At 66.8% G+C, this 57,671-nt stretch carries 45 protein-coding genes (2 of these 45 cut by a window edge); 33 read left to right on the forward strand and 12 right to left on the reverse strand.

Translation table 11 applies throughout. From position 1 onward, the window contains the following. The 9 genes from ACFC0O_RS28575 to ACFC0O_RS28615 all read left to right on the forward strand — a co-directional run. A protein-coding gene (locus ACFC0O_RS28575) for an AMP-binding protein (protein ID WP_375962982.1) crosses the window boundary here: on the forward strand, window positions 1-3,045 show its 3' portion. It extends 1,449 nt beyond the left edge of the window; 3,045 of the gene's 4,494 nt are visible here — the last part of the coding sequence; the start codon falls outside the window, past its left edge; it ends in the stop codon at window positions 3,043-3,045. A gap of 292 nt (window positions 3,046-3,337) precedes the next feature. Beyond that, window positions 3,338-6,913, forward strand: a complete 3,576-nt coding sequence (locus ACFC0O_RS28580) for an amino acid adenylation domain-containing protein (RefSeq protein WP_375962984.1) — start codon at window positions 3,338-3,340, stop codon at window positions 6,911-6,913. Between the two features lie 93 nt (window positions 6,914-7,006). Beyond that, a complete protein-coding gene (locus tag ACFC0O_RS28585) occupies window positions 7,007-13,210 on the forward strand; it encodes an amino acid adenylation domain-containing protein (RefSeq protein WP_375962986.1) in 6,204 nt (2,067 codons plus the stop codon). A 40-nt stretch (window positions 13,211-13,250) separates the two neighbouring features. After that, entirely contained in the window at window positions 13,251-14,015 is a 765-nt protein-coding gene (locus ACFC0O_RS28590; protein WP_375962989.1) for a thioesterase II family protein, read from the forward strand. A gap of 65 nt (window positions 14,016-14,080) precedes the next feature. Next, window positions 14,081-15,406: a polyketide synthase gene (locus ACFC0O_RS28595; protein ID WP_375963915.1), complete on the forward strand. Its 1,326-nt coding sequence runs from the start codon at window positions 14,081-14,083 to the stop codon at window positions 15,404-15,406. Continuing rightward, complete coding sequence (locus ACFC0O_RS28600) at window positions 15,399-18,761, forward strand: SDR family NAD(P)-dependent oxidoreductase (RefSeq protein ID WP_375962991.1); 3,363 nt, start codon at window positions 15,399-15,401, stop codon at window positions 18,759-18,761. The genes ACFC0O_RS28595 and ACFC0O_RS28600 overlap by 8 nt, the downstream gene beginning before the upstream one ends. Before the next feature lie 42 nt (window positions 18,762-18,803). Continuing rightward, window positions 18,804-19,781 carry an ATP-binding cassette domain-containing protein gene (locus tag ACFC0O_RS28605; protein WP_375962993.1) on the forward strand — a complete coding sequence of 326 codons (978 nt, stop codon included), beginning with the start codon at window positions 18,804-18,806 and terminating at the stop codon, window positions 19,779-19,781. Then, on the forward strand, window positions 19,778-20,548 hold the full coding sequence (locus tag ACFC0O_RS28610; RefSeq protein WP_375962995.1) for an ABC transporter permease: 771 nt from the start codon (window positions 19,778-19,780) through the stop codon (window positions 20,546-20,548). The genes ACFC0O_RS28605 and ACFC0O_RS28610 overlap by 4 nt, the downstream gene beginning before the upstream one ends. Beyond that, a complete protein-coding gene (locus tag ACFC0O_RS28615; RefSeq protein ID WP_375962997.1) occupies window positions 20,545-21,354 on the forward strand; it encodes an ABC transporter permease in 810 nt (269 codons plus the stop codon). The genes ACFC0O_RS28610 and ACFC0O_RS28615 overlap by 4 nt, the downstream gene beginning before the upstream one ends. Before the next feature lie 19 nt (window positions 21,355-21,373). Here the strand turns inward: ACFC0O_RS28615 and ACFC0O_RS28620 are convergent, their stop codons facing one another. The 3 genes from ACFC0O_RS28620 to ACFC0O_RS28630 all read right to left on the reverse strand — a co-directional run bounded on the left by ACFC0O_RS28620 (window position 21,374) and on the right by ACFC0O_RS28630 (window position 26,166). Then, a complete protein-coding gene (locus tag ACFC0O_RS28620; protein ID WP_375962999.1) occupies window positions 21,374-23,500 on the reverse strand; it encodes a glycogen debranching N-terminal domain-containing protein in 2,127 nt (708 codons plus the stop codon). Further along, window positions 23,463-24,725, reverse strand: a complete 1,263-nt coding sequence (locus ACFC0O_RS28625; protein ID WP_375963000.1) for a glycosyltransferase family 4 protein — start codon at window positions 24,723-24,725, stop codon at window positions 23,463-23,465. Before ACFC0O_RS28625 ends, ACFC0O_RS28620 begins: the two co-directional genes overlap by 38 nt. A gap of 346 nt (window positions 24,726-25,071) precedes the next feature. Then, window positions 25,072-26,166 carry an AMP-binding protein gene (locus tag ACFC0O_RS28630; RefSeq protein ID WP_375963002.1) on the reverse strand — a complete coding sequence of 365 codons (1,095 nt, stop codon included), beginning with the start codon at window positions 26,164-26,166 and terminating at the stop codon, window positions 25,072-25,074. Between the two features lie 112 nt (window positions 26,167-26,278). Here ACFC0O_RS28630 and ACFC0O_RS28635 point away from each other — a divergent pair, with 112 nt between their 5' ends. Continuing rightward, a complete protein-coding gene (locus ACFC0O_RS28635) occupies window positions 26,279-27,265 on the forward strand; it encodes an ABC transporter substrate-binding protein (protein WP_375963004.1) in 987 nt (328 codons plus the stop codon). 29 nt (window positions 27,266-27,294) lie between these two features. After that, complete coding sequence (locus ACFC0O_RS28640; RefSeq protein WP_375963007.1) at window positions 27,295-27,648, forward strand: MmcQ/YjbR family DNA-binding protein; 354 nt, start codon at window positions 27,295-27,297, stop codon at window positions 27,646-27,648. 18 nt (window positions 27,649-27,666) lie between these two features. On the opposite strand, the gene ACFC0O_RS28645 is transcribed toward ACFC0O_RS28640, so the two are convergent. Beyond that, a complete protein-coding gene (locus ACFC0O_RS28645) occupies window positions 27,667-29,703 on the reverse strand; it encodes a M13 family metallopeptidase (protein WP_375963009.1) in 2,037 nt (678 codons plus the stop codon). Window positions 29,704-29,833: 130 nt separating this feature from the next. Continuing rightward, window positions 29,834-31,882, reverse strand: coding sequence for a M13 family metallopeptidase (locus ACFC0O_RS28650; protein ID WP_375963012.1), 2,049 nt, complete (start codon window positions 31,880-31,882; stop codon window positions 29,834-29,836). 324 nt (window positions 31,883-32,206) lie between these two features. Between ACFC0O_RS28650 and rplN the strand changes: the two genes are divergently transcribed. From rplN to ACFC0O_RS28675, 5 genes are all read left to right on the forward strand, one after another. Next, a complete protein-coding gene (gene rplN, locus ACFC0O_RS28655) occupies window positions 32,207-32,575 on the forward strand; it encodes a 50S ribosomal protein L14 (RefSeq protein ID WP_364641022.1) in 369 nt (122 codons plus the stop codon). A gap of 2 nt (window positions 32,576-32,577) precedes the next feature. Further along, window positions 32,578-32,892, forward strand: a complete 315-nt coding sequence (gene rplX, locus ACFC0O_RS28660) for a 50S ribosomal protein L24 (RefSeq protein ID WP_153808457.1) — start codon at window positions 32,578-32,580, stop codon at window positions 32,890-32,892. Between the two features lies 1 nt (window position 32,893). After that, the gene (gene rplE / locus ACFC0O_RS28665; RefSeq protein ID WP_364641018.1) at window positions 32,894-33,460 is read left to right on the forward strand and encodes a 50S ribosomal protein L5; all 567 of its coding nucleotides are present in this window, start codon (window positions 32,894-32,896) and stop codon (window positions 33,458-33,460) included. Window positions 33,461-33,463: 3 nt separating this feature from the next. Further along, a complete protein-coding gene (locus tag ACFC0O_RS28670; RefSeq protein WP_029923637.1) occupies window positions 33,464-33,649 on the forward strand; it encodes a type Z 30S ribosomal protein S14 in 186 nt (61 codons plus the stop codon). A 142-nt stretch (window positions 33,650-33,791) separates the two neighbouring features. Beyond that, window positions 33,792-35,729, forward strand: a complete 1,938-nt coding sequence (locus tag ACFC0O_RS28675; protein WP_375963016.1) for an FAD-dependent oxidoreductase — start codon at window positions 33,792-33,794, stop codon at window positions 35,727-35,729. A 45-nt stretch (window positions 35,730-35,774) separates the two neighbouring features. Here the strand turns inward: ACFC0O_RS28675 and ACFC0O_RS28680 are convergent, their stop codons facing one another. The 5 genes from ACFC0O_RS28680 to ACFC0O_RS28700 are packed head-to-tail and all read right to left on the reverse strand — an operon-like array spanning window position 35,775 to window position 38,752. Then, window positions 35,775-36,215: a YbaB/EbfC family nucleoid-associated protein gene (locus ACFC0O_RS28680; RefSeq protein ID WP_375963018.1), complete on the reverse strand. Its 441-nt coding sequence runs from the start codon at window positions 36,213-36,215 to the stop codon at window positions 35,775-35,777. Then, complete coding sequence (locus tag ACFC0O_RS28685) at window positions 36,151-36,714, reverse strand: SMI1/KNR4 family protein (RefSeq protein WP_375963021.1); 564 nt, start codon at window positions 36,712-36,714, stop codon at window positions 36,151-36,153. The genes ACFC0O_RS28680 and ACFC0O_RS28685 overlap by 65 nt, the downstream gene beginning before the upstream one ends. Beyond that, window positions 36,686-38,137, reverse strand: a complete 1,452-nt coding sequence (locus ACFC0O_RS28690; protein WP_375963023.1) for a deaminase domain-containing protein — start codon at window positions 38,135-38,137, stop codon at window positions 36,686-36,688. Before ACFC0O_RS28690 ends, ACFC0O_RS28685 begins: the two co-directional genes overlap by 29 nt. After that, on the reverse strand, window positions 38,134-38,448 hold the full coding sequence (locus tag ACFC0O_RS28695) for a WXG100 family type VII secretion target (RefSeq protein WP_375963918.1): 315 nt from the start codon (window positions 38,446-38,448) through the stop codon (window positions 38,134-38,136). Before ACFC0O_RS28695 ends, ACFC0O_RS28690 begins: the two co-directional genes overlap by 4 nt. Beyond that, the gene (locus ACFC0O_RS28700; protein WP_375963025.1) at window positions 38,432-38,752 is read right to left on the reverse strand and encodes a WXG100 family type VII secretion target; all 321 of its coding nucleotides are present in this window, start codon (window positions 38,750-38,752) and stop codon (window positions 38,432-38,434) included. Before ACFC0O_RS28700 ends, ACFC0O_RS28695 begins: the two co-directional genes overlap by 17 nt. A 369-nt stretch (window positions 38,753-39,121) precedes the next feature. Here ACFC0O_RS28700 and rpsH point away from each other — a divergent pair, with 369 nt between their 5' ends. The 11 genes from rpsH to ACFC0O_RS28755 all read left to right on the forward strand — a co-directional run bounded on the left by rpsH (window position 39,122) and on the right by ACFC0O_RS28755 (window position 45,985). Then, window positions 39,122-39,520, forward strand: a complete 399-nt coding sequence (rpsH, locus tag ACFC0O_RS28705) for a 30S ribosomal protein S8 (RefSeq protein WP_364641006.1) — start codon at window positions 39,122-39,124, stop codon at window positions 39,518-39,520. A gap of 14 nt (window positions 39,521-39,534) precedes the next feature. After that, window positions 39,535-40,074, forward strand: coding sequence for a 50S ribosomal protein L6 (gene rplF, locus ACFC0O_RS28710; protein WP_364641003.1), 540 nt, complete (start codon window positions 39,535-39,537; stop codon window positions 40,072-40,074). A 3-nt stretch (window positions 40,075-40,077) separates the two neighbouring features. Further along, window positions 40,078-40,485 carry a 50S ribosomal protein L18 gene (rplR, locus tag ACFC0O_RS28715; RefSeq protein WP_364641000.1) on the forward strand — a complete coding sequence of 136 codons (408 nt, stop codon included), beginning with the start codon at window positions 40,078-40,080 and terminating at the stop codon, window positions 40,483-40,485. Window positions 40,486-40,516: 31 nt separating this feature from the next. Next, the gene (gene rpsE / locus ACFC0O_RS28720) at window positions 40,517-41,167 is read left to right on the forward strand and encodes a 30S ribosomal protein S5 (RefSeq protein WP_330183416.1); all 651 of its coding nucleotides are present in this window, start codon (window positions 40,517-40,519) and stop codon (window positions 41,165-41,167) included. A gap of 1 nt (window position 41,168) precedes the next feature. After that, the gene (rpmD, locus tag ACFC0O_RS28725) at window positions 41,169-41,348 is read left to right on the forward strand and encodes a 50S ribosomal protein L30 (RefSeq protein WP_153809684.1); all 180 of its coding nucleotides are present in this window, start codon (window positions 41,169-41,171) and stop codon (window positions 41,346-41,348) included. A gap of 2 nt (window positions 41,349-41,350) precedes the next feature. Beyond that, window positions 41,351-41,794: a 50S ribosomal protein L15 gene (gene rplO / locus ACFC0O_RS28730; protein WP_364640995.1), complete on the forward strand. Its 444-nt coding sequence runs from the start codon at window positions 41,351-41,353 to the stop codon at window positions 41,792-41,794. Between the two features lie 155 nt (window positions 41,795-41,949). Next, window positions 41,950-43,269, forward strand: coding sequence for a preprotein translocase subunit SecY (gene secY / locus ACFC0O_RS28735; RefSeq protein WP_364640992.1), 1,320 nt, complete (start codon window positions 41,950-41,952; stop codon window positions 43,267-43,269). After that, on the forward strand, window positions 43,266-43,811 hold the full coding sequence (locus tag ACFC0O_RS28740; RefSeq protein WP_364640989.1) for an adenylate kinase: 546 nt from the start codon (window positions 43,266-43,268) through the stop codon (window positions 43,809-43,811). The genes secY and ACFC0O_RS28740 overlap by 4 nt, the downstream gene beginning before the upstream one ends. Further along, window positions 43,812-44,612 (forward strand): type I methionyl aminopeptidase, encoded by an 801-nt coding sequence (map, locus tag ACFC0O_RS28745; protein ID WP_364640986.1) that lies wholly within the window; start codon window positions 43,812-43,814, stop codon window positions 44,610-44,612. A gap of 174 nt (window positions 44,613-44,786) precedes the next feature. Continuing rightward, entirely contained in the window at window positions 44,787-45,755 is a 969-nt protein-coding gene (locus tag ACFC0O_RS28750) for a DUF6585 family protein (RefSeq protein ID WP_375963030.1), read from the forward strand. An 11-nt stretch (window positions 45,756-45,766) separates the two neighbouring features. Next, window positions 45,767-45,985, forward strand: coding sequence for a hypothetical protein (locus tag ACFC0O_RS28755; protein ID WP_375963032.1), 219 nt, complete (start codon window positions 45,767-45,769; stop codon window positions 45,983-45,985). 136 nt (window positions 45,986-46,121) lie between these two features. Here the strand turns inward: ACFC0O_RS28755 and ACFC0O_RS28760 are convergent, their stop codons facing one another. Continuing rightward, window positions 46,122-47,030, reverse strand: coding sequence for a LysR family transcriptional regulator (locus ACFC0O_RS28760; RefSeq protein WP_375963035.1), 909 nt, complete (start codon window positions 47,028-47,030; stop codon window positions 46,122-46,124). A gap of 71 nt (window positions 47,031-47,101) precedes the next feature. On the opposite strand from ACFC0O_RS28760, the gene ACFC0O_RS28765 reads away from it, so the two are divergent. After that, window positions 47,102-47,509 (forward strand): nuclear transport factor 2 family protein, encoded by a 408-nt coding sequence (locus tag ACFC0O_RS28765; protein WP_375963037.1) that lies wholly within the window; start codon window positions 47,102-47,104, stop codon window positions 47,507-47,509. A 4-nt stretch (window positions 47,510-47,513) separates the two neighbouring features. Here ACFC0O_RS28765 and dtd read toward each other — a convergent pair whose 3' ends face one another. Then, complete coding sequence (gene dtd / locus ACFC0O_RS28770; protein ID WP_375963040.1) at window positions 47,514-47,957, reverse strand: D-aminoacyl-tRNA deacylase; 444 nt, start codon at window positions 47,955-47,957, stop codon at window positions 47,514-47,516. Between the two features lie 114 nt (window positions 47,958-48,071). On the opposite strand from dtd, the gene ACFC0O_RS28775 reads away from it, so the two are divergent. The 5 genes from ACFC0O_RS28775 to ACFC0O_RS28795 form a co-directional block, all read left to right on the forward strand. Beyond that, window positions 48,072-50,168 (forward strand): hypothetical protein, encoded by a 2,097-nt coding sequence (locus ACFC0O_RS28775; RefSeq protein ID WP_375963042.1) that lies wholly within the window; start codon window positions 48,072-48,074, stop codon window positions 50,166-50,168. Beyond that, window positions 50,165-50,953: an ESX secretion-associated protein EspG gene (locus ACFC0O_RS28780; protein ID WP_375963045.1), complete on the forward strand. Its 789-nt coding sequence runs from the start codon at window positions 50,165-50,167 to the stop codon at window positions 50,951-50,953. Before ACFC0O_RS28775 ends, ACFC0O_RS28780 begins: the two co-directional genes overlap by 4 nt. Before the next feature lie 136 nt (window positions 50,954-51,089). Further along, window positions 51,090-51,404, forward strand: coding sequence for a hypothetical protein (locus tag ACFC0O_RS28785; protein ID WP_375963047.1), 315 nt, complete (start codon window positions 51,090-51,092; stop codon window positions 51,402-51,404). Window positions 51,405-51,414: 10 nt separating this feature from the next. Next, window positions 51,415-51,912 carry a YbaB/EbfC family nucleoid-associated protein gene (locus ACFC0O_RS28790; RefSeq protein ID WP_364640960.1) on the forward strand — a complete coding sequence of 166 codons (498 nt, stop codon included), beginning with the start codon at window positions 51,415-51,417 and terminating at the stop codon, window positions 51,910-51,912. Between the two features lie 30 nt (window positions 51,913-51,942). Further along, on the forward strand, window positions 51,943-57,671 hold the 5' portion of the coding sequence (locus ACFC0O_RS28795; RefSeq protein ID WP_375963049.1) for a hypothetical protein. The gene runs 28,720 nt beyond the window's last position; the window shows 5,729 of its 34,449 coding nt (coding positions 1-5,729); the start codon lies at window positions 51,943-51,945; the stop codon falls past the right edge of the window.

Consider the following 57,671-nt stretch of genomic DNA (forward strand, 5'->3'; position numbering starts at 1 on the left):
CAGGAGCACGCCGGAACGGCAGATGGGGACGCGTTCGAGGCCATCTCGCCTCATGCGCTCGTCTCCGATGTGCTCCTCGCCGCCGCTGACCGCTCCGCCGATGCGGTCGCCGTGATCGATGCCGACGGCGAGCACTCGTTCGCTGAATTCGGTTCGGCGGTGCGGACTCTCGCGGCCGCGCTACAGGCGAGCGGTGTGCGCCCCGGTGATTCGGTGGCCGTGGTGCTGCCGCGCGATCGCCGAGTTCTGCACGCGCCCTTCGCCATTGCGCATGCGGGCGGTATCTGCGTTCATGTCGACCCGGGCACTCCGGCCGACCGGCTCGCCTATCTGCTGGAGACTTCCGGCGCTCGCCTGGTGCTCGGTGACGAGGCGCTGGTGGATGTGCTGGTGCAGGTCCGCGCGCAGGATGTGGATTTCGTGCACGGCGTCACCACCGGCACCGGTGAACTGCGTCTTCTCGGTGCGGCGCTGAACGATTCGACCGCACCGGTCGAGGCCACGCGCGGCGAGCTGTCCGTCGCGAACTCGGCCGTGCCGTTCTATGTCATCTTCACCTCGGGCACCACCGGTCGCCCGAAGGGTGTTGTGGTGCCGCACGGTGCGCTGCTGAGCCACTGGGCCAATCATGAGCGGCGGATCTTCGCGCCCGCCGCCGAACGGCTCGGCAGGCAACTGCGCATCGGGCACGGCTGGTCGACGGGGTTCGATGCCGCGTGGCAGCCGACGGTCGCGCTGTTGAGCGGGCATACCGTGGTGATGCTGGGGGAGCAGGCGCGCACCGACGCCGAGCAGATCGCCGCCGCCATCGCGCGGCACGGGATCGATATTTTCGACACCTCGCCGTCGATGTTGCCGCGGCTCATCGCTTTCGGGTTGTTCACCGAACGGGACGGTGTGGAGCACTGCCCGCTGGCGGTGCTCGCGCTCGGCGGTGAGGCGATCAACCCGGACACCTGGAAGCGGTTGCAGGGCTTGCCCGATACCCGGGTCATCAATTTCTACGGTCCGACCGAGGCGACCGTCGAAGCGCTGATGGCCGATGTGCACGACCATATTTCGCCGACCATCGGCCGCACCTTCGACCGGATGACCGCCGAGGTGCTCGATCACCGGCTGCGCCCGGTGCCGCCGGGTGGTCTGGGCGAGCTGTATCTGTCCGGCCCTCAGCTGGCGCTCGGCTACCTGGATCGCCCCGCGACCACGTTCGCCGCCTTCGTGGCGGGCCCGAACGGAAAGCGTTATCGCACCGGCGATCTGGTGCGCCGCGCCGACGACGGCACCGTCATCTACGAGGGCCGCGCCGATAAGCAGGTCAAGATCAACGGCTATCGGGTGGAGCCCGATGAGGCCGCGGTGGTGCTGCGCGAACTCGACGGCGTCGAGAACGCGGCGGTGCTGGCGTACACCGATACCGGCCGCACCCGGCTCGGCGCACTCGTGGTGAGCGCGGTGCCGGTGCCGCAGCTGCGCGCGGGCCTGGCACAGCGCCTGCCCCGCTTCCTGGTGCCCACGCGCATCGTCGCGGTGCCCGAGATCCCGTTGAACAGCAACGACAAATTGGATGTGCACGCCGCGACGGCCCTGCTCACCGCACAGGTGGCCGGATCCGGCGGCAGCGAGCCCGGCACCGATACCGAGCGCACCCTGCTCGGCGTGGTCTCCGCGCTGGGCGCGGCGGGCACCGGCCCGGGTATTACCGACAGCCTGGTCGATCTCGGTATCGACAGCATCGGCGTCATCGATCTCGTATCCCGTTTGCGCGGTGCGGGTTTCCGCGTCGCTGCCCGGGATGTGATGGCAGCCGGTGATCTCCGCGAGCTCGCGGCGCGCCTGGACGAACTCACGGCGGCGGGGGAGGATCGCACGGCCGCGGAGGTCACGCCCGCCGGTACCGTGCTCCCGCTGACGTCATTGGCGAACGAGATCATCACCAACGGCGACTACCGCTATCTGGCGCAGTCCCAAGTGATTTCGCTGCCCGACGATGCGACCGCGGCGGCCGTCGCCGAACGCCTGTCCGCGCTGGCCACCGCGCACCCGACCTTGCGTTCCCGCCTCATCACCACCGCGACGGGCCCCGCCCTGCTGGTCGAGGAACTCGCCCCCACCTCGGCGTGGCTTACCGAAGCCGACGGAACCGCTACGCCCGCAACGTATCTCACCGAGACGGTGGCTCGCCTCGATCCGGAAGCGGGCCGCATGCTGGCCGCCACCATCCTGGCCGGTCCGCAACGCCGCCTACTGCTGTCCATCCATCATCTGGCCGTGGACGTGGTCTCCTGGCTGATCCTGGTGGATGACCTGCGCCGCCTCGAACAGGGCGATCTGCCGTTGAACGAGGAGCCCTACGGCGAAACCGATTCCGCGACGGTGACTTCCGGTATCGATATCCTCGGCACGCCGCTGGCGGGTCAACTCACCGATCCGGCGCGCGATCGCGCGGGCAAGGTCACCCAGCGAGTGGTGGAGTTGGGCGCGGACCGCACCGAACAGCTACTGGCGGAGTGCACCACGGCGGGCGTTCCACTGGAAGACGCCCTGATCCTGGCCTGCGCCGGCACCTTCCCGGATATCGCGGACGCGGGCGGCCGCATCGCGGTCACCCGCGAATCCCACGGCCGCCCGGACGATGACGATTCCCGCCGCGTCGGCTGGTTCACCGTCGAGGAGACCGTCCTGGTCCCGGTCGCAGCCGCGGACTGGACCCCGGGCGCACCCGTCCCGGACCTGTCCGATCGCACCTTCGCCGCGCGCGGCCAATTGCGCATCAACCACCTGGGCCGTTTCGACGTACTCCAATTCGGCACCGGCCCTTGGTCGCCCGCGCCGCTGGCGGAGTTCACCGGCGAATTCGGCGTGGCCGCGCATCCGGATCTGCCGCTGCGTTTCAGCGTGGACATCACCACCGCCGTGGTGCCCCGGGACGGCCGCCCGTCCCTGGTCGCGCAATTCGATGTGAACACCGCCGTGCTCGACGGCCTGGCGGTCGACGCGCGCGCCGAGCGCTGGGCCGAAGTGCTGTCGGGTTTCGTCCGGGAGTGAGAGCGCAGCCGCATAACTGAAGAGTTCGCCCGGCACCGAGGGTTGGTGCCGCGGCGAAGAATTCGCAGGGGTTGAGGGGCTCGTGCGGGGTCGTGAATGGGACCCATCGGAAGTGATCCGGTGGGTCCCATCGGCGTATTCGCTTGTCAGAGGCCCGTAATCAGCTATTTAGGTTAGCCAAACCACACCCCTTCACCGCGCCTGCGGCCATGGGCTACCATCCCTATGAAGTTAGGCAAGCCTACCTTTGGTGTCAGGCCCGAGGCGGAACATTCGCAGGATGAGGAGTTCGATGCTCGACAAGGCTGGGATTCGCGCAATCGTGGCGGCTGCGCTGGACGTCGCCCCCGAATCGATCGGCGATGACGACGATCTCGTCAGCCTGGGCATGCACTCCATGAAGCTCATGCACCTGTCCGCCAAATGGCGTAAGCAGGGCTATGAGGTGCGCAGCTCCGCCCTCGCCCTGGAACCGACACTCGCCGCGTGGACCTCGCTGCTCGGCGCGGGCCAGGTCGCCGCCGAATCCGATTCGGCCGCTGCCGAATCCGCGACGGCCCCCGCCGCGAACGGCTCCGCCGCTGCCGAGGCCCCGGCCCCCGGCAGCGAATTCCCCCTGGCCACCATGCAGCACGCCTACTGGATGGGCCGCCGCCAGGATCAGGCCCTCGGCGGCGTCGCCGCCCACCTGTACGTCGAATTCGACGGTGACGGACTCGATCCCGAACGCCTGCGCCGCGCCGTGACCCGCCTGGTGCACCGGCACGAGCAGCTGCGCGCCCGCTTCACCGACAGCGGCACCCAGCAGACCCTGCCCGAACCGCTGCGCCCGATCTTCGAAGCCCTCACCCTGAGCGCCGATTCCGAGGCCGATGAGCTGGAACGCCTGCGCCAGGCCAAGAGTCATCAGCGCATGGATGTCGAGGCCGGACAGGTCATCGATATCGCGCTGTCGCTGCTGTCCGGCGGTGGTCACCGCCTGCACGTGGATGTGGATATGCTCGCCGCCGACGCGCAGAGCTACCGCCGCATCCTGGAGGATCTGGCGACCCTGTACGAGACGGACGCCGACCTCACCGAATCCCTGGATTACACCTTCCGCGCCTACCTGGCCGCGAAAGAGCAGGCCGCCCCGGATAATTCGGCCGATCGCGACTGGTGGGCGAGCCGCCTGGGCGAGCTGCCCGGCATTCCGGCCCTGCCCGTGCTGCCCGAGGCCGAGCGCCGCGACCCGAGCCGCAGTGTGCGCCTGCACCACTGGTTCGATCCGGCCGCCCGGCAGCGCCTGAACAAGAACGCGCACGGCCACGGCGTGACCCCCGCCGTCGCACTGGCCACCGTCTTCTCCGAGGCCATCGCCCGCTGGTCGGCGCGGCAGCGCTTCCTGCTCAATGTGCCGCTGTTCAACCGCGAACCGCTGCACGACGATATCGACCGCGTGGTCGGCGACTTCACCAATTCGGTACTGGTGGACGTGGACGCCACCCGCGCCGAATCCATGGTGGATCGCGCCAAGCGACTACAGCGCGAATTGCACACCTGCGCGGCGCATTCGGAGTACGAGGGCCTGGACGTCCTGCGTGATCTGGGCCGCCTGCACGGTGCGCCGGTCACCCCGTCGGTGGTCTTCACCTCCGGCCTGGATCTGGGCGAACTCTTCTCAGACCGCGTGCTGCGCGTCTTCGGCGCGCCGGTGTGGATCATCTCCCAGGGCCCGCAGGTCGATCTGGACGCCCAGGTCGTGGAACTCAACGGCGGCCTGCTGGTGAACTGGGATCTGCGCCGCGACGCCCTCCCCGAGGGCGTGGCCGATGCCATGTTCACCGAATTCCGCTCCCTGCTGGACGGTTTGGTGGCCGACGACGCGGACTGGACCGCGGATCTGTCCATCGCCCTGCCGCAGGCGCAGCGCGATATCCGCGATCACGTCAATGCCACCGACCTCGAACTCGGCGGCCCGCGCACCCTGCACGAAGCCTTCTTCACCCTCGCCGAGCGCCACCCCGAGCGCCCCGCCCTGTGCTGGGACGCACAGGCCGTCGGCTCTCCCGATGAGCTCGCCGTGCGGGATTCGGCAGGTGCGGGTGTGCACGACGCGGCGAGCACCGGTGCCCTCACCTACGGCGAGCTGGCCGGTGAAGCACTGGCCGTCGCGCACGCGCTGACCGAGGCCGGGGTGTGTCCCGGTGACACCGTCGCCGTCATGATTCCCAAGGGGCACAGGCAGATTCCGGCCGTGCTCGGCGTGCTCGCCGCGGGTGCGACGTACCTGCCGATCAGCACCGCGCAGCCGCAGGCGCGCCGCGATCGCATTCTGGCGCGCGGTGGCGCGCGGGTGATCCTGCTGGAGACCCCGGCCGAACTGCCCGCCGACGTGAGCCCGCTGCTGCTCGCCGACGCCGTCGCGGGCCCGCGCGTGGAAGCCGCGCACGTCGCGGACGCCGATTCGATCGCGTACGTGCTGTTCACATCCGGTTCGACCGGTGAGCCCAAGGGTGTGGAGGTGAGCCACCGCGCGGCGGCCAACACCATCGACGCCATCATCACGCACTTCGACCTGGGCGCGGACGATCACACCGTCGGCCTGTCCGCGCTGGAGTTCGACCTGTCGGTATTCGATATCTTCGCCCCGCTCTCCCTGGGCGGCGCGGTGGTCGCGGTCGAGGCGAGCATCGAACGCGATGCCGTGGCCTGGTCCGCGCTCATCGCGGAAACCGGTGTGACGGTGGTGAATGCCGCGCCCGGCCTGATCACCATGCTGCTCGATACCGCCGCACCCGAGCAATTGCGCACCGTGCGCGTGGTCATCACCGGTGGCGACCGGGTGAAATCCCAGCAGGGCCACCGCTTCCGGGAAGTCGTGCCGGGCGTGCGTTTCGCGGGCCTGGGCGGCACCACCGAGACCGCCATCCACTCCACCATCTGCGAGGTCACCGACCTCTACCCGGCCGACTGGGCGAATGTCCCCTACGGCACGCCGATGGCGAATGTCCGCTGCCGCGTGGTCAATTCGCGCGGCGAGGACTGCCCCGACCACGTCCCGGGTGAGCTGTGGATCGGCGGCGTCAGCGTGGCCGACGGCTACCGCGGCGATCCGGAGCGCACCGCCGACCGCTTCGTCACCGTGGACGGCATCCGCTGGTACCGCACCGGCGATATGGCCCGCTACCTGCCGGACGGCACCCTGGACTTCCTGGGCCGCGCCGACCACCAGGTGAAGATCCGCGGTTTCCGCGTCGAACTCGGCGAGGTCGAGTCCGCGCTGGCTGCCCAGCCGGGTATCGGCGAAGCCGTTGCGCTGGTGACGGATTCGGGCCGCCTGGCCGCGATCGCCGCGTTCACCGCGGGCGGTAAGCATGCCGCCCCGGAGCATGCCCCGTCCATCGAGTCCGTCACCGCCGGACTCCGGGAACTGTTGCCCGCGCACATGATTCCGGAAATCCTGGAACTGGTTCCCGCGATCCCGTTGACCGGCAACGGCAAACTGGATCGCGCCGCCATCCGCCGCATGGTCGCCGCCGGTGACGATGCCGTCGCCGACAGTTACCTCGCCCCCGAGACCGCGCTCGAGGCGGCCGTCGAATACATCGCCGCCATGGTGCTCGGCATCGAGAAGTTCGGCGTGACAACCGATTTCTTCGATATCGGCGGCAATTCGATTCTCGCCACCACCCTCACCGCGAAACTGCGCGGCCTACTGGCGGTGGAACGCTTCGGCGTCACCGCGGTGCTCGAGGGCCGCACCGTGCGGGGCATCTGCGCCGCGCTGCTGGCCGCCGAGCCCACCCCGGACCGGCTGGACCAGGTGTCCCGCATTCTGCTCGAGCTCGCCGAGATCCCGAATCCGGAACCGGTCGCCGCGCTCTGATCGGTTCCATCCGATAGCGCACTGATCGGTGTCGCGTACCGGAATCCGGTGCGGTGCAGGGTTTCTCGAAAGAACAAGGATTGGTTTCACCTGATGAAGTCGCTGGAAGACCTACAGGCAGCAATGGCGGCCCGGCTCGCGAGCGCGGGCCTGGCCGCCGCCCCCGCGGTACCGGTGCGCCGCGATCCGACGCGCGCGCCCCTGTCCTTCGGACAGCGCAATGTGTGGGCGCATCAGCAGATCGCTCCCGACAGCGCCGCCTACAACCTCTGTCTGGCACTGACTTTCGACGGTGAGGTGGACGGTCCGGCCCTGCACCGCGCCTTCCTGGCCCTGGTGCGCAAGCACGAGGTGCTGCGCACCACCTACCACAATGACGAACACGGCGACCCGTACCAGCTCATCCACGACGGCCTGCCGCCCCGCATCACCGAGATCGACCTCACCGCAACCGATCCCGCCGAGGCGGACCGGCGACTGGCCGAACTGACCCGGGCCGCCGCGTACGAGACCTTCGACCTGTCCACTGAATCCTCCCTGCGCGTGACCTTCGCCCGCACCCGCCCCGATCGCCTGGTGGCGCTGCTGGTCATCCAGCACATCGCCTGGGACGGTATGACCCTGCCCGCGCTCTCGCCCGATATCGAGAACTTCTATCGGCAGGCGCGCACCGGTGACATCACGGTGGAACCGCTGCGACTCCAGGTCGCCGACTTCGCCGAATGGGAGCAGGACCGCTACCGCGACGGCGACCACTCCGCCGAAATGGAGTTCTGGGCAAGCCAATTCGACGGTGAAGTACCCGAACTTCAGCTGCCGTACGATCGCCGCCCGGTCGCCGTCACCGAACGCGGTGACCGCTTCGACCGTCTGCTGGGCGCGCAGGCGGACGCCAACCTGCGCAGGCTCGCCGCCGATCTGCGCAGCACCCCCTTCTCGGTCTTCCTGGCCGCCTACTATCTGGCGCTGCGCCAGACCACCGGCCAGCGCGACATCGTGGTCGGCACCACCGTCGCCAATCGCGAGGAGTCCGGTCAGGAACTGCTGATCGGGAACCTGTCCAATATGATTCCGCTGCGCTTCACCGGCGCGGGCGCGCACACCTTCGCCGAACTGGTGAACCAGGTGCGCGCCACCACCACCGAAGCCTTCCGGCACAAGCATTTTCCGCAGGAGGGCATCATCCGGGCGGCCAATAGCGCCACCGGACATATCGGTTCCAAACTGTTCGACACCATGGTGCTGTTCCTGCACCAGAAGATCGACGGCCCGCAACTGCCGGGCGCGGTCACCAGCTGGGAACTGATCGACAATGGCGGCGCACTGCTGCCGCTGGTGGTCGAGACCTTCATGCACGCCGATCGCACCGACGTCCAGATCACCTACCGCACCGACCTTTTCGACCACGGCACCATCGAGCGCCTGCACGAGTACATCGAACAGGTGCTCGCCGCCGCCACCCCCGGCGCGACCCTGACCGCGCTGGAAACCCTCTCCGCCTCCGATCGCGCCCGCCTGGACGACTGGTCGCACGGTGACCGCCCCGCCATCACCCCCGACACCATCGACGCCATGATCCGGACCTCCGCGCAGGAGCATCCCGAGCGAGTCGCGGTGATCTTCGAGGACACCGAACTCGACTACGCCGAATTCGATTCGCGCGTCAACGGACTCACCCGCATGCTGCGCGATCGCGGTGTCCGCAACGGCGACCGCGTCGGCGTCTACGCCGAACGCAGCGAATGGCTCCCCGTCGTCTTCGCCGCCGTCCTGCGCACGGGCGCGGTCTACGTCCCCGCCGACCCGAGCTACCCGCTCGACCGCATCGAATACATGCTCGGCGATGCGGAGCTGTCCCTGCTGATCAATACGGTTGGCGCTGATTCCCCCCGTCATCCGGGCGTGTATCTGGCCGGGATCCACGGCCTCGAATCATCCTCCACCGGTGTGGATTCCGGCCGAGAGCGCGCCGGAATGACGGAGACTGGTCTGCCGCTCCTGGACCTGGCCGCCCCGGATGTCCGCGCCGAGCTGGCCGCCACCGACGGCTCACCGGTCCGTGCCGAGGAACTGGCCCGGCCCGTCCACCCGCTGGACGCCGCGTATCTGCTGTACACCTCGGGCACCACCGGCCGTCCGAAGGGCGTGGTCATCCATCACCGCGCCATCGCGAACCATGTGCAGTGGATGCGCGACTACCTCGGCTTCGGGCAGGAGCGCATTCTGCAGAAGGCGCCGATCGGATTCGACGTATCGGTGTTCGAACTGGTGAACGCGCTCGGCACCGGCTCGGCAACCGTGCTCCCGCATCCGGAATGGTGGCAGGCGGATGTGGAGGCGCTCGCCGGAATCATCGAGCGGCACCGCGTGACTCAGCTGTCCCTGGTGCCAAGCGTGACCCGCGCCTTCCTCGACGCGGGCCCGGACCCGAAGCGCTTGCAGTCCATGCGCTACGTCTACCTCGGCGGCGAATCCGTGCCGCCCGCGCTGGTGGAAGAGGCCGGCCGGGTGTTCGGCGGCACCGTGCTGGGCCTGTACGGCCCGACCGAGGCCGCCATGGACCTCACCCACGAGGATTTCGCGGGAACCCAGGGCAGCGATGAGATCCGTTCCGCGCTCATCGGCCGCCCCGAATCCAATTCATCGGTGTACGTTCTCGACGAGCAGCTGCGGCAGGTGCCCCCGGGCGTCACCGGTGAGCTGTACCTGGGCGGCGTACAGCTGGCCCAGGGCTACCACCGGCGGCCCGGTCTGAGCGCCGCCACCTTCATGGCCTGCCCGTTCGCCGGAGAGCCCGGGGCGCGGATGTACCGCACCGGCGATATCGTGCGCTGGAATTCCCGTGGCCGCCTGGAATACCTGGGCCGCGTGGACGATCAGGTCAAGATTCGCGGCCACCGCATCGAACTCGGCGAGATCGGCACCACATTGCGCCGCATGCCGGGTATCGGCTCGGCCGCCGCCATCGCACTGCCGCGCGGCAATGACTCGGTGCTGGTCGCCTACTACGTGGCGGAACCGGATTCGGTGTACGCCACCGATTCCGAGACCGCCGTGGCGGGTGCGATTCGTGCCTACCTCTCGGAACGCCTGCCCGAGTACATGATTCCGTCGGCCCTGGTGCGCATGGCCGCGCTCCCGCTCACCGCCAACGGCAAGCTGGACCGGCGCGCCCTGCCCGAACCGGATCTCGGCGGCAGCAGCGGTCACGGCCGCGAACTCGGCGACGGCCCGGAAACCCTTGTCGCCGAAGCGGTCCGCCAGGTGCTCAACCTCGGCGACGATCTCGCCCTGGCCGCCGATGACGACTTCCTGGCCCTGGGCGGCGATTCCATCACCGCCATCCGCATGGCCTCGGCCCTGAAGAAGCGCGGCCTGGCCATCACCACCAGCGCCCTGTTCGACGCCCGCACCATCGCCGCCATCGCCGCCGCGACCACCCCGATCCTCGACACCGGAGCGCCCGCGCTCATCGGCGCGGGCGCGGACACCGGCTGGATCCCGCTCAACCCGATCGCCGCCATGCTCGTCGAAAAGGTCGGCGAATACACCGGATACAGCCAGGCCACCGCCGTGGTGACTCCGGCGGGAGCGACCGCGGAACAGCTCACGGCCACCATCGCCGCATTGCTCGATCGCCATCCGCTGCTCCGCGCCCGCCTCGGCTCGGAGACCACGGAAGGCGCTCTCGCCTACTACGTCCCGGCGGTCGGCGAGGCGTACCCGCCCGTCGAGCTGATCGAGGTCGTGATCGATGGCGACGATTGGGAACTCAGTGCGGGCGAGGTGCTTCAGGCGCATCTGCACGAGGTCGGAGCCGCACTCGATCCGGCCGCCGGTCGGATGGTCGGTGCGGTGTGGGCGCGTACGCCCGATTCCGCCACCGGCCGCCTGCTGCTGGTGATCCACCACCTGGTGGTGGACGGCGTCTCCTGGCGCATCCTGCACGACGATCTGCGTGGCTTGTGGCAGGACGGCGCGCTGGAGCCGGAGACCGGCACCTCGGTGCACACCTGGAACAGCAACCTGGTGCACTACGCCCAAAGTGATGCTCTGGCAGCGGAATTGCCGCGCTGGCAGGAGGTCGCCGCGGCGGCCGATCCGCTGCTCGGCACGCGTCGCGTCGATCCGGTCGTGGACACCGTCGCCACCCTGCACGAGGTCACCGCCGAGCTCGACGCCGATGACACCCAGCTGCTGAGCACGCTCGGCGCGCAGGTGTTCGGCTGCGACTTCCTGGATATCCAGGTCGCCGCGCTGGCCGTGGCGGTACACCGGTTCCGGCGTTCGCACGACAATGACGCCGATACCGTCGCGCTCACCATGGAGCGGCACGGTCGCGTCGAAACCCTTTTCGCCGGAGCCGATCTGGCCAATACCGTGGGCTGGTTCACCAGCGCCTACCCGGTCGCGCTGAACGTGCTGCGCGGCGGCGAGGCCGATATCGTGGACGCGGTCAAGGCGGTCAAGGAACAGCTGCTCGCGGTGCCGGACTCCGGTATCGGCTGGGGTCTGCTGCGCTGGCTGAACCCCGCCGCCAAGGCCGAGCTGGAAGTTCACGCGGCCCCGCAGATCAGCTTCAACTACATGGGCCGATTCACCGTCGCCGATAACGCCGACACCGTCGAACCTTGGGATGCCGCACCGGAATTCGGCTATCTGGGCGGCCACGCCGACCCGGCCATGCCGGTCCCGGCCGTACTGGATGTCAACACCGTGAGCATCGCCGACGGCGACCGCACCGGTCTGCGCGCCTCCTTCCGCTTCCCGGCGGGCGTGCTCACCGACGCCGATGTGCACGAACTCGCCGACCTGTGGACCGGCGCACTGCGCGATCTGTCGAAGACGGTGCGCGACAACCCGGTTCGCCAGCCCACCCCCAGCGATGTGCTGGCGCGCGGCGTCACCCAGCTGGACCTGGACCGCTGGCAGACCCTGTACGGCGCGTTCGCCGATGTGCATCCGCTCGCGCCCATGCAGGCCGGGCTGTACTTCACCGCACTCGGTTCCGGCGGTAAGGATTTCTACAATGTGCAGACCATGATCGCCGTGCGCGGCGACCTGGAACTGCCACGCCTGACCGCCGCGCTGGACACCGTCCTGAACCGCTATCCCAATCTGCGCGTTGCGATTTCGGTCTCGCACGCCGGCCAGCCGTACGCACTGGTCAACGAGCATATGGACTTCCCGGTGCGCGAGGTCGACTTCGCGGGCCGGACCGATTCCGATGAGCGACTGCGCGATTTCCTGCTCGCCGATCAGGGCGAACAGTTCGATCTCTCGCGCGGCCCGCTCACCCGCGTCACCGTCGTGCACCTGCCCGAGGCGGTGCACATGCTGGTGCTCACCTCGCATCACCTGCTCACCGACGGCTGGTCCGGTCAGCTGCTGCCGCAGGAGATTTTCGCCGCCTACCTCAGCGACGGCACCGCCGCACCGCTCGGCAACCCGGACACCTTCGCCGAATTCCTGGCCCTGACCCAGGATCGGGAGGAGGCGACCGAGGCCGCCTGGTCCGGCTATCTGGACGGCGTGCAACCCTGCCTGGTCGCACCCAACCGGGTGCCCGAGGGCGGCGGCGTGCCCACCGGCCGCTCCGCCGAGATCGACGCGCAGGTGGTGGACCGGCTCACCGAGCTGGCCACCGAACTCGGCACCACCTTCAGCGTCATCTGCCAGCTCGCCTGGGCGAATGTGCTGCGCTACGTAACCGGTTCGGAGACAGCGGTATTCGGTGAGGTCGTCTCCGGACGCCCCGCCGACCTGGACGAGGTCGACAATGCGGTCGGCTGCTTCGCCAACACCATTCCGGTCGCGGTCGGCCTGCGCGGCGATTCCACCTGGCGCGAACAGCTGGCCGAAATCCAGCGCCGCCGTGTCGAACTCATGGAATTCCACCAGTACCGCCTCACCTCGGCCATCCGGGCCACCGGTGTGCGCAAACTGTTCGACTCCATGTTCGTCTTCCAGTCCTACCCGCCCGGCCGGGCCGAACTGGAAAGCCTGCTGGCACAGGCGAACCTGGAACTGGTGACCTTCGAGGGCGGCGGCGCGACCGATAACGCCCTGCTGGTCATGATCTTCCCGGCCAATGAACTGCTGCCCGGCGACGGCGTGCGGGCGGTGGTCTTCTACGCGGAGGACTCCTTCGACGACACCGAGGCCGAGATCATCGAGGCCGCCTTCCACGACACCCTGCGCGCCATCGCCGCCGCCCCGGACACCCGGATCGACGATGCAGCGGTCATCGGCGACGAAGACCACGGCCTGCTGGTGATGCGCCGGATGTGGCAGTGAGCGCCGGACATCCGCGCGCGGAGAAACAGGAGCAAGGACTATGAGCAATACCCTCGGCTGGATCCGCAAATTCCATCGCCCGCGCACGGCGGGCAGCGCGCCACTGGTCATCTGCCCGCACGCGGGCGGCGGCGCGTCCACCTACCGCCCGTTCTCCAAGGCGCTGAGCGAACACTTCGACGTCTCGATCTTCCAGTACCCGGGCCGCCAGGACCGGGCCCGCGAGGCCGCGCTGACCAGCGTGCCCGATATCGCCGCGGGCGCGTTCGCCGAATTCGTGCGCTCCCCGAGCAATAACGGGGAGCCGATCACCGTCTTCGGCCACAGCATGGGTTCGGTCGTCGCCTTCGAATTCGCCAAGCTGGCCGAGAGCGAGGGCATTCCGGTGCGCCTGCTCGCCGTATCCGGCGCGGTCGCACCGTATCGAGTCGTCGATATGCCCAACCATCCCACCGGGGATGAGGAACTGCTGGACCACGTCGGCGGGCTACAGGGCACCGGTGCCGACGTGCTGGGCAACCGTGACCTCATGCGCATGGCGCTGCCCGCGCTCAAGGCCGACTACGCCGCCTTCGACGCCTACGTCTGCGCCCAGGATGTCCAGCTGAACACCCCGCTGCACGTCATGGGCGGCAGCGAGGACGAATTCGTCTCCATCGGCGATCTGTACGGCTGGCAGTCGCACACCCCGCACGAACTCCAGGTGAGCATGTTCGACGGCGGGCACTTCTACCTGCACGACCATGTCACCGCCATCGCGGAAACCCTCGCGGCGGAACCGATCCGGACGGCGGTAGCCCGATGAGCAACGGCGGCGATCCGATCGGCTCGGACAATGGAACGGCGGACAATGGCGCGGCGGGAACCGGCATGACGGGCGGTGCGGAGGATCCGATCGTCATCACCGGGATGGCGATCGAAGCGCCCGGCGGTATCGAGACGCTGGCCCAGTACTGGGAAGCGCTGGCCGAATCGCGCGATCTGATCGGACCCTTCCCGCGTGATCGCGGCTGGCCGCTGGAGAAGCTGTTCGCGCTCGCCGAGACCGAAGGCTGGGGCGAAGTCCGCGACGCGGGCGGATTCCTCGATACCGCAGCCGATTTCGATTCCATGTTCTTCGGCATCACCCCGCGCGAAGCGGTCGCCATGGACCCGCAACAGCGGGTGGCGCTGCGAGTGGCGTGGCGCGCGCTGGAGAACGCGGGCATCAACCCCGCCGCACTCGGCGACGGCGACGACATCGGTTGCTACATGGGCGCTTCCAACACCGAATACGGCCCGCACGGCGCGGAAGTCAACGACTTCACCGGATATCGCGCGGGCGGAGCCGCCATGGGCGCGGTCGCCGGGCGCATCTCCAATGTGCTGGGCCTGGGCGGACCCTCCGTGGTCGTGGATGTGGCCTGCGCATCATCGCTTGCCGCAGTTCACTTGGCCGCCAACGCGATTCGCAACGGCGAATGCGAATGGGCGCTCGCGGGTGCGGCCTGCATCATGGGCTCACCCGGCGCGTTCTTCGAATTCTCCAAGAACAACGCGCTCGCCGCCGACGGCCAGTGCAAGCCGTACTCCGACAACGCCCTCGGCACGCTCTGGGGCGAAGGCGTCGGAGTCGTTGTGCTGGAACGCGAATCGCGGGCACGTGAACTCGGGCACCGCGTCTACGGCCGCCTGCTCGGCTCGCGCATCAACCACAACGGTAGGGGCGCGCCCATCGCGGTGCCCAGCTCCGCCGCACAGGAACGTCTGGTTCGCGCGACCGTGGCCGCCGCCGGAATCGATCCGAACCTGATCGACATGATCGAGGGCCACGGCACCGGCACCGCCGTCGGCGATCCACTGGAATTGACCGCGCTGCAACAGGTTTACGGCACACCCCGGGCCGATGGCAGCAGTCCGCTGCTCGGCTCGGTGAAATCCAATCTCGGCCACGCGCAAGCCGCCGCGGGGCTGCTCGGCCTGATCAAGGTGCTGCTCAGCGGCCTGCACGGGCAGATCGCCCCCACCCGGCACGCGGACAGCCCCAACTCCCGCTTCGACTGGGAGGCCGGAAACCTGCGCCTGGCAGCGAAACTCACCGACTGGGAACCGCGCGACGGCGTTCGCTACGGCGCGGTGTCGTCCTTCGGCGTCAGCGGCACCAATGCGCACGCCGTGCTCGCCATGCCCGTCCTGGAAGAGGAAACCCATGCCTGACTACCGCCTTCCGGACGGCAGCACCCCGATCCTGCTGTCCGCCGAAACCGCCGACGCGCTCGGACGTGAGGCCGCCGCCCTGGTCGCCTACCTGGAGGAGCGGCCGTCGGTCACCCCGGATGCGGTGGCGGACATGCTCTTCCGCACCCGCGCGGCCCGGCGGTACCGGGCGCTCATCGCCGTCACCGACCGTGACAGGCTGATCGAGGCGCTGCACGCGTTCGTCGCCGGGAAGCCGCATCCGGCCGTGACGGCCGGTAACCGCGCCGCGAGCGCACGCCGCATCGCCTACGTCTTCCCCGGTCAGGGCTCTCAGCGGCCCGGTATGGGCGTGCTCTACTACGCGCATTCACCGGTCTTCCGCGCCACCGTCGACGAATGCGACGCGATCTTCCAAGCGCAGCACGGTATTTCGCCGCTGACCTACCTGCTCGACGAGTCCGGTGCCGACTACGGCGTCGAAATGGTTCAGCCCGCACTGTTCATGCAGATGCTGGGCCTGGCCGCCATCTGGCGCGCCGCCGGGGTGGAACCGCATGTCACCGTCGGGCACTCACAGGGTGAGATCGCCGCCGCCGTGGTCTCGGGCATCATCTCGCTCGCCGACGGCGTCCGCGTGGTCACGCTGCGCGCCAACCTGGTCGGCTCACTCGAACGCGAACACGAGTGGAACGGCCAGTGGGCCATGGCCGTGGTCGGGGTCAATCGCGATGAATGCGAGGCGCTGCTGGCCCGCAATTCCGGCTGGGCCGAGCTCGCCGTGGTCAATTCCGCGAACGTGCTCGCCATCTCCGGTGAGCGCCCCGCCGTCTCGGAGCTGGTGGCGACCCTCACCGCACAGGGCAAGTTCGCCAAGGAGATCCGCGTCGAATACCCGGCGCACACCTCCTTCGTCAGCAAGTTCCGCGAGGATCTCGAGAGCACCCTGCGCGACACCCTGGACTCCCCGGTCTTCGCGCCCACCGAGATCCCGTGCCTCGGCGCGACCCTCGGCGAAGCCATCACCCCCGATCTGACCGCCGCCGAATACTGGTACTGGAACCTGCGCAACCGCGTCCGCTTCGACCTCGCCATCGCCGAGGCCGCCGCCCGCGATATCGACATCTTCCTGGAGATCGCCGATCATCCGGCCCTCATGCTCGCCATGCAGGACACCCTCTCCGGCGCGAGCACGGACCGCGACTTCCGCACCATCGGCACCTCCCGCCGCACCGCCGTAGACCTCGCCGAATTCGCCAAGAACCTGGCCCAGGTCGCGGTCCTGGACACGGCCTTCGCCTGGGACACCCTGCGCGACACCACATCCGACGTGCGCCGCCTCCCGCTCCTGGACTTCCCCAACACCCAGACCACCCCGAAACAGCTCTGGGCCCCGTTCAACTACCACCCCGAAGCACCGCAGGGCGTAAATGGATCGACCGGCACCGGCTCGGCATCGGTCGACACGCGCGGCGTCGAAAGTGTCTCCGGCGCGACGAGTTCCGGATCCGCCACCTTCGGTGGCGCTGAATCAGCTGCCGCACAATCCATTTCGACCGCAGAGGGCACCGTCGCACCGCAGCGCCTCGCCGAACGCTGGGTCCGCCTGGACCGCCGCAAACTGGTCCCACCCCGCACCCTGACCGTGATCGACCACACCGGCCGCGCCGCCGACCTCGCCGCCGCGATCGAACAGGCCGCACCCCGCCACGGCGCGAAAGTGGTTGCCGGCAAGCGGGGTATGGCAGACGGGACAGCTGCGTCGGCTGCTGGAACCGGCGTTGCGCCCGCAGCATCGAACGGCGCGGCCGGAACCACCGCCTCCGCGACCGCTGCGAGCACGGGTGGGGGAGCGGGTGCCGTGAGTGCTGCACCAGCCACGTCCGGTACGACCGGCGCGGGTGTCGTCGCCTATGACACGGTCGTCCTTCTGCTGCCGCCGTCGGCGGCTGCCGATATCGCCGCGGCGGTAGGTGAATCCGCTGACTTCGTGGGGGATCGGAGCTGGCTGCCCGACCTCACCGGGGTTCGGGATGTCTGGCTGGTGACCTCCGGTGGTGAGCAGGTGCTCGAGGGTGAGACGCCCGCGATCGCGCATGCCGCCGCACAGGCCGGATTCCGGTGCCTGGCGGCGGAGCATCCGGGTGTCGGCTTCCGGCATCTGGATCTGGCTGCCGGACAGGAGATTCCGGAGGCGGCCAAGGCTGTGCTCGGTGCGATCCATACCTCGGGTGAGCCGGAGCTGGCCGCGCGTGCCGGAGCCTGGTACGGCAAGCGACTGGTCGTGGACGACGCTCCCGGTGACTGCGCGCTCACCCCGGCGGACCTGGCCGAGGTCGTGATCATCGGCGGCACCGGCAAACTCGGCCTCGACTGCGCTGCGGACTTCGCGCGCGCCGGGGCCCGCCGCATCACGCTGATCAGTCGTTCGGGTGGTTCCGCAGAGACCGCCAAGCGGGTGGCGGAATTGAGCGCGCACGGGACGGTCATCAAGATCCGCACCTGTGATGTGACCGATGACGAGGCCGTGCGCTCGCTCGGCGACGATTTCGTGGTCACACCGGTCACGCTGCTGGTGCACGCGGCCGTCGACTACAACGCCGCCGCTGCCGAGGTGAGCCCCGAAACCGTGCTCGCCGCAGCGGAATCCAAGGTCATCGCACTCGACCGGCTGATTCGCGACCTTCCGCTCGCCCCGGATGCGCGCGTGGTGCTGTGCTCCTCGCTCTCGGCCACCATCGGCGGGCGCGGCCACGCCGTCTACGCCGCCGTGAACCGCATGCTGGACGCCGCCGCCACCGGCTACCGCCGCGACGGCATCGGCGTCACCTCCGTGCAGTGGGGACTGTGGCGGGCCGTCGGAGCCGACAATGCCGATGCGGTCGCCCGGATCAGCGGCACCGGCCTGCTGCCCATGGATCCGGCCACGGCCATCGCCGCCGGATTCGCCGCCGCAGGCAACAGCATCGTGGTAGCGGCCGAATGGTCCAAGCTGCGCGCAATTTTCGCGCTCTTCGGCCAGGAGCCGCTGTTCGCGGAGATCCCGGACGCGCCCGCGCAGGTCACGCAACCGCCGGTCGCCCCGGCAACCGTGGCTCCGGTCGCACCCGCCTCCCCGTCGGAGCCCGCGCCCGCACAATCCGCCCCGATCGTCCAGGACATCGCCGGACAGGTCCGCGATGCCCTGCGCTTCGTGATGGGCATGGACAACACCGAACCCATCGACGGCTCCATGCCGCTGGTGGCGCTCGGCCTGGATTCCCTTCAGGCCCTGGACCTGCGCAAGCGCATCGAAGCCGAACTTCAGCGCGATCTGCCGGTCACCGCCATCCTCGGCGGTGCGTCACTGGACGAAGTGGTGTCACTGCTCGACTAGTCAGCACGTCCGAAATAGCAACGCAGCAGGGGGAATAGCGTCATGACCAGGATGGAGAATACGGTGCCGGAACCCGAGGACGCGATCATCGTCGAGTCCGTGGAGAAGTCCTTCGGCGAGGTGAAAGCGTTGCGCGGCATCAGCTTCACCGCGCCCGCGGGCAGTGTGCTGGGGGTGCTCGGCCCCAATGGCGCGGGCAAGACGACGACGGTGTCGGTGCTCTCCACCCTGGTGCGCCCGGATGCCGGGCGGGCGGTGGTCGCCGGTTACGACGTGGTGCGCCAGCCCACCGAGGTGCGCTCCTCGATCATGCTCACCGGCCAGTACGCCGCACTCGACGAAATGCTCACCGGCCGTGAGAATCTGGTGCTCTTCGCGCGCCTGCTCGGCCTGCGCCGCAAACAGGCCCGGGCGCGCGCGGACGAACTGCTGGAACAGTTCTCGCTCACCGAGGCGGGGGACCGGCGGGTCGGCCAGTACTCCGGCGGTATGCGCCGCCGCATCGATATCGCCTGCGGTCTGGTGCGCCCGCCGCGCGTGGTCTTCCTGGACGAGCCCACCACCGGCCTGGACCCGGTGAGCCGCCAGAGCCTGTGGGCGCTGGTGCGCGAGCTGAAGGCGCAGGGCGTCACGGTGCTGCTCACCACGCAGTATCTGGAAGAGGCGGATGCGCTGAGCGACAACATCATTGTCGTGGACAAGGGCACCGTCATCGCCGAGGGCACCGCCGATCAGCTCAAGGCCCGCTCGGGTTCGAGCTACTGCGAGGTCGTCCCGGTCGACGCCGCCGATGTACCGCGCCTGGTCACCGCACTGTCCGGACTGGGCGAGGTCACGGTGGCCGACTCCGCCGACCGGGTCTCGCTGCCCGCACCCGACGGTGCGGCCACCCTCACCGAGGCGCTGGCGCGAATCACCGGCGGCGGCATCGAATTGATCGATATCGCGCTGCGCCGCCCCTCCCTCGACGAGGTCTTCATCGAACTCACCAAGCCGAGCGCGGCACAGGTGAGCGCATGAATCAGGTTCCCATCGTGCGGGTTCCGGCCGGATTGCAATGGTCGGCGTTGAGCGAGCGCGGTATTCGCGCCGCCCTCCGCGAAGGCGATGTAATGCTGGCGCTGTTCGCGCCGGTGGCCATCTACATCTGCTTCTATATCCCGCTGCGTAAATCCATGTCCGCCACCGGGATCGACTTCGCGCAGTACCTGCTGCCGCTGGTCGCGGTGTACGCCATGTTCTTCACCGCCATGTTCGCCGCCGACCGCGCCGGGCGCGAGGTCGCGGGCGGTATGGCCACGCGTTTGCGCTCCCTGCCGGTACGCCCGTGGGTGCCGGTGGCCGCGCGCATGTCCGCGAACCTGTTGCGCGGCTGCGCCGCGCTGACCAGCGCGCTGGTGGTGGGCATCGCCTTCGGCTTCCGATTCCACGATCCGGCAACGGCTCTGGTGTTCATCGCGGTGACGCTGGCCTTCGGAGCCGCGGTCGTGATCGCGGCCGACGCGCTCGGCACCGCCACCCGCAATCCCGAACTCGGCGGCACCGTGCTGTTCGTCCCCCAGTTGCTGCTCATCATGACCTCCACCGGATTCGTTCCGGCCGAAGGCTTCCCGGGCTGGATTCAGGGCTGGGCGCGCAATCAGCCGGTCTCGCAGGTGACTTCGGCGCTGCGCGGACTCGCCGAGGGCCGCTATCCCTCGGAACTCGGCGTGGCCGCGCTGTGGATCGCGGGCCTGCTCATCGCGGGCGCGTTCCTCGCGACCCGTGCGGAAGGACGGCGCGCATGACCACCACCGAACCCACTGTCGCACAGCCGAACCCGATCGGCTCGGGTTCGCTGCCCAGCCAACTGCTGATCGAGACCGGCCGCCTGCTGCGCCGCTGGTCCCGCCAGCAGGAGGTGATGACCAGCACGTTGGTGCTGCCGGTCCTGCTGCTGCTCATGTTCGATCTGGTGTTGGATCGCTCCCTGGGCCTGTCCTCGGACGCCGACCCCATCTACGGTTTCGTCCCCATGATCGCCATCGCCGGAGCCATGTACGGCGCGATGGGCACCGGCCTGTCCCTGTACGGCGAGCGCCAGAGCGGTCTGCTGCGCCGCTTCTGGGTACTGCCGATCCACCGGTCGGCGGGCATGCTCGGCCGCCTGCTCGCCGAATGCGTGCGCGCCGCCGTGGTCACCCTGGTGGTGGTGCTGATCGGCATGGCGCTGGGCCTGCGCTTCCAGCAGGGCTGGCCCGGTTTCTTCGGCGCGCTGGCGGTCCCGGTGCTGGTCATCGCCGGATTCACCCCGGTGGTAATCCTGGTGGGCGTCAGCCGAATCGGCGATAAGGTCGTTCAGCTCGCCGCCATCGTCGTGCTGATCGGCATGTTCTTCAACTCCGGTTTCGTCCCGCTGGACAACTACCCGGAGCTGATTCAGCCGATCGTCCGGGCCCAGCCCATGAGCTGCGCCATCGAAGCCATGCGCGGTTTCATCCTGGGCGGCCCCGTCGCCACCCCGATGCTCCAGACGGCGGCGTGGTCGCTGGGCCTGGCCGCCGTCTTCGGCGCCCTGGCCGTGCGCGGCTACCGCGCCGCCGCCGAAAGCTGAACCGCCGGTCGGTGATTCGCTAGTGCGTGATGAGCCGCCAATCCTCGGGAAGATTGGCGGCCGTCACCTTCTCGCCCTCCACCGCCAGATCGATCACCGCACCGCCCAGCCGCAGATCGGTGAGCTCCACCCGCCCCCAGCGCGCGGGCAGATGCGGCAGCACGGTGAGCGTGCGCCGCGGAATATCCGGATCCAGCCCCAGGAACGACCGCACCAGCAGCAGCGGTGCGGCACTGGCCCACGCCTGCGGTGAACAGGACGTCGGATAGGGGACCGGTGCGGCGAACTTGGCGCGCGGGAAACCGCAGAACAATTCCGGCAGTCGCCCGCCGAAAGCCCCTGCGGCATCGAGCAATCCCTCGGCCAGTCGCGTCGCCAGCTCGATCGCTCCCGGGATATGCCGGTAGCGCAGCAGTCCGGCCACCCCGATCGCGGTGTCGTGCGGCCACACCGAACCATTGTGATAACTCATCGGATTGAACGCGCCCATCCTGGAAGACAGTGTGCGCAAACCGAATCCGGTATCCATATCCTCGGCCGCCAGCCGTTCGATCACCACCGCGGCATGCTCGTCCGAGATGATGCCCGACCACAGGCAATGCCCGATATTGCTGGTGAGCGCATCGAGCTTGCGCTTATTGCCGTCCAAAGCGACCGCGAACCAACCCTTTTCGGGCAGCCAGAACGCTTCGGCGAATTTGGTGCGCAACTCGGCCGCGCGATCGCGCAGATGCGCCGCTGTCATCGGGTCACCGAACTCGTCGGCCAGTTCCGCCCGCGCCAGCAGCGCCGCGTACACGTAGCCCTGCACCTCGCACAGCGCGATCGGCGGCTCCGCCAAATGCCCGATCGCGTCATTGACGCCGTCGAAACTGTCCTTCCAGCCCTGATTGATCAAACCGCGATCGGTGGCGCGCCGATACTCCACGAACCCGTCACCGTCGCGGTCCCCGTAGTCGGCGATCCACGCCAGCGCCGCGTCCGCCGCGGGCAACAGCGCCCGCACCGATTCGGCATCCGCGCCCCAGCGCCGCGCCTGCGCCAGCAGCATGACGAAAAGCGGTGTGGCGTCGATGGTTCCGTAGTACGTCTCACCGCCCAGCACCGCACCGCTGGCCGGGCCGCGCCGCATCTCGTGCATGATGCGACCCGGCTCCTCCTCGGTCATCGGATCCACCCGCTGCCCCTGCATCTCGGCCAGCTGCTCCATCGTGCCGACCGCCAGGCCGACATCCAGCGGCAGCGCCATCCACGCGGTGAGCAGCGAATCACGGCCGAACAGCGTCATGAACCAGGGTGCGCCGGCCGCCACGAAGGGACGGCCGCCACGGCTCTCGTCATGAATCTGCAAGGCGCCCAGATCACTTTCGGTGCGGGTCAGCACCAGCGCCAGCTGCGGATCCGCGGCGGTGATATTGGTGGCGGTATCGCGCCAGGCCGCGATCTTGCGGCTCGGCTCACTGAATTCGTAATGCTCACCCGGACCCAGCGGTGACCGCACGGGCTGGCTGCCCATGGTGGGCTGGGCCAGCACCTCGGTCTGCCAGCTGCCCCCGGCGGGCACCACGGCCCGCCAGGACAGCGAACCCGGCAGTACCACCGGCGGTTCCGAGGACGAGACCGTCAGACCCCGGGACCGATCCGACCGGTCGTTTAGTAGCAGCTCCTGATCGGACACGATGATCTCGGCCCGCGCACTGGCCGTGCGGCCCTCCTTGACCGCGAACAGATCCACGAAATCCGCGTCGATCAGCAATTGCAGATCCACGGCCGTGGTCTCGCGGCCCATGTTCTCCACCGTGATGGTCTCGCGCAGCCCGTCCGCGACAAGGCGTTCGCGCACAATGAGAACCGTGCTGTCCGCGACCCCCGCGCGGGGCGGGCGGCGCAGGATGAACCGCGCGGTGAACGCCTCCGGCGTCAGCACCGACAGTGCCTCCGGCCGATTCCCGTCCACCCGCAACTCCCAGCGGGACAGCACCCGCGCGTCCCGGAAGAACAATCCATACGGCGTCCCCGGTTCGACATCGCCGACGCGATCCGACAGGCAGAACGTACTTCCCTCCACCAGCGTCACCGCCCCTCCGCTACTGCCCAGGGCCGACGGCTCACCGGCGTTCAACGCGACCGGAACCTCTTCGCTCACTCACACTCTCCCGTTCGATGATGTCGACGCCGAGTCCCGCCCCGACCGCGGCGCCGACACTCGCCGGACGCGGCGGTGCGGTCGCGGACTGGTGCACGGAATTCGCGGACCTGGCGTGCAGGGCCGCCGCGCGGCGCGGCCGATGCGCGCGCACCACCCGGCGATAGATCTCCTCATAACCGCGGCCGAGAGTGTCCGCGCCGAAATGCTCGACCACATGCGCGCGCATGGCGTGCGGATCGTAGGTCTGCACTTCCTTGATGGCCGTTGCCAATTCGGCCGGATCGTCGCAAATGCGACCGGTGACACCGTCCACGATCACCTCGGCCACGGCGCCGCCGCGCAACGCCACCACGGGCGTGCCGCACACCATCGCCTCGATCATCACCATGCCGAACGGTTCCTCCCACCGCACCGGGAACAGCAAAGCGCGTGCCCCGGCCAGCAATTCACGTTTGGCCACGGCATCGGCCATACCGAACATGTGATCGCGTTCGGTGAGCAATGGCCGTACCGCACTCTCGAAATACCGCAACTCGGGCGGTTCGGCGCACTTCCCGGCGAGCACCAGCGGAATATCCGCGGCATGCGCGGCCTCCAGCGCCAGATGCGGCGCCTTGTCCTCGGTGAACCGGCCCAGGAACAGAGCGTAGTCGTCCTTCTCCGCCCGGAAGGGCCAATCGTCGACACGGAGCGCATTGTGCACGCGGCCAACCCAATTCAGATCCGGGGCCAGCGAGCGCTGCCGATCACTGATGGCGACCAGCTGCGCGTCCTCACCGAGTTCGCTGTAGTACAGGTACGGTTCGCCGTTCACCGGACCGTGCACGGTGATCACGGTCGGCATACCGAGCTCGCGGTACATCGGCATATTCAGCGGTCCGGCGAAGGTGTGGTCGTGGACCAGATCGAAACCCTCCAGCGCCGAGAGTCCCTCCAGCGCGCGCCGGACCTTCAAGGCGTGCAGTATCTCCGGAAACGGATCGCCCAGCCGATCCGACTGAACCCGATCCCACAGCGAGACCATCCGCCCGGCGGTGCCGTTCACGCCCGCGCCCAGCAGCGTGACCTCGTGCCCCCGTTCCACCAGGGCGTCCACCAAATCCGCCACCACGGCCTCGACACCGCCGTACGCCTTCGGCGGGATGTCGAAGTACGGCGGCACCACCATCGCGATGCGAAGCCGATCACGGGTAAGGGATGCGAATTCGAATGTGGCGCTCATGACCACTCCTTCCGGAACACAACCGCCTTCGCCCGGTGCAGTGGGCGTCGGCATGGGCGGCCGACTCCGGTGGAAGATCGAAAGCGACTGTGCCGCAGTGAACTACCCGGCTCATCTGGACGCGGCAGTGCGCGGATGAGCCCGGTGGGAAGTTCGACAGCACGCTCTAGGGTTTGAACGCCTGATGATCGTCGCGCCGGCCGGTGCCTGGCGGTTCGCTGACCGGATCACAGGCACCCCGGGCGCTTCCTCGCGCTCGGCGGCCATTTGGTGATTTCCACACTATCGCCGCAAATCACATATCAGGGACAGATCGGAATTGTTCCGGTGTTTATTGGCAGAAAGTTCAGGCCGCGTAGCCGACTTCGTCATCCGCCGTCGCGGTCGCGTGCTCGGCCACCGTGACGGTGATCGCCGCGTCGATCGTTTCGGCCACCTCGGCCGATTCGAACACCAGCCAGCCATCGGCGGTCCAGTGCCCGCGCGCACCGGTGCGGGAAAGCGTGCCGCGCACGGCGAACGGGTCCGCGACGAAACCGTCGGCGGTGACCGCCAGCGCCGCGCCACCCAGATACACCGCACCGGTCACACCCGGCGCGACCAGCTCCAGCGCCTCGTCCAGCACCAGCAGCCGCGCACCCGGAATCGGGCGCACCCGGCCCGAACCATCGAGCGGACCGCGCGCCGCGACACCCGCGTAAGCGGCCGCGCTATAGGCGAATCCGGCCACCGAACCCGGGGCGATGGACCGCAGCAGCCCGGAAAGCACCGCCGGACAGGCGGTTCCGGTGACATCCCAGCGCCGCACCGACGGCAGCGCCGGGGCCGGGCGATCGGCCAGCCCGGACAGGATCTCGGCCGGGGCCACCACATGGGTCGCCGCACAGGTCGAGATGAGTTCGGCCAGCGCGGTCGGATCGGTGCGCTGCGCCTCGGTGGCCAGCACCAGGGTCGCGCCGTCGGCCAGCGCCGCCAGCAATTCCACGGCTGCGTCCGCACAATCCCAGCGGGTCGCGAACAGGCGCACATCGGCCGAACCGAAGGCCCGATCCACCCGGCACTCGCGATGATCGGCGACCACCGCGCGGCGATCGTCCGCCGCGGCGGCCAGCGCGTCCGGGGTCAGCGAGATGCCGGAGCCGAAGGTGACCGCGGAATCGTTCTCGGTGGCATCGGCGATATCGCACAGCACCCGGGCCAGACCGTCCAGACTGGGACCGGCGGTGCCGATGACGCCGCCGTCGAGCACGGTGAACAGCTCGGCATAGGTGAGGATGTGCCCGCCATGACGGACAGCGGTACGCAGAACCGGCACGCGACGCCCGCAGCCGATCAGCGATTCCACCGACGGCACGTCGTACAGTTCGACTCCGTTGGCCCACTCGTCCACGAGACGATGCCGCTCGACCGCGGAAAGACTCTCCGGCAACCAACGCTCCATCGCTCACACCCCCGAACAATTACTTATGCAACCCTAACCTAATCGATCGAGGACACAATAGGCAGCCCCATCGGGGATCGAACCTGCAACAGCTTGCGACGGAAGGGCGGAAATGGGGTCGATCCGCAGGTCACGCGTCCGAAAGCGGGCACTCTTCGCCACCTTCGCAATGCTGTTCGCGCTCTTTGTCGCGGCGTGTGAGAAACATGACGAACCAACCGGTCCCGTCGAAACGCCCGCACCCCAGCCGGTCGCCATCACCCACGCCTTCGGCGAAACCACCATTCCGGGCATCCCCAAACGCGTTGTGGCCCTGGGTAATCAGTGGCTGGACACCGCCCAGGCGCTCGGTATCACCCCGATCGCCTATATCGACGACCTCGCCGCCCCCGCCGGATCCACTCCGCCCTGGGAACCCGCCACCCTCACCGCGGCCCGATCGCTCGACACCAGCGCGTCCCTGACCGACCAACTGACCCCGCTGCACCCCGACCTCATCCTGGCCGACCCCGTCATCGCCACCCGCGCCACCTACACCGATCTATCCACAATCGCCCCCACCCTCCCCGCACTCTCCGAGACGGACGACACCGCGTGGCCCGACCGCCTGCGCGCCCTCGGCAAAGCCCTCCGCCAAGACGCTCCCGCCGAAACCCTCATCACCGACCTGACCACCCGAATCAACGCCATCCCCCAACAGCACCCCACCCTGAAGACCAAAACCTTCACCACCACCTGGCTCTCCGCCCCCACCCAATTCATGGCCTTCACCGCCCCCGAAGACCCCGCCAACACCCTCCTCACCCAACTCGGCCTGACCATCCCGCCACCCCTGATCACCCAGGGCCGCCCCACCGGCCGCCTCACCCTCGACCACCTCCCACCCCTGGACGCGGACCTCCTGATAACGGCCTATTCCCCCGGAATGGACGAAACCTACCGAGCCCTACCGGGATTCACCGACCTCCCAGCCGTACGAAAGAACGCCACCCTCTTCCTCACCACCCAGGAACTAGCCGCCCTCACCCACCCCACCCCCCTCTCCCTCCCACACCTGCTGACCAAACTCGAACCCGTCCTCGCCAACGCCGCTCGGTAGCTGTCGTACCCGGCTGGGAAGATCGGGGCATGCGGGTGAGTGGTGAGGATGTGCGGGCGGTGGCGCTTTCGCTGGGGGAGGTGCGGGAGCTGTTCGAGTGGGATATGCCTACGTTTCGGGTGGCGAAGAAGTTGTTTCTGACGTTGCCGGAGGGGGAGACGTCGATGGCGGTGCGGTGTCCGATCGTCGAGCGGAACGAGTTGGTGCTGGCGGAGCCGGAGAAGTTCTGGGTGGCGCCGCATGAGGCGAGTGGGGCCTGGGTGCGGGTGCGGCTGGCGGCGCTGGAGGATCGCGAGGAATTGGCGGCGATCGTGGAGGATTCGTGGCGGCAGGCCGCACCGCCGAAACTGGTGCAGGAGCGGGACGCCGCCGAACCCGTGTGAGTCCGGCGGCGGCAAGCGTCAGAAGGTGATGCGCTGATCCTCGGGGAGGAACAGTTTGTCGGTCGACTGGACGCCGAAGGCGGCGTAGAACTCCGGCAGGTTGCGCACCACCTGATTGCAGCGGAACTCGTCGGGGGAGTGGGTGTCGGTGAGGAGTTCGGCGGCCAACTCCTTGGTCATCTTGATGCGCCAGCCACGGGCCCAGGACAGAAACAGCGTGTGATAGTCCGGATTGTCGTTGCCCGCACGCTTTTCGGCGATCCGATAGGCCGCCAGCGCGATCTGCAGACCGCGCAGATCGGCGAGATTCTCGCCCAGGGTCAGGCGGCCATCGACATGCTGATCCGGATTCAGGCCCTCGGGGACCAGTGGATCGAACTGTGCCACAAGCTTATCCGCGGTCGCGTCGAACGCGCGACGATCCTCCGCGGTCCACCAATCGTGCAGATTGCCGTCGCCGTCGTACTTGGAGCCCTGATCGTCGAAGCCGTGGCCGATCTCGTGGCCGATGGTCGCGCCGACCGCACCGAAATTCACCGCCAGCTGCGAGTCCTTGTCGAAGTACGGAGCCTGCAAATACGCTGCGGGAAAGACGATTTCGTTCAGCGGCGGTGAATAGTAGGCATTGACGGTCTGCGGGCTCATGTTCCACTCGGTCCTGTCGACCGGCGTCCCGAGCCGCGCCAGATCCCGCTTGGATTCGAAGGTCCCGATATTGCGCAGGGATTGAATGAGCTTGCCGCGCACGATCTCCAGCTTGGAGTAGTCCACCCAGTTGTCCGGATAGCCGAGCTTGACCCGCATCTTGTCCAGCTTGGCCAGAGCCGCATCCCGCGTCGGCTGGGTCATCCACTTATTGGTGCGGAAGTTCTCCCGGTAGGCGGACATGAGATCGTCCACCATCCGCTTGACCTCTTCCTTGGCCTCCGGCGGAAAGTACTGCGTCACATACAGTTTGCCGAGCTGCTCGGACAGCGACGAATTGACCATGTCCACGCCGTACTTCCAGCGTTCGGCGCGCTCCTTCTGCCCGCGCAGAATCGTGCCGAAGAAACGGAAGTACGCGTCGTTGAACGCCAACGGCAGATACCGCGAATACCCGCGAATCACACTGAGCTTCAAGTAATCCCGCCACACCGCGATATCGGTGTCGGCCCAGATCTGCCCCGCCGTGGTGATGAACGACGGCTGCCCCACCACCACCTCGGAGAACAAGTCCTTCGGCCGGTCGGTATTGCCCGCCAGCCAAGGCTCCCAATCGAATCCGCGCCCCAACTCGGTCAGCTGCTGCCAGCTCATCTTGTTGTAGGTGGCATTGGCATCGCGCCCGCGCACACTGTCCCAGTGCGCGGCCGCGATCCGCGTCTCCAGATCGAACATGCGCTGCGCCACCCCGGCCGGATCCGGGAAGTTCGCCGCCTTGGCGATGTCCTCGAGATAGGTGCGATACCCCGCGCGAATCTCGGCGTACTGCGGTTTGCGGTACTGCTCCTCGTCGAGCCCGATCCCGGACTGCACCACGATCGGCACATAGCTGTCCGACTTCTTGCGATCCACGCTCACGCCCAGCCCGATCAGCCCGCCGATCGGCAACTCCGCCATGACCTTGGCCAGATCCGGTTTGGTCGCGGCCTTGTCGACCTTGTCGAACAGGTCCTGCAAGGGCGAGAGCCCCAGCTTCTCGACCGTGTCCCAGTCCACGCGGGCGTCGTACAGATCGCGAATCTGCTGCGCCTCGGACCCGGGCTTCGGATCCTTGATGCCGTCGATGATGGCGCGCAACCGATCCTGCGTCCGCTCCCCGGCCTCACTGCCCGCGCCGAACGCGGTCTTGTCCGGCGGCAGCTGATACTCCCGCAGCCACTTGCCATTGACGTACCGGTACAGATCGTCCTGCGGCCGGACCGCCTCGTCCACACCCGCCAGATCCACCCCCGACAACTGCTTGGGCGCATCATCTTTCGCACACGACGCCACCACGGCAGCGGCCGGAACCAGCCCGAGTGCGATCAGAAATGCGCGGCGATCGAGGCGCACCGGACCCGACGAAGTCACGAAGAACCCTCCCGGTGCGGTACGCCGCACCCCTGCTAGTAGCCAATGGTGCGCCCGAGGCTACCGGGGTTCGCCCGCCCGCGTCGGTCTGTCGCGGGCGGGATGTCACCGTCGTGGGCGGGTGCTCGAGTCAGAGACTCACGCGCTGCTCCGGCGGCAAGAACTCCTTATCGCCGTCCTTCACCTGATACGTCTCGTAGAAATCGGCGAGATTGCGCACCACCTGATTGCAGCGGAATTCGGCCGGGGAATGCGGATCATTGGCGATCTGATCCTCCAGGGCCTCCTGCGTCTGCTTGGTGCGCCAGGTCCGCCCCCACGATTCGAACATCGGCTTCAAATCGGGATTCGTATTGCCGCCGCGCTTTTCGAGCATCCGGTACGCGGCCAGCGAGATCTCCAGCCCGCGCAGATCCGCCAGATTCTCACCGACCGTGAGTTCGCCGTTCACATGCTGATCGGCGGGCAGCCCGGTCGGCACCAGCGCGTTGTACTGCTCGATCAGCAGCTTGGTCTTGGCCTCGAACGCCGTCCGATCCCCGGGCGTCCACCAGTCGTGCAGATTCCCGTCCGCATCGTATTTGGAGCCCTGATCGTCGAACCCGTGCCCGATCTCATGCCCGATGACCGCCCCGCCCGCACCGTAATTCACCGCCGGCAGCGCATCCTTGTCGAAGAACGGCGGCTGCAGGAACGCGGCCGGGAAGACGATCTCGTTCGCGCTCGGGTTGTAGTAGGCGTTCACCGTCTGCGGCGGCATACCCCATTCGGTCTTGTCGACCGGCGTGCCGAGCCGGTTGAACATCCGCTTGGCCTCGAATTCGCCTATCGCGCGGATGGATTCGATGAGTTTGCCGCGCGTGACCGTGACGGACGAATAGTCCTCCCACTTGGCCGGGTATCCGATCTTGGCGTCGATCTTCTCCAGCTTGGCGATGGCCGCGGTCCTGGTATCGGGCGACATCCAGCTGGAGTTGGTGAAATTCTCCTTGTAGGCGGCCCGCAGATCCGCCACCATGTCATCCGCCCGCTTCTTGGCCTCGGCCGGAAAGTGCTTGTCCACGTACAGCTTTCCGAGCGCGTCACCGAGATTGGAATTGATCGTCGCCACCGCGGACTTCCAGCGCTCGGGCCGCTGTTTCACCCCCGCCATCACCGTGAAATTGAAGTCGAAATTGGCGTCGTTGATCGCCTTGGGCAGATACGGCGCGAACCCGCGCACCAGCGCGAGCTTCAAATAGTCACGCCACTGCGCGATATCGACCTGCTGCCATAGGTCCCCGGCCGCGGTCATGAACGAGGGCTGCCCGACATTCACCCTGTCGAACAGGTTCTTCGGCCGGTCGGTATTGCCCGCCAGCCACGGATCCCAATCGAATCCCGGTGCGAGCGCGACCAATTCGGCCCAGCTGCGCGGGTTGTACCCGGCATCGGTATCGCGCAGCTGCACATTGGTCCACTGCGCGGCCGCGATGCGGCCCTCCAGATCCACCACGCGCCCGGCCAGCGCCACCGGATCGGCGAATCCCGCACCGCCGGCGATCTGCGCCATGAAAGTGCGGTAGGCCGTGAGCTTGTCGGCGTTCGCGGGCTTGAGGTAGTACTGCTGATCCAGCCCGGTCCCGGACTGCTGGACCTGCGCCAGATAGGCATTGGAGTTCTTGGGGTCGGCCCCGACCATCAGCCCGATCAACCCCACCCCGGGCAGCGCGCCCATCACCTTCGCCAGATCCGGCTTGGTCTGCGCCCCGTCGACCTTCGCGAACAGATCCTGCAGCGGCTGCATGCCGAGGGTCTCGATATCGTTCAGATCCAGCCGCGCGTCGTACAGATCCCGGATCTTCTGCTCATCGGTCCCGGATTTCGGATCGTGAATCCCGGTGATGATGTCCCGGAGCTGTTCCTCGACCCGATCCTGCACCTCGTCGAAGGTGCCGAACGAGGTCTTGTCCGGCGGCAGCTGATACTCGTCGAGCCATTTGCCGTTGACGAACCGGTACAGATCGTCCTGCGGCCGGATCGCCGGATTCGATCCGGACATATCCGGTCCGATCAGTTGCGCGGCGGTTTTCGCGGGCTCCGAACTCGAACATCCCGGCAACAGCGCGGCGGCAGGCAACACCCCCAGCGCGATCAGGAACTTCCGGCGATCAACAGCGAAGGGGCGCGCAGAGGTCAACGCGAATCTCCTCATATCGGATAATCGGGTATTGCTCGGTCGGCCCGACGCTAATAGTCGAGGCTGAGCATCAGCTGAATCCACGCCCGGTGTCGCCTGCGATAACCGCCGAACCGACCCCGATTTCGCTGCCACCTGCGGCTTGGCTACACTTGTCCGGTTGCCTGCGGGAGCTATGCCCGCACTTCGGCCGCGAACCCACAGCGGTTCGGTCTTCCCAGATCGGTGAAAACCGCTGGCAGGCGCGCGTGCGAAGGGCAACTGACCATGCCCGTCGGGTCGGCAATCCGGCGTGCATTTCGTCCAGGTCTAGGAGGAGCTGAAGTGATTCAGCAGGAGTCGCGACTGCGCGTCGCCGACAACACGGGTGCCAAGGAAATCCTTTGCATTCGCGTGCTCGGTGGTTCGTCGCGTCGCTATGCCGGTATCGGCGACATCATCGTCGCCACCGTGAAAGACGCCATCCCGGGTGGCAACGTCAAGAAGGGCGAGGTCGTCAAGGCCGTCGTCGTTCGCACCACCAAGGAGCGCCGTCGCGCGGATGGCTCGTACATCCGTTTCGACGAGAACGCCGCGGTGCTGATCAAGCCGGATCACGATCCGCGCGGCACCCGCATCTTCGGCCCGGTCGGCCGTGAGCTGCGCGAGAAGAAGTTCATGAAGATCGTTTCGCTGGCCCCGGAGGTGCTCTGACCATGAAGGTGCACAAGGGCGACACCGTGATCGTCGTTTCGGGCAAGGACAAGGGCGCCAAGGGCAAGGTCATCCAGGCCTTCCCGGCGACCGGCAAGGTCCTGGTCGAGGGCGTTAACCGGATCAAGAAGCACGTCGCGAACTCCGCGAACCAGCGTGGCGCCAGCTCCGGCGGCATCGTTACCCAGGAAGCTGCGATCCAGGCCTCCAACGTGATGGTTGTGGACTCGGACGGCAAGCCGACTCGCGTCGGTTACCGCACCGATGAGAACGGCAAGCGCGTTCGCATCTCCCGTCGCAACGGGAAGGACATCTGAGATGACTTCGACTGAGAACAAGGTGCAGCCGCGCCTGAAGGCGCGCTACCGCGCCGAAATCAAGGACGCGCTGAACAGCGAGTTCAACTACGACAACGTGATGCAGATCCCGGGTGTCGTGAAGGTCGTCGTGAACATGGGTGTCGGCGACGCCGCCCGTGACGCGAAGCTGATCAACGGTGCGGTCGCCGACCTCACCCTGATCACCGGCCAGAAGCCCGAGATCCGCAAGGCCACCAAGTCCATCGCGCAGTTCAAGCTGCGTGAGGGCATGCCGATCGGCGCGAAGGTCACCCTTCGTGGCGACCGCATGTGGGAGTTCCTGGATCGCCTGATCTCCATCGCGCTGCCCCGTATCCGCGACTTCCGCGGCCTGTCGCCGAAGCAGTTCGACGGCAACGGCAACTACACCTTCGGCCTCTCGGAGCAGTCGATGTTCCACGAGATCGACGTGGACCGCATCGATCGCCCCCGTGGTATGGACATCACCGTGGTGACCACCGCGACCAACAACGAAGAAGGCCGTGCCCTGCTCAAGCACCTCGGCTTCCCGTTCAAGGAGAACTGATCCATGGCTAAGAAGGCTCTGATCAACAAGGCCAACGCCAAGCCGAAGTTCGCGGTGCGTGCCTACACCCGCTGCCAGCGCTGCGGCCGCCCCCACGCGGTCTACCGCAAGTTCGGCCTCTGCCGCGTGTGCCTGCGCGAAATGGCGCACCGCGGTGAGCTCCCGGGCGTGCACAAGAGCTCCTGGTGAGCTCAGCTCCCTCGTGAGCTGACAACTTGATCGAAGGCCCCCATGCCGGAATTTTCCGGTGTGGGGGCTTTCGGTGTTTGAACGACCGACCATCAAGACCATTTCCCGGTCCGGCGCCACCGCTCTCGCCGATACTGTGGCTATGACACAGCCGCGTGGATCGATTGTGGTGGTGGGCGCGGGGATCGCGGGATTGGCTGCTGCGCAAGCACTTCGCAAACTCGGATACGCGGTGACGGTGCTGGAGGCTCGGGATCGGATCGGGGGGCGGATCTGGACCGATGCGGACGGGGTTGATCTCGGGGCGCATTGGATTCACGGGACCGAGGGGAATCCGCTGACCGAACTCGTGGAGCGGCTGGAGCTGCCGTACGGGTATGTGGGTGGGGACAGTTCGTATACGGGCGGGTTCGACAGTCTCACGCTGTTCGGGCCGGATCGGGTGGCCGCGCCCGCCACCATGAAGAACCGCACGCTGGAATTGGCGGACGCGGTGCTGCACGAACTGGAGCTGCGGGCGGAATTGGCTCGGCGGCACGGGGATCCGGATGTTTCGCTGGCCGCGGTGCTGGATGAGATTTTGGCCGCGGGCGGATATGGACCGGCCGATGAGCAGGCTATTCGCTATCACCTCAATGTGATTCTGCGCGAGGATGTGGCCGAGGATCCGGGGCTGCTGTCCTTCAAGTACTGGGAGGACGGGTACCGGGTCTACGGGTACGGGGACAGTGTTCTGCACGGTGGTTACCAAGCCCTGGTGCGAGCGCTGGCGGCCGATCTCGATATCGAAACATGCAGTGCCGTAAGCGATATCGCGTACGGCGACGCGAACAACCCGGTGCGGGTCACCACCTTGAAAGGTATTTACGACGCCGATAAGGTGCTCGTCACGGTCCCGCTCGGAGTGCTCAAGGCGGGTGATATCGGCTTCGAGCCGCCGCTGCCCGAACTCAAGCGCCGTGCCGTCGAGCGCCTCGGGTTCGGCACCCTCAATAAGATCGCCCTGCATTACGACGCCCGCTTCTGGCCCGCCGAACGGTACGTCTTCGGCTATATGTGCCGCGAGACCGACCGCTATCCCACCGTCGTGATCAGCATGTGGAAGTCACACGGCAAGCCGATCTTGGTGCTGCTGCTCGGCGCATCGCTGGGCCGGGAAATGGAATCCTGGTCCGACACCGAGGTCCACGATTACGCGACCACCGTCGTCTCCGATATCTTCGGCACGAATGTTCCTGAACCGCACAAGATTTCGCGCACCAGATGGTCGGCGGACCCGTATGCGCGCGGTTCCTACGCCTGTATCGGCGTCGACGCCTCCCCGCGCGATCTGGACACCCTCGCCGAACCCATCGGCGACCGGGTGTATTTCGCGGGCGAGGCCACCAACAGCTACCACTGGGGCTGCGTGCACAGCGCGTACGAATCGGGCCTGCGCGAAGCGGCCCGCATCGCCGACGACCCTGCCCTGCACACCCCGCCCGCCACCGAAACCTCCCGCCGCCAGCGCCGCGATATCGACCGCATGAAGCGCTTCGCCCGAATGCGCATGAGCCACTACAGCTTCCAATCCCTGCGCGACCGCACCGCCTGCCTGTCCGAGGGCGTCGACCCCTTCGGCGTCCGCCTCTTCGCGCCACTGGTGGACGCCGACCTGGAAACCCTCGCCTCCATGTTCGACGAAATCACCTACACCCCGGGCGATCTCATCTGCCGCGAGGAGGACCCCGCCCACGGCGTCTACGTAATCGCCGACGGCGAAGTGGAAGTCGACTTCGGCGGCGTCTACGAACCCGCCGTCATGTCCCGAGGCGCCGTCCTGGGCAGCCACGACATCTTCTACGACGCCCGCACCACCACCGTCACCGCCAAATCCCAAGTCCGCCTCTACTTCCTGGACCACTACCGCTACAAAACCTTCCTCTACGCCTTCCCCGACGTCATGATGACCATGCTCGCCGACCTCGTCTCCCGCTGGGAGCAACTCGAAGACGTCCTCGACGCCGCCACCCTCACCGGCGCCCTCCGCCTCCTCGGGAACCGTGATTCGGGTTCGCTCTCTCGTGGGAACGATGTCTGAAAGTGTTCAGCCGCAATAGACTCGAGGGATACCCCGTTGGCATCCTCACACCACATGCGTGATGCGGACTGGGGCGGGTTCCTCCCACTCCGGTGTGCCGGGTGTAGCCGTCTGCTCGGGTGGTACTGGGACGTCCATGAGTTCCGCGTACACCCGATTGGCCTCGGCGTTGGCCTGATCTCTGGCGGTCTGATGACATTGCGAGATGGCCTTCGCCAGTCGGCTACCGTCAACGGTCATCGCAGCCGGTGATATGCGAAGGTCCGTAATTGTCCCGTATGCATCGGTTTCGACAACTACTGCACCACCGGAGGTCTGGGCGCGCCCCCGAACCTGCGCGACCGCGCTCACGATGCGTGCGTTCTTCGCGGCGATGGCATCACTTTTCATCGACGGTCCCCTGTTGTGATGAGCGAATTCGTCAATTCTCCCGGTACTCCTCTCGGGGAAGTCCCATAGCCGCACGTTTCTCCTGGCGCGACTCATACAGCCGCCTACCTTCGATCCTCAATTCCAATGTGATTTCGTATGCGCGCCACGCCCAGTCCAGAAAACTTTCCGCAAGCATTTGGATTGTATCGGGGTGCCGCTCGACATAGCAGTACACATTCGATTCGGAGTTCTCGAAGAAAAACACTTGATACCCTTGGTGGTGCGCAAAGAAGAAGCGATTTTCCAAGGTCAGTGTCTCGTTCGGATCTCCGGCGATATCTTGGGCGGCGACAACTGAATCCAAAGGCTCTGGGAAGAACAGAGCAGTTCCTCTGAAAAGTCTCCCGGCTTTTTTCCCCATGACCCGTAGAAATGCCAGATACTCGTCCGGCAGTGGGATGGGTGATATCACCGCCACTTGTTCGATCTCGTCGTCTGTGCAGCCGGCAATGCTCGCCTCATCGGCAAGCCCTGACTCCAGCAGGGCAGTGCGCAGCCGGTATGCCTTCTCCAGGCCGGCCTCGCTAGGGACGTGGAACACTGTAGGTGACATTCAGCTTCACTCCCGGGAATTTTTCTTCGAATTGTTTGATCACAGAGTCGCATGCCGGGCACGGTTCACTTTCGGTATATAAGTTCACCACGCCCTTCGACTCCGGAGTGAGTTTGGTCGCGACATGTTCGATAATCTTATACTCGGAATCGGTCGGGCGAATCTCCACGCCGGTGTCGCTACGTGGAGTGAAAACAGGATCCTTCGGCTGTCCGAGGCTCCCGGGCACGGGTGGATCCTCTCCGCTTACCGCACGCAGATCCTGCGCAGGTATATACTGCCCATCGATTTCCGCTTCCGCCACTCCGACATTCTTCTTGACTTTGATTGTATTGCCCGAGTTAGCGAGGAAATCTCGAAAGTCCTGGGCTGCTTGCTCGCCGTCGAATTCGTTTACCGAGTCGGTTTCCCGGAATGGTTTCGGAGGGATGCGCTCGCCGTTGGGGCGGGTATTGGCATCGAACCGCGTGGGTTTGGCGTCAAGTAGGGGTTGCAGGTTGCCGGTCAGTCGTCCCGCGGCGATGGCGGTTCCGGCAAGCGCGACGTTCTTGGCCGTCACCACTTCGGAAAGCGTATCGATGATGGAAACCACTCGTGCGGCGGTGGCTTCGCCTCTGATCGCCGTTGCCGCCGCAGCTCCGCCGGCGGTACCTTCGGGTCCGATGAGTGATGAGATCGCCGCGGTGATTCCCACGGTCAATACGAGTTCGGTTAGCGCCCTGCCGATTTCGAGGTGAGCCTTGCTGAGCGCGGTGGAGTAGTCCCAGCAGGCTGTCGACAGGACGTCGCAGTGGTTCGCGATACTGGTGACGTCGCCGATTACGAGATCGATTTGGGTCAGGATCTGCGGAACCTCGTCGGAGACCTGCTGGTCCACGATCTCACGGGCGGAATGGAGCCCCGCGGTGAGTGCATTGAACCCGTCCTTGGCCGTTGTCCACGCACTCGTGAGGTTGTCGAGGCCGTCCTGATGGCCGTTCGGCCAAACCCTTCCCTGCAACCACCTGGTGATCAGTCCCCAACCCAGAGGTGCGTCGCTGTCACCGCCATACGCTCCCCGAAAAGTTGGTGTCGAATAAGTGGGGATCGGCTGTGGATCGGGAAAGATGTTGCCCGACTGGGGGTTTGTTGCAGCGAGGGTATTGCCGTTCGCATGGTTGATGCTGGTGTACTTCAGTAGGTCGTACAGCTTGCCCAAGCCGTTGGCCAGGTCGGCGCCGGAGGTCACCGCGTTGAACGCGGCCTTGTCGTAACCATTGGCGAAATTGTGGCCGGTGTCATCGGTTCCGGCGCAGCCCCAGTTGTCGTCGAGGGATTTGGCAAGGTTGGTGACGATTTCTGTCGTACTCTTGCGCGCTGTACCGAAAGTGGTTGCGGCGGAACTGAAGGCGGATGGGAGCACGCTGACCGTGGTCGGACTCATGCCGGCCACATCTTCTGGTTGGTGGTCACCACACCGGAATAGATAGATCGGGCCTGATCGGTGCCGGTGCGCAGATCGGCTAGCGCCTTGTGTAGCTCACGGGCTGCGCTAACCCAGCGAGAATGCGCCGACGAGTGCGCAGAGGCGGCAATGCCGGACCACTGCACATGCAAAGCTCCGAGTTTCTGCTCGATGTCGGCGAGTCGCTGCTCGATGGCCGTCTCGATCTGCGCGGCTCGATCTATCAGCTGCTGCATCTCGGCTAGGTCGGTGCTGATCCATCGGGATCGCCGCTCATGCCTGCACCGCAGCGGCGGTCAATGCGGCGGCGGATCCGTCATCGGTGGCTTTGAACGTGCTTGCGGCTGCGCGCAGTGCAGCCGCGTCATCGGTCAAAGCGCCGACCAGGTTGCGTGCAGCGTCAGCCCAATCGCTCCACGCGGTCTGGTGACTATCGGCGGCGCTGCCCCGCCATTTTTGCATCAGAGACTGCACTTCACTCATGAGCTTCTCGACATCGTCGCTGAAGTCCTGAGCGGTGGTTTTCATCCAATCCGCTGTTGTCGACATATCATCGACCTCGACTTTGAGCTGGTCCCCACCATTTCCCACCATGTCAGTCACTATGGCTCAGCATCAGGGGCGGTGCAATCCGGCGCGGTTTCATGTCCGGTCCATGTTCGGTGCATTCGGCGAGGGCGGAAGGCTTGTGTCGCAACGCAACTGGGACACTCTGTCCCCTCGCCGGTAGTCGTGAGCCATCGCACACCACCCCCGATTTGGTGGCTGAGCAGGGGTTGCCTACACTGAACCGGTTGCCTGGGCACATCTATGTCCGCACCTCGGTGTGCGGGCTTGCCCAGAAGGCGATAGCTAATCCGGCCGGGCATACCCGGCTGGACCGAACCGAATTGTCGTAGGCCCACGACCGCCCGTGTGACGGTGCTGAATGGGAACCGCGGCGAGAAAGGTAGCGGTCAACTCATGACCATGACTGACCCAATCGCAGACTTCTTGACCCGTCTGCGCAACGCCAACTCGGCGTACCACGATCAGGTGAAGGCGCCGCACTCGAAGATCAAGGTGAACATCGCCGAGATCCTCAAGCGTGAGGGCTACATCGCCGACTACCGCATCGAAGATGCGACCGTCGGCAAGAACCTGGTTGTCGACCTCAAGTACGGCCCGAGCCGTGAGCGCAGCCTGCAGGGCGTGCGTCGCGTTTCGAAGCCGGGCCTCCGGGTTTACGCGAAGTCCACCAACCTGCCCAAGGTGCTGGGTGGCCTCGGCGTGGCGATCATCTCCACGTCCGCCGGCCTGCTCACGGACCGTCAGGCCAAGCAGCAGAGTGTAGGCGGGGAAGTCCTCGCCTACGTCTGGTAAGGGAGGTAGGAACAATGTCGCGTATCGGTAAGAAGCCGATCCCGGTTCCCGCCGGTGTCGAGGTGACCATCGACGGCCAGAACATCGCGGTGAAGGGTCCCAAGGGCACCCTGTCGCATGTGGTCGCCGAGCCGATCACCGTCACCAAGGCGGAGTCCGGTGAGCTCGAGGTCGTTCGTCCGAACGACGAGCGTCAGAACCGCTCGCTCCACGGCCTGACCCGCACCCTGATCAGCAACATGATCGAGGGTGTCACCAAGGGCTACGAGAAGAAGATGGAAATCTTCGGCGTCGGTTACCGCGTGCAGGCCAAGGGCTCGAACCTCGAGTTCGCTCTGGGCTACAGCCACGCTGTCCCGGTCGAGGCTCCTGAGGGCATCACCTTCGCGGTCGAGGCTCCCACCAAGTTCTCGGTGTCGGGCATCGACAAGCAGAAGGTCGGCCAGATCGCAGCGGTTATCCACGGCCTGCGCAAGCCCGACCCGTACAAGGGCAAGGGCATCCGCTACGCCGGCGAGGTCGTTCGCCGCAAGGTCGGAAAGACGGGTAAGTAAGCCATGGCACAAACTGAGAACCAGAAGCTGAAGCGGAAGCCGAAGGGCACCGACGCTTCGACTCGTCGTCGTTTGTCCAAGACGCGTCGCCACTTCCGTCTCCGTAAGAAGATCGAAGGCACCACCGTGCGTCCGCGCCTGGTGGTCAACCGCTCGGCTCGCCACATCCACGCTCAGCTGATCGACGACACGGTGGGTAAGACCATCGCTTCGGCGTCGACCATCGAGGCCGATGTGCGCGCCGTCGAGGGTGACAAGTCCGCCAAGGGCGCCAAGGTCGGCGAGCTCATCGCCGCCCGCGCCAAGGCTGCCGGCGTCGAGGCGGTCGTGTTCGACCGTGGTGGTCACGACTACCACGGCCGTATCGCGGCGCTCGCGGACGCCGCCCGTGAAGGTGGGCTGAAGTTCTGATGATCAACACTGCAAACGGAAGGAACGTCTGATGCCGGGACGTCAGCGGCGTGACGGCGGAAACAACGGTCCCGCCGGAAACAATGGCCCCAACGCGGGTGGCAACGATCGTGATGGCGGCCGCGGCCGCGGTCGTGGCGATCGTCGCGATCAGCAGCAGGCCGAGAAGAGCAATCAGCTCGAGCGCGTAGTCGCGATCAACCGCGTCTCCAAGGTCGTGAAGGGTGGTCGTCGCTTCAGCTTCACCGCCCTCGTGATCGTCGGTGACGGCAACGGTCTGGTCGGCGTCGGCTACGGCAAGGCCAAGGAAGTTCCCGCGGCCATCCAGAAGGGTGTCGAGGAGGCTCGTAAGAGCTTCTTCCGCGTTCCGATGATCGGCTCCACCATCACTCACCCCGTTCAGGGTGAGGCGGCGGCCGGTGTCGTCATGCTGCGTCCGGCTTCGCCGGGTACCGGTGTGATCGCCGGTGGCGCGGCTCGCGCCGTGCTGGAGTGCGCTGGCATCCACGACATTCTGGCGAAGTCGCTCGGTAGCGATAACGCCATCAACGTTGTGCACGCCACCGTTGCTGCTCTCAAGATGCTGCAGCGCCCCGAAGAGGTTGCCGCTCGCCGCGGTCTCCCGATCGAGGATGTGGCTCCTGCGGGCATGCTGCGTGCACGTGCGGGACAGGGAGTCTGACATGGCAGATCTCAAAGTGACCCAGACCAAGAGCTCCATTGGCGCCCTGCGTAACCAGCGCGAGTCGCTGCGGACCCTCGGCCTGCGTGGCATTCGCCAGACTGTCGTCCGTGAGGACAACGCGCAGAACCGCGGTCTGATCAACGTCGTGCGCCACCTCGTTCAGGTTGAGGAGGTTTAAGCATGACCATCAAGTTGCATCACCTGCGTCCTGCCCCCGGTTCCAAGACCGAGAAGACCCGTGTGGGTCGCGGTGAGGGTTCCAAGGGTAAGACCGCGGGCCGTGGTACCAAGGGTACGAAGGCTCGCAAGAATGTTCCGGTCCGCTTCGAGGGCGGGCAGATGCCGATCCACATGCGTCTGCCGAAGCTGAAGGGGTTCAAGAACCCGTTCCGCACCGAATACCAGGTCGTGAATGTCTCCGACATCGCGCGGGTGTTCCCCGAGGGTGGCACCATCGGCAAGTCCGAGCTCGTGGCTCGCGGCCTCGTTCGCAAGAACGAGCTCGTGAAGGTGCTCGGCGAGGGCGAAATCGGTGTGGCCGTTCAGGTCTCGGCCGATAAGTTCTCGGGTTCGGCCGTGGAGAAGATCTCCGCTGCTGGCGGCACCACCACCGTTCTGGCCTGACGGTAACCTGAATTAACCAGAGACACCGGACGAGTCGCGAGCTCGTCCGGTGTCACTGTTAGAGTTCAAGTGTTGTCTGCCAACACCGTCATGGGGATTCGGCGTTTCCGTCGTTGTAGCCATGGCCTGACCTATGTCGTTCGCCAGGAGGATCTGTGCTTTCCGCCTTCGTGTCGGCTTTCCGGACCCCGGACTTACGGCGGAAGATTCTCTTCACGCTGGGACTGATCGCCCTCTACCGGCTGGGTGCGTCCCTGCCTTCGCCGGGCGTCAGTTACAAGAACGTCCAAGACTGTGTGGCGCTGGTCAACGGCGGGGATTCCGCCGGCATCTATCAGCTCATCAATCTCTTCTCCGGCGGCGCGCTACTTCAGCTCTCGGTGTTCGCGATCGGCATCATGCCGTACATCACCGCGAGCATCATTATCCAGCTGTTGACCGTTGTGATTCCTCGGTTCGAGGAACTACGCAAAGAAGGTCAATCGGGTCAGAACAAAATGACCCAGTACACCCGCTATCTGTCGGTCGCGCTGGCGATTCTGCAGTCGACCGGTCTGGTCGCGCTCGCTTCGCGTGGACAGCTGCTGCGCGGGTGCCCCAAAGACATTCTCGATGACACCTCCGTCTTCGGCATGATCATCATCGTGCTGGTCATGACGGCCGGTGCGGCCCTGGTGATGTGGTTCGGCGAGCAGATCACCGAGCGCGGTGTCGGTAACGGCATGTCGCTGTTGATCTTCGCGGGTATCGCGGCGCGTATCCCGTCCGAGGGCAAGACGATCTACGACGGTCGTGGCTGGGGCGTCACCGCGATGGTGGCCGCCGCCGCGCTGGTCGTGATCGTGGGCGTCATCTTCGTTGAGCAGGGCCAGCGCCGGATTCCGGTGCAGTACGCCAAGCGCGTGGTCGGCCGGAAGATGTACGGCGGTTCGTCGACCTATCTGCCGCTGAAGGTGAATCAGGCGGGCGTCATCCCCGTCATCTTCGCCTCCTCGCTGCTCTATCTGCCGAACCTGTTGGCGCAGTTGACCCAGAAGACCACGGGAGATCCGGCCAAGTGGCAGGAGCTCATCCAGAAGTATCTGGTCAATCCGAGCAACCCGGTGTACGTCGGGATCTACTTCGCGCTGATCGTGTTCTTCACCTACTTCTATGTCGCGATCACCTTCAATCCGGAGGAGCGCGCGGACGAGATGAAGAAGTTCGGCGGCTTCATTCCGGGCTATCGGCCCGGTAAGCCGACCGCGGACTATCTGAACTACGTCCTGAGCCGAATCACCCTGCCCGGTTCGATCTACCTCGGCGCCGTCGCCGTGCTTCCGAACCTGTTGCTGGGCCTCGGCACCAATAGCGGTGTGCAGAACCTGCCGTTCGGCGGTACCGCGGTGCTGATCATTGTGAGCGTCGGCCTCGATACGGTGAAACAGATCGAGAGCCAGTTGATGAATCGAAATTACGAAGGGTTCCTCAAGTGAGAGTTGTTCTGCTCGGGCCGCCCGGTGCCGGCAAAGGCACCCAGGCCGTGCTGCTTTCGGAAAAGCTGGGTGTACCGCATATCTCCACTGGGGATCTGTTCCGTGCGAACATCGGCCAGCAGACCGCGCTGGGCCTGGAAGCCAAGAAGTACATGGACGCGGGCGATCTGGTGCCCAGCACGGTGACCAACCGCATGGTCGAGGCGCGTATCGCGGAGCCGGACGCGACCAATGGCTTTGTGCTGGACGGTTACCCGCGCACCGTGGATCAGGCCGACGCGCTGGAGAAGATGCTCAAGGAGTCGGGCCATGAGCTCGACGCCGTGCTGTGCTTCGTGGTCGCCGAGGACGTCGTGGTCGAGCGCATGCTGGCCCGTGGCCGCGGTGACGACACCGAGGAGACCATCCGTAACCGCATGCGTGTCTACCGCGAGGAGACCGAACCGTTGCTGGATCACTATGACGGCCTGGTCGTCACCGTCGAGGGTGTCGGCGAGATCGAAGACGTGAACGCACGCGCACTCGCGGCGCTGGGTCACTGAATGGTCTTCGGCCGCAAGAACAAGAAGGTGGTGCCGTTCCGCACCGCCGGTGAACTGGATGCCATGGCGGCGGCCGGCGCTATCGTCGGCCGTGCGCTGGTGGCGGTGCGCAATGCCGCCAAGCCCGGGGTCTCGACCCTGGAATTGGACGAGGTCGCAGAGCAGCTCATCCGCGAGAACGGTGCCATCCCTTCGTTCAAGGGCTATCACGGTTTTCCGGGGTCGATCTGCTCGTCGGTGAATGATCGTGTGGTGCATGGCATTCCGTCGAAGGACGACGTGCTTGCCGAGGGCGATCTGGTGTCCATCGACTGCGGCGCGATTCTCGAAGGCTGGCACGGTGATTCGGCCTGGACGTTCGGGGTCGGCAACATCATCGAGGCGGATCGCCTGTTGAGTGAGGCGACCCGGTTGTCGATGGAGGCGGGTATCGCCGCCATGATCGACGGCGCGCGGCTGACCGATATCTCGCACGCCATCGAACTCGGCACGCACGCCGCCGAGGCCGAGCACGGTCGTTCGTACGGCATCGTGGACGGGTACGGCGGTCACGCCATCGGCCGTGAGATGCATATGGATCCGTTCCTGCCCAATGAGGGTGCGCCCGGTAAGGGTCCGCGCCTGGTGGTGGGTTCGGTGCTGGCGATCGAGCCGATGCTGACGCTCGGGACCACCGAGACCAAGACGCTCGACGATGACTGGACCGTGGTGACCACCGACGGCACGCGTGCCGCGCACTGGGAGCACACGGTTGCGGTTACCGAGGACGGTCCGCGCATTCTGACCTTGCGTCCGGAGTAGTCCGCCGCGGCAAGCCGCCACTGGCACAAAGTTTTTCGCACCCGTACCGGTTTTACCGGTGCGGGTGCGTTTTTTTGTGGGTCCAATAGAACGAGTTCGCAACGTACCGGTTTGTTTTGCGGCGATCGCGCACGGGGGATAGTTTGAGCCCGAAGTGATCGAGCTAGGAGGGGCATGGCCGGGGCGCAGGTGGGGAATCAGGATCCGGAGCTGCTGCGGCGAATCGCGCAGACGGCCGATGTGAATCGGCTCGGCGCGCATCGCAAGGGATACCTGGCGCTGAAGGGGGATTCCCGGCTCGATCTGTATGAGAACGGGTGCACGCTGCTGCAGGGCGGCGAGGTACGGGTGGTGCTGTATTCCTCAACCAGGGTGTGGCAGAAGGTAACTCGGGTACATCGCAATGGCGTGCACACCCATACCAACCACGAATACCGGCTCATCGATATCCGCGGTGCGGAACTGAAACTCACCGAGAGCCTGTCGAATCCGGACGAATGGGGTCCGGAATTGGTGGAGTCCATCGCGGTGCGCCAGGCGCAGGGTTCCCTCGAGGCATTGCGCGCTGGGCAGCGGGTGGAGTTCGGGGCCTGGTCGCTGTCGGCGGTCGAGCTCGGCACCGGCAAGAAAACCATTGCGCTGCAAGACCTTCGGGCCTTCCGGGTGCATCAGGGGCAGGTCGTGGTCGAGGCGGGCGATGACATCCGCATCACCCAGGGCATCGACGCGATCCCGAATTTCCTGGTCTTCCGATTCCTGGTCAAACAGTTGCTGCCCGAGCTGCCGGAGTCGGCGGGCAAGGTGTTCGGCCGCCGCCTGCTGGTGCGCGGTCTGAACACCTTCTTCGCGATCGTCGCGGTGATCGCGTTCGGCATCGCCTGCCTGACCAGTTGGCCGGTGCAGAAAACCGAACTCTGCGACAAACTCTCGACCCTGCAGGCGGCGAGATCGGAATTGACCGAACAACTGAAAGATCTCCGCAACGCATCGGAAAACTATCGCGGCGACAATCAGGATGGCGTCCGTGCCGACAGCAAGAAGTTGGGTAAATACACCGGCTCCGGGTATCACTGGCTGAAGGATTCGGATCTCGACGACGCGACGGTCTCCATTCGCGCTGTCTGCCAAGCAAGTCCGTTCTGAAGGGAAGTGCCATGAACCGAGATACGCAAAGCCTGCTGGTCAGCACCTTCACCCTGATCCTCGGCGCGCTGGCCATGGTGCTGACCACCAGCTGGGTCTGGCCCAGCGTCATCCTCACCCTCGGCGGCATCGGCTTCATCCTGGCCCTGAGCACCCCGGCCCGCGAATCCCGCCCGGCCCCGCCTGCCGGACCTACAGGCGACGAGCGCATGTACTGGCAAGGTAACTGACCGGCCGGAACCGGAATCTCGAGTGGCATGGCCCTGGCCGGTGTGGTGCCGGGCTGAGGCCCCGGGTGCGCCGGGATTCGGAGTCCGCCAAGCGAGGCAGACTCATCGGTATTGTGGAATTGCGTATGCTTGACGCTCAATTCCTCAGGCGCACACGGAGTTCGGCGGTGAGTTGAGCCGCGCTTTCCTGGAGTGCCTCGGCAAAGGGATGTGCGTCGCCCGACTCGCCGCGGCGATAGGCGAGCACGGTCAGCCGTACTGCCGCCGGATCGTCGACGAGAATGACGGAAACCGTTGCGGGAAGCGCCGGTACGGCCAGTCCGGGGACCAGCGTGACGCCAAGTCCCGCCGCCACCAGTCCGAGTTTGGCCACCCAGTCTCGTGCGACGTAGGCGATGTGTGGCTGCCAACCGGCGTGTGCCCACATACCGAGCAGTGTGGTGCGCGGATCCTCGCTGCCCACGATCCACCTCTCGTTGCGCAGTGCGGTCGGCGAAAGTCTGGTGTGTGCGGCCAGCGGATGGGTCGTGTGCACCGCCATGTGGAGTGAATCCATCAGTAGCGGTGAGACTTCCACGCCGGGAGGCGCCTCGACATCACCGGAGAGCACCGCCATGTCGATGCGTCCGCGCGTGATCCCGGACAGCAGCCCCGGCGTCAGTCCCTCGCGCAATCGCACTTGAAGGCTCGGGTGCTGCTGCGCGGCAATGGTTATGGCGCGCGGGATCAACGCGGCGGTCGCGGTGGAGAATGCTCCGACGCGAATACGGCTGGGCGGTTGGGGGTTACGCAGCTCCTCCCGCGCGGTGTCCAGCGAGTCCAGCACGGTGTCGGCGTGCCGCAGCACGATCCGGCACGCTTCGGTGGGTCGTACCCCGCGCGCCTGCCGGTCGAAAAGCGGATGTCCCGCGGCCTGTTCCATCAGCGTGATCTGTCGCGACACCGCCGACTGCGTGTACCCCAGCCGCTCCGCCGCCCGCGTGAACGATCCGGTGCGCGCGGCCTCGCGCACCACCCGCAACCCGGTCACCGTGAACTCACCCATGCGCAAATGTGATACCAGATATGCCAGACTCTCGCTGGTCGCATGACTGGCGCGCCCGTAGCTTCGCTGATGTGAACACTCTCGAGAACAAGGAATTCATCCGCGGCGTCTTCGCCCAATTGGCGCAGGGCAATACCCGCGCACTGAGCGAAGCCATGGCCGACGACTGCCGCTGGACCTTCCCCGGCAATTGGTCCTGGGCGGGCACCTGGGAGCCGAAAACCCAAGTCCTGCACGGCCTGCTGCGCCCCCTCATGACCCAGTTCGCCGACGGCTACCGCATGGAAGCGGATTTCGTCCTGGCGGACGAGGACCGGGTGGTGGTCCAGGCACGCGGCTACGGCACCACCACCCGCGGTGAGGCATACCCCCAGACCTACTGCCTGATCCTCCGCATGGCGGACGGCCGCATCACCGAAATCATCGAGCACTGCGATACGGCACTGGTCGAGCGCGTCCTCGACCCGATCACAACCTGAGTGCTCACCCCTCCAGCAGCAGCGTGACCGGCCCGTCGTTCACCAGCTCAACGTGCATATGCGCCCCGAACCGCCCGGTGGCCACGGTCGCCCCCAACTCCCGCAGCGCGGCGGCGAACGCGTCCACCAGCGGTTCGGCCACGGCCCCCGGCGCGGCCGCGTTCCACGACGGCCGCCGCCCCTTCGCGGTATCGGCGTACAGCGTGAACTGACTGATCACCAGGATCGGCGCACCCAGATCGGCGGCCGACCGTTCCCCCTCGAGTATCCGCAGCCGGAACAGCTTGTCCGCCAGCGTCTTCGCGGTCGCCTCGGTATCCCCGTGGGTGACTCCCACCAGCGCCACCAACCCGTGCGGAGCCCCGTGCGCCGCCGGATCGATCCGCCCGACCACCTCGTCATTGACGGTCACCGCCGCCGCACTCACCCGCTGCACCAGTACTCGCATAGCCCCTGATCATGGCAGAGACCTCGAATTCCATTGCGCGCCACCGTCAGTTAATGAAAGTAGGCTGTGCTGTGCACAACGAGTTGATCACGGGCGGAAGAGACTGAAGCACCGATGGCACCTGACAACACAACCGCGGCCTGGGGTACGGACCTGAACACGGCGGTCGCGGGGCGAACCCTGCAGTTCGACCCTTCCGCCGCCCAACAGGGTATGGAGGCGGCCGGCAAGGTGATCCTGGCGATGCGCGGCTTCAGGAAGGCCGTGGATGACCTCGGTCTGAAGACGCTGCCGCCCATCGGCAATCAGAAGTCCGGCGGGTTGCTGGCCACGGCCTTGAGCACGCGCGGCACCGAACTCCAGACCGCCTTCGATCGGCACATCTCGATCCTCGAGGCGATGGTGGATACCTTCCGTGCGGCCGGTAAGGCGTACAAGGACACCGATGGGCTCTCCGCCGAGCAGTTGGACAAGGCCGGTCGCACCATTCCGGCGCTGGACAATTACACGCTCCCCAAGGACGACGCCTTCACTCCCGTCGGCATCGACACCAAGAACCGCGATATCGGTCTGATGGAGTTCGGGAAGATCGATCACGATCTGCCCGACAGTGTGAAGACCTGGCGTGATCAGGCGCAGAAGTCGAAAGACCCCAGCGGCGTGCTCGGTTCGATCTACATCGATTGGGAGAGCGGAAGCAATCTGGGTTGGGATGCTCTGATCGGCATGCACAACACCATGCTCGACACCGCCGGCATCTACTACGCCGGGCAGGACTGGAAGACGCTGGCGGACAAGGTGCATACCGCCGTCTCCGGCTTCGTGATGGATATCGAGGCGTTCAACAACTCCTGGCACGGTGTCGGCGCGGATGCGGCGCGCAAGGCGGTCGCCAAATACGCCACGGATACCGATCCGCTGGTGAACACCATGAAGATCATGAGCCAGGTGCTGGACTTCACCGCCCACTGGATGCTGTACGTGGCGGACCGGATGCCGTGGAAGAAGGATGACAATCCGAGCACCTGCGGTATGGGCGGTACCAGCCTGGGCGATTACCAGGACCGTTTCGACAACGACTATGTGAAGAACGGCGGTAAGGAGACCCAGGCTTCGCTGCCGATCATCGCGCCGCCCGCCCTGGATCAGCCCAAACCGGTGGATCCCAAGACGGATCCGAAGACCGATCCGAAAACGGATCCGAAGACCGACCCCAAGACGGATCCGAAAACCGACCCGAAAACCGATCCCAAGACGGATCCGAAAACCGATCCGAAGACCGACACCGGTGGTGGCGGCGGTGGCGGTGGCGGCAATTCCGATCAGGCCAAGAAGGACGCCGCGGATCAGAAGGCCGCGAAGGACGCGAAGGACGCCGCCGACGCGAAGGCGGCCCAGGATGCGAAGGATGCCGCCGACAAGAAGGCGGCCGCCGACGCCAAGGCAGCAGCCGATCAGAAGGCCGCCGCCGACGCCAAGGCCGCCGCGGACAAGAAGGCCGCCGACGATGCCAAGAACGCGATCAATCCGAATGGCAATGGCACCACCCCGGGCGCCTCGTTGCCGTCGACCTCACCGAGCGGCAGCACTCCTTCCACGGGGGCCACGACGAGCCCGGCGAACAACGCCTCCAGCAGCGGGCAGGGTCTGTCGCAGTTGTCGAGCCTGTTGAGCGGTCTGATGAGCGCGGGAACGACTGCGGCGCAATCGCTGCCGTCGCTGCTCACCGCGCTCGACACGGCATTGAAGTCCGGTGACACCGCCTCGCTGGCGCAGTTGCTGGGTGTGCCGGAGGACAAGGTCACCGCGGCCATGGCGCAGATCAAGGATCAGCCGGACAAACTGGCCGAACTCTCGCAGTTGCTCGGGCTCACCTCGGGCCAGACCCCGGTGGTTCCGGCGGCCGGTCTGCCCGGCGATGTCACGCCGTCGGGTGCGGCCGTGGTGACCCCCGCGTCGGCCGCGGTCGCGACCACGCCGGCGGGTGGGTTGACCAACCTGTTCCCGCGCGCTGGACTGGATACCAGCTTCACGCAGCCGGTATTCGGTGTGACAGCGGATCTTTCGGACAATCCAATGATGGCCGGTGTCAAGGCGGGCGCGGATCAGGAACCGCCGCCGGTGGATTTCCTGTCCGCGCTCGCGCATATCGGTGAACCACCGCCCGTGGCGCACGCGTACGCCGAGACTGATCCGGTGGTGGAGGCGTGACCTGGGAGTTCACCGACGACGAGTTCAAAGTGCTGTGCAACCGTTTTCTGGATGGGCGGCTGCCCGCACCGCTTTCGTATTTCAGTCGCATCCCGCTGCTGGACGATTTCGAGCGTGAACTCTCCAGGCTGGAGGCCGGATTGCGCGAGCGGCTGGATTCCGGCCTGACCGCGGTTTTCGAAACGCTGCGGCATCCGGAGATCCAGATCATCATGACCGCGTGGCGCGACAGCGATTACGAGAATCCGGAGCACCGGATTCTCGTGCATGGCGCGCGGCTCGGCTGGAACGCGGTCATGGTCACGCAGAAGATGGGCGAAACCATCTATCACAGTGCCGGATTCACGCTCACCGAATGTGCGCCCGAACAGCTGCCCGCACTGATGATCGCGCAACTGCCGCAGACCGGGGCGGGCAGCGCGCCGCCGCTGCCCATGGTCTTCGAACCCCCGGAACGAGATCCCTACGAGGCCAGGCAGTCGCTGGCTTTCGACTCGTTCGACGATACGGCCGAAGTCCGGAGCCGGGCCTTCTGGGCGGAGCCCGCCGAACGCAGCGGATGGATCCGCGTATTGCAGGGCCGGTCGATCTTCGGCCCGCGCGGGCTCATGACGCAGAGCGCGCTGTGGCGGGATCAACCCGATGACGGACGCTATCTGTTCGAACTGGACCAGCCTGAGATCCGTGCGGTGGCTACGAGTCCGGAGCAATTGGTGCGGCGGGTCGGGCAGTACGTGGATGAGGTGCTGCGGCATATGGAAGCCCGCGGCGAGCAGCAGGTATGAGTCGAGCGGGGTGCGGCGATCGTTCGTGTCCCGCTCGAATCGGCACTCGCCGTTAATATTCCGTCAACTGATCGGTCGCTCTGGCCTGTAAGGGTTGGAACCCCCGCGGTTCTCGCCCAACGGACGGAGACGACTCGTGAACGACCGGTTGAAGTCCTATAAGGATCTGCTGCGCACCGCGTCGAACAAGACGGGCATTGTCCGCGACGGTATCGACAAAGTGGTGGACAAGCTGGTCGCCGACTCCACGGGGCGCGGCGAGCCGTGGGGTAACGACACCATGGGGGCCGGGTTCGTCGACGGCGACAACGGCTATGGCAAGAGCAGCATCAACATCATTCAGGGTGCCCGCAATATGTCCGGCACCTTCGGCAACTTCTCCAAGGGGCAGCAGGACGCACTGGAGTTGTTGACCCGTATGGATGACGGCAACGGCGGACAGTTCAAGTGAGACTGAGCCGATGAGCAATGAACGCGCGCGCAACGATCTGACCGATATCCTGGAAGGCTTCGCCGACCAGATGCGCACCATCACCCAATTGCAGCGTGAGCGTGCGGCTTTGACCGCGACCGCCTCGGTGCGGCAGAAGCGGGTGACGGTGACGGTGAATGCCGACGGCACCGTGATCGAGACCAAATTCTCTTCCAGCATCGAGGATTTGGACTATGCCGAGATCGCCAAGGCGGTGACCGAGGCGGCCCAGCAGGCGGCGGCCGAGGTGGCCAAGCGCGGGCGCGAGGTGCTTGCGCCGGTCTCGCAGAATCGGGAGCGGTTGCCGAAACTGTCCGAGCTGGTGCCGGGTATGCCGGACCTGAGCCGGGAATTGCGTGTACCGGAGCCGCCGGTGGTGTCGACGGCCCCGCCGAAGGCGCCGGAACGCATTGCGGCACAGTCGAATCCCGAATCGGATGGTACGGCGGCTCCGCGTCGCAATGCGGCCACCGATTCCGGCTGGTAGCGGGCGGACTATCGGGGTGAACCTCCGCACATGATGGAACTGCCCGGATCGCTGGAATGGCTGGGCTGGCTCGTCGGCATGGAATGGCCGCACGGGGACGAAGACCAGATGCGAGCGCTCGCACAGGACTGGCACACCGCTGCCTCGGGCCTGCGCGACATGATGTCCGCCATCGATGACGCGAAATACGCGACGCTGAACGCGTATCCGGATGGCAAGGGCGTCGAGGAGATGTCCCGGGCGTTCGATTCGCTGTCCGGTAAGGGCGGCGACAAGGACAGCACCTCGCTGCCGGATCTGGCGAAATACTTCGATCAGATCGGGGAATCGGCCGACGGGGTCGGCACCGAGATCGAATACACCAAGCTGATGTTCTACTCATCGCTGGTGTTGCTGGCGGGGGAGATCGCGGCGGCCTGGCTGTTTCCGCCGACCGCTCCGGCGGCGGAGGCCGTGGCGGTCGCGTTCACGCGGGTCGCGGTGCGCATCATCGGCCGGGAGGCGCTGGACGCCATTCTGGCGCGGGTGGCGCGCATGGCCGGTGCGTCATTCGTGAAGTTCTTCCTCAAGCACGCCGCCATCGATACCGCGCTGGGCACCCTGCAGGAGCTCGGTATTCAGGAATGGCAGGTGATCGAGGGGCACCGCAAGGACATCAACTGGACGCAGGCGGCCGTCACCATGGTCAGCTCGGCCGCCGGCGGTATGGCCGCGGGGCCACTCGGTGAGTGGGCGGGCAATAAGCTCAGCCATGCCGGGGTCAATCATCTGGTGGCCGCCCGGATCACCGGTATGGGAGCCGGAATCGTCGGTGCCGGAGCGGGTTTCGTCGCCGCGACCGGTACCCAGTTCGTCGCGGACTGGATCAAGTACGAGAGCTGGGACAAGGCTGTCGAGAACCTGTCCAACACGCAATTCGATCCCCGCATGCTCACCGCGGGCATATCGAACGGCGCGATCTCCGGTGATATGCACGCCCGGGCGCATCACTACTGGGATTCGAAGCTGGGCGGCAGCGGGCGCAATGTGCCCGGTATCGGCTTCCGCCCGCCCGAGTTCGACCTCGGTGCCGGTCCCGGCCTGCACCCCGGCGACGCCCCCGCCCTGAACGGCGTCAATGGCGACGGCACGAACGGTAACAGCCCGAATACCAACGGCCACAACGGAGATGGCTCCACCCCGAGCGCCACCCACGGCGGCGACGGCAGCTCCCTGCACCCCGCGGGCAGCCCCGATACCGGTGAGAACGGCAACCGCCCCATCCACGGCAACGACGACACCACCGGCGAATCCCGCCCCACCGTTGATCATCCCGGTGGAATCAGCACCCGGTCGCCAGCCGCGAACGACACCGGCCCGATCGACGCGGGAGCACATGACGGCGCGGGCTCACACGCCGGGCTATCCCCGAACGGCTCCTCGAACAGCCACTCACCGGCCGAATCACCCGGCGGCGCACCATCCTCCACCGACCCCGGCTCCCGCGCAGGCATCCCACACACCTCCGACGCGCCCCCCGGCCCCGCCGCGAACGGCGTCGCTCCAGCCGCCGTCGCCCCGAGCAGCGCTGCCCCGACCGGCTCCGCGCCGAGCAGTGCGGCTGCGAGCGGTTCGGCCCCGAGCAGTGCGGCCGCGAGCGGTTCGGCACCGAGCAGTTCCGCCCCGGCAGGTTCCGCACCGAGCAGTTCTTCCCCCGGCGGTGCTTCGCCCAGCAGCGCTGCTCCGGCCAGTTCCTCGCCCGGCAGCAGTTCTTCGCCGACCAGCGGTGCCGCGCCGAGCAGCGGCACAACCCCCGGCAGCGGGTCGCCGAGCACCAGCCCCGCTGCGGCACCCCAAACCGGCACCGGCGGCACCGGTCCCGCCGCCGCAGGCGCGAACACCGGTGCGGGCGAGGCCCCGAGGGCAGGCGCGGGCGCGAACGCAGCCGTTGCCCCCAACGTGCCGTCCGCCGGAAACGCGGGCGCCGCACCGAACGCGAACGCCGCGCCCGGATCCGCCGCCAACGCGACCTCCGGCGTGAACGCAGGCTCCAACCCGAACTCCGCCTCGAACGCGACCGCCGGTGCGGCCCACGACCGAAGCACCCCCGGATCAACCACCGCCCCCCGAGCCGACGCCACCGCCCCGCGAGCCGACGCTTCCCCCCGTGCCGGAGACGCCACCACCCCACGCCCGACCGACGCCACCACCCCACGCGCCGAAACGGCCCGCCCCCAATCGAATCCGGAATCCCGCCCCGCCACCGATCGCCCCGCAGCGGCCCCCCGCGCCGAGTCCGCCACCCCGCCCGAACCGGCCACCCCCGAAACCGCCACTCCCCACACCGACCACGGCGATACCACCCCCAACCGCGACTCAGCGGACGCACCCCGCCCCGACGCCCCTCACCCGGACGCCGCCAAAGACGCCCCCGCACCGCATCGTGACTCCGACCCCGCCGCGCATCCGGACACGGACTCGAATACCGCCGCACGTCCAGAGTCCGACGACAGCACCCATGACAACTCCGAAAAGCCGGCACCCCAACGGGATTCCCCTCCACCCGGTGACAACTCGACCCCGCGCGCCGACAGTTCCGATCCCGCCACCCGCCCGGGGTCGGATGATGGTGCACGCGATCGTTCAGACGGCTCGCTCGATCGATCGGATTCCTCCGAACCCCAACGGGATTCGCCGCATCAGCGCGACGACACCCCGCCTCACGAAACCGACCCGTCGACTCGTTCCGAGTCCGACAACACCCCACTCGACCGCACGGAAACCCCTGGTGACCACCAGGATTCGCCGGATGCTCCCCGAGATCGCACCGACTCCGCCCCGCATAGCGATGAAACCGCTCCGCGCAGCGACGAGAGCACTCCACGCAGCGACGAGACCGCTCCGCGTAGCGACGAGACCACGCCGCGCAGCGACGAGAGCACCCCCCACAAGGACGAGACCGCTCCGCGCAGTGACGAGACCACGCCGCGTAGCGACGAGACCACGCCGCGCAGTGACGACTCGCCCCCGCGTAGCGATGAGATCACCTCACATCGTGATGAGTCCACTCCGCGCAGCGACGAGCGCGCTCCGCGTGGCGACGATCCGAATACTCGGCCGGGTTCGGACGATGGCGTGCGAGATCGCTCGGATACGACTGATTCTCAACAGGATTCACCGCCGCATGACGCCGCCACTCCTCACGATTCGGACCGATCCCCGCGCGTGGATGCCGAAGACGGCTCTCGCGATCGCACGGATTCCGGAGAGCGGCAGCAGGATTCGCCGCGCGCCGACGATACGACGTCCCATGACTCGGACGCGAAACCACGCTCGGACTCGGAAGGGGATTCCGATCGCGCCAGGTTCGACTCGGATGATCGCGGTCAGCCGCACCCGGTCCGCGACGGTGCGTCGGATCCTGCTCGCGCATCGGACGATTCGTCTCGTCGCGGATCCGACGACGATTCCCGCACGCACGCCGATGACCCGGATGCCCTGCTGGTAGCCCCGATCCCGATCGCCGACGGCGCGACCCCGCACACGCACGATGGCGCACAACGCCCCGCCGATTCGCGCCCTCGCACGGACCGAGCCGACTCCGATGCCGCAGAGCCCCGCCCGAACGCCCGCAAGCCCGAGGACGAGCCCGGCCACCGTTCCACCCCGCCGGATCGCGGCGATGGCGCGACCCCGCATCCGGGCACCCTGGATGACACCGCGCAATCCCCGGCGCGGCAGGATGATTCGCCCGCCCCCGACCACGAAGAGCGCCGCTCCACCCGAGGTCGCTGTGGTGAACTGTCGCTGCGACTGCTGCGCGATATCACCGGCAGCGATCGGATTCGAATCCCGGAGCGCACGATCGGCGCATCCGGCATGTCCCGCGACGAGCTGGTCTCGGCCGCGGGCGGACGGTTGCGCGAGTACCCCGATCACGATGCCATCGCCGACCGCCTGCGCGACCTCGGCCCCGGTTCCGCGGCGCTGGTGGTGGACCACTACGCCGGTGACGCGGACGCCTACGGTGTGGGCGCGCACGCCTACCTGCTGGTCAATGAGGGCGGCGAGATCGTGGTCAGGGATCCGGCCGCCGAGCGCGAGCACGGTTTTCCGCCGGTGGTGCCGCGCGAAACCCAAGGCACGCACGCGATTCTCTTCAAGCCCGACGGTGATCCGGTGCACCGTCTCGCCGCCAAGCAGCGGACGATGCTCGACGAGCGCGTCCGCATCGGCCACGGCAATCAGCCGGTGCGTTTCCTGCGCACCTCCGATGAGCCCGCCCTCGACCTCCCGCACACCCTCGCCTACGGCCGCGAGACCTGGGCGGACGCGCACGCCCGTTTGACCGATGCGCAGCGCGCGGCCATCCGCGCCTACCTCGGCGACCCGTCCGCCGACGGCCCGCGCCCCCGCCCGGATGCCCCCACCCCCGCCGCCATCGACGCGGTATTGCGCGGTGAGGCCGAGCCAACCCCCGAAATCGCCCGTGCCATAGGCGATATCAACAGCGCCCTGAACCTGCATCCGCTCGACGAGCCGGTGATGGTCACCTTTGCCACCGACACCAACCCCTTCCCGGGTTCCCCTCTCGACCTGGTCGGCACCGCCCAGCATCTCCCCGAATTCCTGCGCCCCATCCTCGGTGCCCTTCCGTCGCTGGACGGCGTAACCCACCACATCGAACTGACCCTCCCCGCGGGCACCCCCGCCCTCTTCCTGGGCGACCTCTCCCCGCTGGGCGATCGCCTCCCCACCATGCTCCTGGCGCACGGCCTCGACCTGCACATCGACGCCGTCCAAGCCCGTGGCGAGGGCCATTTCGGCATCCAAGCCACAGTTCTCCCCATCTCCGAAGCCCCCGACCCCCACACCACCCGGCCCGATGAGCATCCGTCCGCCGCCGACCCGGAGACGCACCCGGCTCGCCCGGACACGTCGCCGCCCCAACCCGATGCGGTGGATTCGTCTGCGTCCCAGCCGGATGCGGCGAATTCTCCTGTGCCCCAGCCCGATGCGGTGGATTCGTCTGCGCCCCAGCCGGATGCATCCGATGCGGCGGGCGGTGGGAAGCCGCCGACCGATCCGCCGGTCGCGCCGGCACCGGATCCGGATGGGTCCGATCCATCCGCGCACAACCCGGATTCCGCTGCCGCGCAGCCCGATCCGACCGTCACCCCGGCAGACTCGCCGGGCACGGTGACCGAGGCGCTGGACCGCGCCAATGCGGTGATCCGCGAATCGCAGGCCCGCCTGGTCGAATTGCAGCGCCGCATCGACGACGGTTTCGCCGCCCTGGATCGAATGGTGAGCCGCGACCTGGACGCGATCGCCGAAGGCAACGCGCCCGGCCTGTCCGAAGCAATCGCCCGCGCGAACGACGTCCTGGACGAATCCACCGCCCGCATGGCCGAATTGCAGCGTCGCATCGACGACGGCCTCGCCGAAATCGACCGCGCCACCCAGGCTGGCCTGGACCGCTCGATCAACCCCGACGATGCCCGGCCCGTAGACGAAATCCCAACGCCCGAGCAAGATCTCGCCGACGACGCCACCCGGCAACAGGACGCCCCACCCGACCAAACCCGCCAGCCCGACGGCACCTGGCAGCAGGACGGCCCGCCGGATCAACTCCGCAGCGACGATGGCCCCCAGCAACAGGACGGCGAGCCGGATCAGTCGCGCCGAGACGATGGCACGCGGGAGCAGGATGGCCCGCCGGACCAGTCGCGCCGGGCCGATGGCACGTGGGAGCAGGAAGGCGCGCCGGATCAGTCGCG

Source organism: Nocardia sp. NPDC056100 (genome assembly GCF_042266325.1).
Taxonomy (GTDB): domain Bacteria; phylum Actinomycetota; class Actinomycetes; order Mycobacteriales; family Mycobacteriaceae; genus Nocardia.

Coding starts and splice junctions, on each gene's coding strand:
- ACFC0O_RS28700 (WP_375963025.1), bottom strand. CDS start 38,752: ATGGTGGGAAATGGTGGGGACCAGCTCAAAGTCGAGGTCGATGATATG.
- rplR (WP_364641000.1), top strand. CDS start 40,078: ATGGCACAAACTGAGAACCAGAAGCTGAAGCGGAAGCCGAAGGGCACC.
- ACFC0O_RS28580 (WP_375962984.1), top strand. CDS start 3,338: ATGCTCGACAAGGCTGGGATTCGCGCAATCGTGGCGGCTGCGCTGGAC.
- ACFC0O_RS28675 (WP_375963016.1), top strand. CDS start 33,792: ATGACACAGCCGCGTGGATCGATTGTGGTGGTGGGCGCGGGGATCGCG.
- map (WP_364640986.1), top strand. CDS start 43,812: ATGGTCTTCGGCCGCAAGAACAAGAAGGTGGTGCCGTTCCGCACCGCC.
- ACFC0O_RS28625 (WP_375963000.1), bottom strand. CDS start 24,725: ATGAGCGCCACATTCGAATTCGCATCCCTTACCCGTGATCGGCTTCGC.
- rpmD (WP_153809684.1), top strand. CDS start 41,169: ATGGCAGATCTCAAAGTGACCCAGACCAAGAGCTCCATTGGCGCCCTG.
- rpsH (WP_364641006.1), top strand. CDS start 39,122: ATGACCATGACTGACCCAATCGCAGACTTCTTGACCCGTCTGCGCAAC.
- rplO (WP_364640995.1), top strand. CDS start 41,351: ATGACCATCAAGTTGCATCACCTGCGTCCTGCCCCCGGTTCCAAGACC.
- ACFC0O_RS28790 (WP_364640960.1), top strand. CDS start 51,415: ATGAGCAATGAACGCGCGCGCAACGATCTGACCGATATCCTGGAAGGC.
- ACFC0O_RS28775 (WP_375963042.1), top strand. CDS start 48,072: ATGGCACCTGACAACACAACCGCGGCCTGGGGTACGGACCTGAACACG.
- rplE (WP_364641018.1), top strand. CDS start 32,894: ATGACTTCGACTGAGAACAAGGTGCAGCCGCGCCTGAAGGCGCGCTAC.
- ACFC0O_RS28595 (WP_375963915.1), top strand. CDS start 14,081: ATGACGGGCGGTGCGGAGGATCCGATCGTCATCACCGGGATGGCGATC.
- ACFC0O_RS28680 (WP_375963018.1), bottom strand. CDS start 36,215: ATGAGTCGCGCCAGGAGAAACGTGCGGCTATGGGACTTCCCCGAGAGG.
- dtd (WP_375963040.1), bottom strand. CDS start 47,957: ATGCGAGTACTGGTGCAGCGGGTGAGTGCGGCGGCGGTGACCGTCAAT.
- rpsE (WP_330183416.1), top strand. CDS start 40,517: ATGCCGGGACGTCAGCGGCGTGACGGCGGAAACAACGGTCCCGCCGGA.
- ACFC0O_RS28685 (WP_375963021.1), bottom strand. CDS start 36,714: ATGTCACCTACAGTGTTCCACGTCCCTAGCGAGGCCGGCCTGGAGAAG.
- ACFC0O_RS28630 (WP_375963002.1), bottom strand. CDS start 26,166: ATGGAGCGTTGGTTGCCGGAGAGTCTTTCCGCGGTCGAGCGGCATCGT.
- ACFC0O_RS28585 (WP_375962986.1), top strand. CDS start 7,007: ATGAAGTCGCTGGAAGACCTACAGGCAGCAATGGCGGCCCGGCTCGCG.
- ACFC0O_RS28610 (WP_375962995.1), top strand. CDS start 19,778: ATGAATCAGGTTCCCATCGTGCGGGTTCCGGCCGGATTGCAATGGTCG.
- ACFC0O_RS28615 (WP_375962997.1), top strand. CDS start 20,545: ATGACCACCACCGAACCCACTGTCGCACAGCCGAACCCGATCGGCTCG.
- ACFC0O_RS28760 (WP_375963035.1), bottom strand. CDS start 47,030: ATGGGTGAGTTCACGGTGACCGGGTTGCGGGTGGTGCGCGAGGCCGCG.
- ACFC0O_RS28755 (WP_375963032.1), top strand. CDS start 45,767: ATGAACCGAGATACGCAAAGCCTGCTGGTCAGCACCTTCACCCTGATC.
- ACFC0O_RS28600 (WP_375962991.1), top strand. CDS start 15,399: ATGCCTGACTACCGCCTTCCGGACGGCAGCACCCCGATCCTGCTGTCC.
- ACFC0O_RS28750 (WP_375963030.1), top strand. CDS start 44,787: ATGGCCGGGGCGCAGGTGGGGAATCAGGATCCGGAGCTGCTGCGGCGA.
- ACFC0O_RS28605 (WP_375962993.1), top strand. CDS start 18,804: ATGACCAGGATGGAGAATACGGTGCCGGAACCCGAGGACGCGATCATC.
- ACFC0O_RS28635 (WP_375963004.1), top strand. CDS start 26,279: ATGGGGTCGATCCGCAGGTCACGCGTCCGAAAGCGGGCACTCTTCGCC.
- ACFC0O_RS28590 (WP_375962989.1), top strand. CDS start 13,251: ATGAGCAATACCCTCGGCTGGATCCGCAAATTCCATCGCCCGCGCACG.
- ACFC0O_RS28640 (WP_375963007.1), top strand. CDS start 27,295: ATGCGGGTGAGTGGTGAGGATGTGCGGGCGGTGGCGCTTTCGCTGGGG.
- ACFC0O_RS28690 (WP_375963023.1), bottom strand. CDS start 38,137: ATGAGTCCGACCACGGTCAGCGTGCTCCCATCCGCCTTCAGTTCCGCC.
- ACFC0O_RS28670 (WP_029923637.1), top strand. CDS start 33,464: ATGGCTAAGAAGGCTCTGATCAACAAGGCCAACGCCAAGCCGAAGTTC.
- rplX (WP_153808457.1), top strand. CDS start 32,578: ATGAAGGTGCACAAGGGCGACACCGTGATCGTCGTTTCGGGCAAGGAC.
- rplF (WP_364641003.1), top strand. CDS start 39,535: ATGTCGCGTATCGGTAAGAAGCCGATCCCGGTTCCCGCCGGTGTCGAG.